Raw genomic sequence first — 57,171 nt, 5'->3', positions numbered from 1 at the left:
GGATGCTATCGACGCGGTTGAGCAGCACGGTATCGTGTTTATCGACGAAATCGATAAGATCTGTAAGCGCGGTAACGCGTCTGGCCCGGATGTCTCCCGTGAAGGTGTGCAGCGCGACCTGCTGCCGCTGGTTGAAGGCTGCACCGTCTCCACCAAGCACGGGATGGTCAAAACCGACCACATCCTGTTTATCGCGTCCGGTGCGTTCCAGATTGCCAGCCCGTCTGACCTGATCCCGGAACTGCAGGGCCGTCTGCCTATCCGCGTTGAGCTGCAGGCGCTGACCACTGAAGATTTCGAACGTATCCTGACCGAGCCAAACGCGTCTGTGACCGTACAGTACAAAGCGCTGATGGCGACCGAAGGCGTGAACATTGAGTTCACCGAAGACGGTATCAAACGCATCGCCCAGGCGGCCTGGCAGGTCAACGAAACCACCGAGAACATCGGTGCGCGTCGTCTGCACACGGTGCTGGAACGCCTGATGGAAGATATCTCTTATGATGCGAGTGACCTTAACGGTCAAAGCATTACCATTGACGCAGAATATGTGGGTAAACACCTGGATGCGTTAGTGGCAGATGAAGATCTGAGCCGTTTTATCCTATAATCGCGGTTATTGCATTCTCATCACGTTTAATGGGGGCTAATGCCCCCATTTTTATTGGCTAAATAACTATGACTGATATCAGCCGTACTCAGGCGTGGCTCGAAAGTCTGCGCCCTAAAACCCTTCCTCTGGCCTTTGCCGCGATTATCGTCGGTACCGCCCTTGCCTGGTGGCAGGGGTATTTCGATCCGCTGGTTGCCGTGCTGGCGCTGGTCACCGCCGGTTTGTTGCAGATCCTCTCTAATCTCGCCAACGACTACGGCGATGCGGTTAAGGGTAGCGATAAACCTGACCGTATCGGCCCTCTGCGCGGGATGCAGAAAGGGGTGATTACTCAGGCACAGATGAAGCGCGCGTTGATTATCACCGTGGTACTGATTTGTTTATCCGGCCTGGCGCTGGTGACGGTCGCCTCGAAAACCACCAGTGATTTCATTGGTTTTCTGGTGCTGGGCCTGCTCGCCATTATCGCCGCCATTACCTACACCGTCGGCACGCGCCCTTACGGTTATATCGGCCTGGGTGATATCTCCGTACTGGTGTTTTTCGGCTGGTTGAGCGTGATGGGCAGCTGGTACCTGCAGGCGCATACGCTCATCCCTGCTCTTTTCCTGCCCGCGACCGCCTGCGGCCTGCTGGCAACGGCGGTACTTAACATCAACAACCTGCGCGATATCGACAGCGACCGTGAGAACGGCAAAAACACGCTGGCCGTGCGTCTGGGGCCGGTTAACGCGCGTCGCTATCATGCCTGCCTGCTGATGGGCGCCCTGCTCTGCCTCGGGCTGTTCAACCTGATCTCGCTGCATAGTCTCTGGGGCTGGCTGTTTGTGCTCGCCGCGCCGCTACTGATTAAACAGGCCCGCTTTGTGATGCGTGAACTCAGCCCGGCAGCCATGCCACCGATGCTTGAGCGTACGGTAAAAGGCGCATTGCTCACTAACCTGTTGTTCGTGATAGGGATTGTCCTGAGCCAGACGCTGAGTTAACTGACAAATATCAATTAACAATTGATGATTTTGCCAACAACGCATTTCGCACGATATACTGAACACATTCGCAGCAACAGAGCGTTAAACCTATGAAATACGATACCTCCGAGCTTTGTGACATCTACCAGGAAGATGTCAACGTCGTTGAACCGCTGTTCTCCAACTTTGGTGGGCGGTCGTCGTTTGGCGGACAAATCATCACGGTGAAATGTTTCGAGGATAACGGGTTGCTGTACGATCTGCTCGAACAGAACGGTCGTGGTCGCGTGCTGTTGGTCGATGGTGGCGGTTCAGTACGTCGTGCGCTGATAGATGCTGAACTGGCCCGTCTTGCCGTGCAAAACGAATGGGAAGGCATCGTGGTCTACGGTTCAGTCCGCCAGGTGGACGATCTCGAAGACCTCGATATCGGCATTCAGGCGATTGCCGCCATTCCGGTAGGCGCCGCGGGTGAAGGCATTGGCGAAAGCGATATCCGCGTCAATTTCGGCGGCGTGACCTTCTTCTCTGGTGACCATCTCTATGCCGATAACACCGGCATTATCCTCTCCGAAGATCCGCTGGATATTGAGTAGTAAACAGTAAGCGCGTTCTATAAAAAAACCGCCAACAGCAATGTGGCGGTTTTTTTGTCCCTCGGGATTCGCGGTCCGTTGGGAAGGTTTGTAGACTAACACCAGGGATCTTCATCATACTCTCGTCCAAACCCTGGGCAATCCCTCAGAACCTTAATAAAATCCTAATTGTGTATGAATACCTTAACGCCACGGTTGATGTTTATTATGATGCAGCGTCCCTTTCCGCCATCTCGCAAGTGGGCATCGGTCCAGGGAAAGGTGTATTCACTACCGTAAAGCAGGCTAACACCAGGGCTTGTGTCCACCGACTTATCACCGGTGGTGAACGGTGGAGCGGTTAGCAGCAGGGACCGCATAATGAAACGCTATTTATGTATTGCGTTCATTGTCGCCAGCGTACTCGTTGTGAAGAGTGATGAACCGAAAGTGTTTGTTGCTTTTACTACGACAGCGCAGGACAAGTAGCGTTAAGGCCGCCTCGGGCGGCCTTTTTTATGGTTATTGTCAAATCGCGATAACCATAAAAAAGCCGGGTGGCGGCTTCGCCTTACCCGGCCTGCTCAGGTCAATCCCAGGGGAATTAAACCTCTTCCATACGTCCCAGCAGCGCCTGCAGACGTTCCTGCCAGCCGTTCTGCTGTTCACGCAGCTGGTTGTTTTCGCGCTCCAGTTCTTCACGGCCGTGCTGAGCTGTCTGCACTTCTTGCGCCAGGCTGTTGTTCTTTTCTTTCAGCTCTTCAATTTCCATCTGCAGCAGCGTGATGGTGTCAATCGCCTGCTGTACTTTCGATTCCAGTTTCTCAAACACTTCTAAAGACATGATCCTACCTCTTCTGAATTGCAAGGCGACGCTTTAACGTAAACGCGCACAACATCTATGCCGATTGTATGAAGCCCCGTCGCCCCTGTCCAGCGACACACCGCGCAGATCGCGGTTTGCAACACTTTTCGGCCTCGTCCTGGTGCGTTCGCGGCAATTACCCCTAAGTTGTTAACTCATTAGTTAATGAAATGATTCAGCTCACACTCCCGCGCTGATGCAAAAATGCGCTTTATGGCGCGCAAACGCTCATTTTATTGACACAGACCACACATTTTGATTTCGATATTTCTCGTTTTTGCTCGTTAACGATAAATTAACACTATGTCTACAGGACATCATGGCTGTCACGGGCGGTCATGCTAACAATAAACATCAATCTCTTCAGGATTCCGATTATGAGTCAGACATCAACCTTAAAAGGCCAGTGCATTGCCGAGTTCCTTGGTACCGGGTTGTTGATATTCTTCGGAGTGGGCTGTGTTGCTGCACTGAAAGTGGCGGGTGCCAGTTTTGGTCAGTGGGAAATCAGTATCATCTGGGGTCTGGGTGTGGCAATGGCCATCTACCTGACTGCAGGGGTTTCTGGCGCACATCTTAACCCGGCGGTGACCATCGCATTGTGGCTGTTCGCGTGCTTCGACGGACGCAAAGTTGTTCCTTTCATTATTTCTCAATTTGCCGGCGCGTTTTGCGCAGCGGCGTTAGTTTACGGGCTTTATTACAATCTTTTCATCGACTTCGAACAGACGCATCATATGGTGCGCGGCAGTGTCGAAAGTCTGGATCTGGCAGGTATCTTCTCAACGTATCCAAACCCGCATATCAATTTTGTGCAGGCGTTCGCAGTTGAAATGGTGATTACCGCTATTCTGATGGGCGTTATCCTGGCGCTGACCGACGACGGAAACGGCATTCCGCGCGGCCCGCTGGCACCACTGCTGATTGGCCTGCTGATTGCGGTGATCGGCGCATCCATGGGCCCGCTGACTGGATTCGCGATGAACCCGGCGCGTGATATCGGACCGAAAGCGTTCGCCTTTATCGCTGGCTGGGGCAACGTGGCCTTCACCGGCGGCAAAGATATCCCTTACTTCCTGGTACCGCTGTTTGCACCGGTTGTCGGGGCTGCGCTGGGTGCGTTTAGCTATCGCAAATTAATTGGTCGCCACTTACCGTGCGACACCTGTGTGGACGAGGAGAAAGAATCGACTTCTGCCGCACAACAAAAAGCTTCGCTGTAATCTGACTACGGGACTTACACCATGACCGAAAAAAAATATATTGTTGCGCTCGACCAGGGCACCACCAGCTCCCGCGCTGTCGTAATGGATCATGACGCGAACATTGTCAGCGTATCACAGCGCGAATTTGAGCAAATCTATCCTCGTCCAGGCTGGGTAGAACACGACCCTATGGAGATCTGGGCATCGCAAAGCTCCACGCTGGTCGAAGTGCTGGCGAAAGCCGATATCAGTTCCGACGAGATTGCCGCGATTGGTATTACCAACCAGCGTGAAACGACCATCGTCTGGGAACGTGAAACCGGCAAGCCTATCTATAACGCCATCGTCTGGCAGTGCCGTCGTACGTCAGAGATCTGTGAACAGCTTAAGCGCGACGGTATGGAAGAGTACGTCCGCAGCGCCACGGGCCTCGTCGTTGACCCGTATTTCTCCGGCACCAAAGTGAAGTGGATCCTTGACCACGTGGAAGGTTCACGTGAGCGTGCAAAACGCGGCGAGCTGCTGTTCGGTACCGTCGACACCTGGCTTATCTGGAAGATGACCCAGGGGCGCGTTCACGTCACTGACTATACCAATGCCTCACGTACCATGCTGTTCAACATCAACACCCTGGAGTGGGATGACAAGATGCTGGACGCGCTGGATATCCCACGCGCCATGCTGCCAGAAGTGCGTAAATCTTCTGAAGTGTACGGTCAGACCAACATCGGTGGTAAAGGCGGCACGCGTATTCCTATCGCCGGTATCGCTGGTGACCAGCAGGCGGCCCTGTTTGGCCAGCTGTGCGTGAAAGAAGGGATGGCGAAAAACACCTACGGTACCGGCTGCTTTATGCTGATGAACACTGGCGAGAAAGCGGTGAAATCAGAAAACGGTCTGCTGACCACCATCGCCTGTGGCCCACGCGGTGAAGTGAACTATGCGCTGGAAGGTGCGGTATTCATGGCGGGTGCATCCATCCAGTGGCTGCGTGACGAGATGAAGCTTATCAGCGATGCGTTCGACTCCGAGTACTTCGCCACCAAAGTGAAGGATACCAACGGCGTGTACGTGGTACCTGCGTTTACCGGTCTGGGCGCACCGTACTGGGATCCGTATGCACGCGGCGCGATTTTCGGTCTGACGCGTGGTGTGAATTCCAACCACATTATTCGCGCCACCCTGGAATCTATCGCCTACCAGACGCGTGATGTGCTGGAAGCGATGCAGGCTGACTCCGGTATTCGTTTGCACGCTCTGCGCGTGGATGGCGGTGCGGTCGCGAACAACTTCCTGATGCAGTTCCAGTCTGACATTCTGGGCACCCGCGTGGAACGCCCGGAAGTGCGCGAAGTGACCGCGCTGGGTGCAGCGTATCTCGCCGGTCTGGCCGTCGGCTTCTGGCAGAACCTGGACGAGCTGCAGGAAAAAGCGGTTATCGAACGCGAATTCCGCCCGGGCATCGAAACCACCGAGCGTAACTACCGCTACAGCGGCTGGAAGAAAGCGGTTAAACGTGCCCTGGCGTGGGAAGAGCACGAAGAGTAATCATACATTCCCTCTCCCCCGGGGAGAGGGTCAGGGTGAGGGGCTCCGGCTGCACCGGTCCCCTCGCCTCGCCCCACTCTGTGATAAACTTCGTGCAATTCCTTTTGATTGCACGAGTACCTCATGAAACGTGAACTTGCTATCGAGTTTTCCCGCGTTACCGAAGCTGCTGCCCTGGCAGGCTATAAATGGCTTGGCCGTGGCGACAAAAATACCGCCGACGGTGCGGCTGTCCATGCCATGCGCATTGTCCTCAATCAGGTCAATATTGACGGCACCATTGTGATCGGTGAAGGCGAGATTGACGAAGCGCCTATGCTCTACATCGGTGAAAAAGTCGGGACTGGCAAAGGTGATGCTGTGGATATCGCCGTCGACCCGATCGAAGGTACGCGCATGACGGCAATGGGACAGGCCAACGCGCTGGCCGTGCTGGCCGTGGGTGACAAAGGCTGCTTCCTCAACGCACCGGATATGTACATGGAAAAGCTGATTGTCGGTCCAGGCGCGAAGGGTGCCATCGACCTCAGCCTGCCGCTGGAAGAGAACCTGCGTAATATCGCCAGCGCGTTAAAAAAACCGCTGAGCGAACTCACCGTCACCATTCTGGCAAAACCTCGCCACGACGCCACCATCACACAGATGCAAAAGCTGGGCGTGCGTGTGTTTGCCATCCCGGATGGCGACGTGGCGGCCTCCATTCTGACCTGCATGCCAGACAGTGAAGTGGATGTCCTGTACGGTATTGGCGGCGCGCCGGAAGGCGTGGTCTCTGCTGCGGTGATCCGGGCGCTGGATGGTGACATGCAGGCCCGCCTGCTACCCCGCCATGACGTCAAAGGCGACAACGAAGAGAATCGTCGCATGGGCGAAGAAGAGCTGGCGCGCTGTGAGGCAATGGGTATTGAAGCCAATAAAGTCCTCGCACTTCACGAAATGGCCCGCAGCGACAACGTTGTTTTCTCCGCGACCGGCATCACCAAAGGCGATCTGCTGGATGGCATCACCCGCAAAGGCAACATGGCGACCACGGAAACGCTGCTGATCCGCGGCAAATCGCGCACCATTCGTCGCATTCAGTCAATTCACTATCTCGACCGTAAAGACCCGGACGTACAGACGCACATTCTGTAAAACCGTTTGATCGATAGAGCTTTCCGGCCCGAATGGGCTGGATATCTTCACCACAAATACGGAAGATAGACATAAGAAACAGCACAGGAGAAGATCATGGCGGACTGGGTAACAGGTAAAGTCACTAAGATACAATTCTGGACCGATGCGCTATTTAGTCTCACCGTGCATGCTCCCATCCATCCGTTTACGGCCGGTCAGTTTGCCAAGCTGGGGCTGGATATCGACGGCGAGCGCGTGCAGCGCGCCTACTCTTACGTCAACGCGCCCGACAACCCGGATCTCGAGTTCTATCTGGTCACCGTCCCGGACGGCAAACTCAGCCCACGCCTGGCGGCGCTTAAACCGGGTGATGATATACAGATTGTGAGTGACGCGGCAGGTTTCTTCGTCCTGGACGAAATCCCGGACTGCGAAACCCTGTGGATGCTGGCAACCGGCACGGCCATCGGCCCCTATCTCTCCATTTTGCAGTACGGCAAAGACCTGGAGCGGTTTAAAAACATCGTGCTGGTGCATGCGGCGCGTTACGCCGCAGACTTAAGCTATCTGCCGCAGATGCAGGAGCTGGAACAGCAGTACGCCGGAAAGCTGAAAATCCAGACCGTGGTGAGCCGCGAAACGGCGGCGGGTTCGCTTACTGGTCGGGTACCGGCGTTAATTGAGAGTGGTGCTCTGGAAGAGGCTGTTGGCTTACCGATGCGTGCCGAGACCAGCCACGTGATGCTGTGCGGTAACCCGCAGATGGTACGGGACACGCAGCAGCTTCTGAAAGATACCCGGCAGATGACGAAACACCTTCGCCGCCGGCCGGGTCATATGACCGCCGAGCACTACTGGTGATCAGCGGTATTTCACCTCAAGGGTGTCTTTTCCGTATTTGTTTTCGCTCTGGGTGCCAATAAACGCGCCCAGATCGATAACCATCATTACAAAGATAATCGTCGGTAGCAGTTTGCCCACTACCCAGGGGAGGATGGACGGAAGCATCGACCAGTTCCCTGCCACCAGCATCCACGCCAGAATAATCAGAAAAGCCCATGCCCCCGAACGACCGCGATCGTGCAGGCGTTTCACCACCACAGCCGCCGTTGGCCACAGTAAACAAACCAGCGCAAACGCCGCGGTTTGCGTGCTCAGCCATGCGTTATAGGCCACAAAAAACAGAAGCAGCATGGCGACAATCCACGCGGCCATCCAGATCCAGAAGTCACGGCGTCCAATACGCCCTTTGAATGAAAACAACCACTGCTGTATGGTCATGTAAGGTTCCTTATTATCATATAGTGCGCATTTTACCCTGGAGTTGTGACCTTTTGACAAGCCGACCATATATCGATTTAATCATGAGCACTTACGGCCAGGGGCAATGTTGATGAAAAATTCGGCACACTCTCTTTTCCTGTGTTTAGCGATGTTAAGCACCGGTTTTCCCCTGCATGCCGCCGAAACCACTGCCCCGACTACTGCGCCCTATCTTCTGGCAGGTGCTCCGTCGTTCGATCAGTCCATCAGTCAGTTTCGCGAAACCTTTAACCAGACCAACCCAACGCTGCCACTGGATGAGTTTCGTGCCATTGATAGCGCCCGCGATACCCCAACCCTGACGCGTGCCGCCAGCAAGATTAACGAGAACTTGTACGCATCAACGGCGCTGGAGCGCGGCACGCTAAAAATCAAGAGCATGCAGATCACCTGGCTACCTGTTCAGGGGCCGGAGCAGAAAGCCGCTAAAGCGAAGGCACTGGAGTACATGAGTGCGGTTTTGCAGGCATTCACCCCTGCACTGACAAAAAAACAGAGCCAGCAAAAGCTCCAAAAACTGCTGGCCGCGGGTAAAAACAAGCGCTACTACGCCGATACCGAAGGGGCAGTGCGCTATGTGGTGGCAGATAACGGCGAAAAAGGCCTGACCTTCGCTGTTGAACCGATTAAGCTGGCACTATCAGACACACTCGGAGGGGCGAATTAATGACAAAAAGCAAAGCCTTTCGAGGGAAAATCTCTATACTGATTCACAGACCATGCTGCCCGTCAGGGTGGCCATATTCCTTAATTCGCTTATTGAGCGTGGAGAATTGAAATGCGACATCCTTTAGTGATGGGTAACTGGAAACTGAACGGCAGCCGCCACATGGTAAACGAACTGGTTGCTAACCTGCGTACAGAGCTGGCTGGCGTGACAGGCTGCGCGGTTGCTATCGCTCCGCCGGATATGTACCTGGATCTGGCTAAACGTGCCGCTGATGGCAGCCACATCATTCTGGGCGCACAGAACGTTGACGTTAACCTGTCTGGCGCATTCACCGGTGAAACCTCTGCTGAAATGCTGAAAGACATCGGCGCGAAATACATCATCATCGGCCACTCTGAGCGTCGTACCTACCACAAAGAATCCGACGAATTCATCGCGAAGAAATTTGCGGTGCTGAAAGAGCAGGGTCTGATCCCGGTTCTGTGCATCGGTGAAACCGAAGCAGAAAACGAAGCGGGCAAAACTGAAGAAGTGTGCGCACGTCAGATTGACGCGGTGCTGAAAACGCAGGGCGCGGCAGCATTCGAAGGCGCGGTTATCGCTTACGAGCCAGTATGGGCGATCGGTACCGGCAAATCTGCCACCCCAGCGCAGGCTCAGGCGGTTCACAAATTCATCCGTGATCACATTGCGAAAGCCGACGCGAAAGTGGCAGAGCAGGTTATCATCCAGTACGGCGGTTCCGTAAACGCCTCCAACGCAGCTGAACTGTTCACCCAGCCAGACATCGATGGCGCGCTGGTTGGCGGTGCATCCCTGAAAGCTGACGCTTTCGCGGTGATCGTTAAAGCGGCAGAAGCGGCTAAACAGGCGTAATGCTGTTGTGGCGGGTAGCGTTTGCGCTTACCCGCCCTGCAATATCGCTACAACCGGCCCAGCACACTAAACCATAAATAATCCAGCGGCAGCAGCACCAGATACGTGGCAATCGCCAGCGCCAGACAAAGCACCATCCCCGCCTTTGCAGGCACCTTTCCTAATCCCATCGCCACCACAATCGGCGACGCCTGATACGGCAGCAGCGGCGTGGAATAGCCCAGCACCTGAATCATGATGACAGACAATAGCGGGAAGCCCGTCGCCTCCGAGAAACTCTGCGCCAGTGTGGTGTACAGCGCCGGGACCCCGTTAGCCGTCATAATAAAGTTCAGTGCCGTGGTGATCCCGGTCAGCGCCAGGAAACTGGTGAACGGTTTGTCGGCATCCAGCGGCATAATCTGCAGCAACGTCTCCCCCACCGCCGTGCCGATGCCGGTTTGCGTCACCACAATCGCCAGTCCAAGGATGCCCGCCACGTAAATACAGGTGCGCATATTCACCCCCGTCGAGAACTCTTCTCCGGTGATAAAACCAACGCGTGGCAGCATCACAATGACCGATGCCGCCAGCCCCGTCCATGCAGGCCCCACACCGTGCCAGCTCTCCGTCACCCACATTCCCAGCACCAACGCCAGCAGCCAGGCGAGACGTTTTTCATCTCGCCCCATCGGTTCAGCGGGCGCCAGATCCCTGGGCGGCTGCGGGCTGCCGGGGAATAACCAGCAGATTAAGCCAATCAGAATCCCCCCTTTGAGAATACCGAGCACCGGCGTGTGCAGCAGCAGATAAGGAACGTAGTTCAGATGAATGCCGTATGATCCCTCTGCCGCGCCGCTCATCACCAGGTTAGGGACGTTGGCAGGCAGGATGGTGGCCGAAAGCTGGAACGTGCCGAACCCGACAGCCAGCGCCAGTCCAAACCAGGCACGTGACCCGTCGGCAATACTGGCGCGTTTTGCCATGGCAGCAACGATGGGCATCAGCAGCGCGATACGCCCCATGTTCGATGGCATCACAAATGCCAGGGCATAGCTCAGCAGAACCACGCTGGCTACCATCAGCACCCAGGAGTCGGTAAGCCTGGCGGAGAGCGCCCGCGCGGCCCTGTCAGCCAGACCGGTTTTGCGGATCGCCACGCCAAGTACAAAGCCGCTGAACACCAGCCAGAAAGCAGACGAGGCAAAACCGCCAAAAATAACCTCCGGCGGGGCTATTCTGGCGGTCATCGCTGCCGTGAAGAACAGCAGCGCGGTGATGAATTCCGGTAGTAGCGACGTCGCCCATAACACAATGGTGACGCCGACTATCGCTGAGGGCACAAACAGAGGGTGGGTTAACCAGAGCGACATGCCTGTCTCCTGTCGTTTTTTTCAGCAAGTCTACGGCGACAGGCAGGACGAGTAAACGCTATTTATGGTGGGGTTACTTGAGGATATCGCATTGATGATCCTGCAATTCCTCAGCCGACGCGCGGTTAAGCGTAAGCAGATTCCGTTCAGTCGCCAGCAACACAAACGAGCCATCCGACTGCTGAGCCATCGCCAGCGCGAAGCGCCCCATATGATCACGCGCTTCCGGTAACTCTTCTGCCAGCATCATAAACGGGCTCCGCTGTACCAGCTCGTTCTCCGTCACCCGGCGGGCGAGATATTCATGCCCTTCCAGTCCGCCAGGAAGTGGCAGCCATTGGGTGCTGATTTGCCCCTGCACGGCATTGAGCTTCTCGCGCACGTCCGGGCGCAGGCAGGAGATGTGAATATGGAAATGGTTCTGCGTGCGGCCCGTGGGTGAGTTGATGGTCAATGATATTGCGCTGTCCGGCACCTCGGAGCCATGCTTCATGCTCATAAAGCTCCGGGCCTGCCATGCCAGCCAGAAGAAATTGGGTGTTTGAGGCTGTGTCAGAAGCGGGCTTTCGGTGCCGTTGATGCGGTAGGTCGGCATCAGCAGGTACTGCAGTGGCCCGTTGCGATCCTTGAACACCACATAGCCCGCGTCAGGTTTCACCTGCGCACACGGCGCCGGATGACGATGTTGGATCTGATTGGGTACACACTGGTCGAGCACGATGTGACGCAACGCATTTGGATTACCTGCTTTCATCCAGTACACGCCACCCGCGGCAAGGGCGATAACGATCAGAATCAGTAAGATAATTTTTTTCACAACGCGTTCCCTGTTTTCAATAGAGGCCAAAGAGTAACGCAAAATGATGACCAAATAAAAAACCCGGTGGATTTCTCACACCGGGTCACCGTGTCGTTCGTTACAAAACGTTAGCGTTTGCTGATCTGATCAAAGGTTCCGCCGTTAGAGAAGTGCTCTTTCTGCGCTTTCGTCCAGCCACCGAACACGTCATCAATAGTGAAGAGTTTCAGTTTAGGGAATACGCTTTCGTATTTCTTCGCCACTGCCGGATCGCGTGGACGATAGAAGTTCTTCGCCGCAATTTCCTGGCCTTCTGGCGAGTAGAGATACTTCAGGTAAGCTTCCGCCACCGCTTTGGTCTCTTTTTTCTCAACCACTTTATCCACCACAGAAACGGTCGGCTCCGCGAGGATAGATTCGCTCGGGGTCACGATCTCGAATTTGTCTTTACCCAGTTCGTTGGTCGCCAGCAGGGCTTCGTTTTCCCAGGCAATCAGCACATCGCCAATGCCGCGTTCTACGAAGGTATTGGTTGCGCCACGCGCGCCGGAGTCCAGCACCTCAACGTTTTTATACAGCGCTTTGACGAACTCCTGAGCTTTGGCCTGATCGCCATTGTTGTGATGCAGGGCGTAGCCCCAGGCTGCCAGGTAGTTCCAGCGTGCGCCGCCTGAGCTTTTCGGGTTCGGCGTGATGACCGACACGCCGGGTTTCACCAGATCGTTCCAGTCATGAATCTGTTTCGGGTTGCCTTTACGCACCAGGAAAACGATGGTCGAAGTGTATGGCGCGGAGTTATCCGGCAGGCGTTTAATCCAGTTTTTATCAATACGGCCACGTTCGGCAATCGCGTCCACATCGTAGGCCAGCGCCAGCGTCACCACATCCGCTTCAATGCCGTTGATGACGGACGTCGCCTGCTTACCAGAGCCGCCGTGAGACTGGCGAATCACCACATTGTCGCCTGTTTCCTGCTTCCAGTGTGCCGCAAAGGCTTTGTTGTACTGCTCGTACAGCTCACGTGTCGGGTCGTAAGACACGTTCAGTAACTGGATATCCTTAGCCAGAACGCTGGTCGATGCCAGCAATAATGTTAAACCCACGCCCCATTTATTCATCGCCCAGCTCTCATGTGTAGTGTTTTGATAAATGCAGCGTGCCAGAAACGGAATTGATGATTAAAGAATAAAAAAAGATTGGCTATAACTTTGAGGAATAAATAGTGGATGAGTGGCCTGATGCCCTCACCCCAGCCCTCTCCCACGGGAGAGGGAGCAAACATAAAAAAACGGTAACCCAGGGGTTACCGTTTTGCATTTACCCTGGATGCCGATCAGTACAGTTTTTTCGCGCAGTCCAGCCAGTCACCTTTGAACGGACGCTTCATGTTTTCGATGGCGTCGATGATGTCATGGTGAACCAGTTTTTCGTTCTGAATACCAACACAACGACCGCCGTGGCCCTGCAGCAGCAGTTCAATCGCGTACGCGCCCATACGGGAGGCCAGGATACGGTCGTATGGCCCCGGGGAACCACCACGCTGGATGTGACCCAGAACGGTCGCGCGGGTTTCACGTTTCGTTTCTGCTTCAATGTACTTCGCCAGCTCATCAACATCACAGATATGCTCGGTGATCGCGACGATGGCGTGTTTCTTACCTTTGGCGATACCGGCTTTGATTTCAGCGACCAGATCTTCACGGCTGAATTCCACTTCCGGTACCACAACAAACTCACAGCCACCCGCAATAGCCGCAGCCAGGGTCAGATCACCACAGTAACGGCCCATCACTTCAACGATGGAGATACGCTGGTGAGAAGAAGAGGTGTCACGCAGGCGGTCAATCGCTTCCACAACGGTTCCCAGGGCGGTGAAGTAACCGATGGTGTAGTCAGTGCCTTTGATGTCGTTGTCGATGGTGCCAGGCAGACCGATGCACGGGAAGCCCATTTCAGTCAGACGTTTTGCACCCATGTACGAACCATCACCACCGATAACAACCAGTGCGTCGAGGCCGCGTTTTTTCATGTTCTCGATAGCCACTTCACGTACGTGTTCGTCGCGGAATTCCGGGAAGCGCGCAGAACCGAGGAAGGTACCACCACGGTTGATCATGTCGGACACGCTGTAACGGTCGAGCTGAACCATACGGTCTTCATACAGACCCAGATAACCATCATAGATACCAAAAACTTCCAGACCTTCCGTCAGCGCTGCACGAACAACCCCACGAATTGCCGCGTTCATGCCCGGCGCATCACCGCCGCTTGTCAACACACCGATTTTCTTAATCATGACTACCTCTGAACTTAGGAATGCAAAATTGAAATCTGTTGCCGGAAGAAACTTGTCGACCAACGAATACTGCAAATAGTATATCAACCACTTCCAGCTGAATTGATTCAGGTCAGACCAAATGGCGGTAATTTATACACAAAATGCTGGCCTGGCTCACTTTTTTACAACGAATTACGAAAGCCCAACATAACCGGGTACAACCGAGCAGGGATCCTGGTGAATAATGACGTCCGATCCAGGAAAACGCTGCAAAATCGCCTGCTCCACCTGCTCAGCAATAACGTGAGCCTGAACCAATGGCAGGTTGTCTTCCATTTCTATGTGAATCTGAATAAAGCGGGTCGGCCCTGACTGCCGCGTACGAAGATCGTGAGCACCACTGACGCCCGGCCAGGAGGTCACGATAGTATAAATTTCATCGCGTTCTGCGTCGGGAAGCGCACGGTCGAGAAGCGATTGCACCGCGTCATACCCCATCCGCAAGGCGCTATATAAAATATAGATGCCAATCCCTAACGCAAACAACGCATCGGCCCGATGCCAGCCATACCAGGCCAGACCGAGCGCAATAAGAATAGCGCCATTCATCATAACATCAGACTGATAATGAAGCATATCTGCCCGTACGGCCTGGCTTTGGGTTTTGCGAACCACCCAGCGCTGAAATGTTACAAGAACGAGGGTGCATATAAGTGCAACCACTGTCACAATCACGCCCACACCGGGATCGTTCATCGGCGATGGCGAAACAAGATGCTGAATGCCGGTTAAAAACAGGAACAGCGCAGAGCCGGAAATAAACATGCTTTGCGCCAGCGCCGCCAGCGACTCGGCTTTGCCGTGTCCGAAGGTGTGCTCTTCATCCGCCGGTTGCAGTGAGTAACGCACCACCAGCAGGTTGGTCAGCGAGGCGGCAATATCCATCAGCGAGTCCACCAGCGCCGCCAGAATACTGACCGAGCCCGTGTACCACCACGCGAATATTTTGATGACCAGCAAGCTCGATGCCACGACCGTTGCGGCAATGGCGGCCCGGCTGACCAGTCGTCCATAGGATTGATTCATAAATACTCCTGTCATGCCATGCCGCTAGTATAACGGAAGGTTACGGAGTCAAAGGATGAATAAACGGTTAACACATCAGAATGAAGGGCAAAAAAAACCCCCACATCATGTGGGGGAAGACAGGGATGGTGTCTATGGCAAGGAAAACAGGGTTTACTGGTTACTACGGGTACTGCTATTGCTACTGAAAAACGTCGCTTCTGAGCTTCGCTGCATCCGTGCAACCTCACGCAACTGGTCCATTCGTTGCTGATGTTTCTGGTTCAAAACCGCTTGCTGCTCGGGCGATAACAGGTGGAACATCTGGTTGCGGACCTTCGCCATTTCTACCTGGCGGGCAACCTGCTCCTGTGCCATTTTTTCGGCCTGAGCGCGTACAGCGCTTTCGTCAAAATTTTCTGCGGTGACAAGGCGATGCATTGTCTCCATTTCGCTAACATTAACAGGGGGCTGATCGTGTCGTGCCCTCTGCATCAGATCTCGCATCTGTTGACGCTGATGTTCGGTTAAACTTATGCCGTCAAACATATGGCTTTGGCTGCTGTGCTGCGTTATGCCCTCTTGTGAGGACTCGTTATCGCCGATGATAGCTACAGCGGCCTGGCTAAAAGCACTGAACGCCAGCGTTGAGGCCATGACGGCAGCGGTAACTTTGCGCATCACTTGCTCCCAAAATCTTTCGTGTCGCGATTCAACGAGAGACAGTCTACGATTCAGGCTGCAAACATGCGTCAGGGGGTGTAAAACAACGTAAAGTCATGGATTAGATAGCCTTGATGTCGTAATTTCTGCCTCGGAGGTATTTAAACAATGAATAAAATCCTGTTAGTTGATGATGACCGAGAGCTCACATCTCTTTTAAAGGAGTTGCTCGACATGGAAGGTTTCAACGTTCTGGTCGCCCATGATGGCGAGCAGGCGCTGAGTCTCCTTGACGACAGCATCGATCTACTTTTGCTCGACGTCATGATGCCGAAGAAAAACGGCATTGATACGCTGAAAGAGCTTCGCCAGACACACCAGACCCCCGTTATCATGCTGACCGCGCGCGGCAGCGAACTAGACCGTGTACTTGGCCTTGAGCTGGGTGCGGATGACTATCTACCGAAGCCGTTTAACGACCGTGAACTGGTCGCCCGTATTCGCGCTATCCTGCGTCGTTCCCACTGGAGCGAACAGCAGCAGAATACTGACAACAGTTCACCAACGCTGGAAGTGGACTCCCTGAGCCTGAATCCGGGCCGTCAGGAAGCGAGCTTTGACGGTGAAACGCTGGAGCTGACCGGCACCGAGTTCACGCTGCTGTATCTGCTGGCGCAACATCTCGGCCAGGTGGTATCGCGTGAACACCTAAGCCAGGAAGTGCTGGGTAAACGCCTCACACCGTTTGACCGCGCTATCGATATGCATATCTCGAACCTGCGTCGCAAGCTGCCGGAGCGTAAAGACGGTCACCCGTGGTTTAAAACCCTGCGTGGTCGCGGCTATCTGATGGTCTCCGCTTCATGATAGGAAGCTTAACCGCCCGCATCTTCGCCATCTTCTGGCTGACGCTGGCCCTGGTTTTAATGCTCGTTTTGATGTTGCCAAAACTCGACTCACGCCAGATGACGGAGCTTCTCGACAGCGAGCAACGTCAGGGCGTGATGATCGAGCAACACGTAGAAGCCGAGCTGGCAAACGATCCGCCAAACGATTTGATGTGGTGGCGCAGGCTGTTTCGCGCTATCGACAAATGGGCACCTCCCGGACAACGCCTGCTGCTGGTGACCAGCGAAGGCCGCGTGATTGGCGCAGATCGCCACGAAATGCAGATTATCCGCAACTTCATTGGCCAGGCGGATAACGCCGATCATCCGCAGAAGAAAAAATATGGTCGGGTTGAGATGGTGGGTCCTTTCTCCGTCAGAGACGGGGAAGATAATTACCAGCTCTACCTGATTCGCCCTGCGAGCAACTCCCAGTCCGATTTTATTAACCTGCTGTTTGACCGTCCGCTTCTGCTGCTGATTGTGACGATGCTGGTCAGTTCACCGCTGCTGTTATGGCTGGCGTGGAGTCTGGCAAAACCGGCGCGTAAGCTGAAAAATGCCGCGGACGAAGTGGCACAGGGCAACCTGCGACAGCACCCTGAGCTGGAAGCCGGACCGCAGGAATTTCTTGCCGCCGGGGCCAGTTTCAACCAGATGGTCACCGCACTTGAGCGCATGATGACCACGCAGCAACGTCTGCTGTCGGATATCTCGCACGAACTGCGTACGCCGCTCACGCGACTCCAGCTGGGCACCGCGCTGCTGCGCCGCCGCAGCGGTGAAAGCAAAGAGCTGGAACGTATCGAAACCGAAGCCCAGCGTCTGGACAGCATGATCAACGATCTGCTGGTGATGTCGCGCAATCAGCAGAAAAACGCGCTGGTGAGTGAAACGGTGAAAGCCAATCATCTGTGGCATGAAGTGTTAGACAACGCGGCGTTTGAAGCGGAGCAGATGGGTAAATCGTTCACCGTCAACTTCCCGCCGGGGCCATGGCCGCTGTACGGTAACCCCAACACGCTGGAGAGCGCGCTGGAGAATATCGTGCGTAACGCCCTGCGCTACTCGCATACAAAGATTGAGGTGGCCTTCTCGGTGGATAAAGACGGCATCACGATCATTGTCGATGATGATGGTCCTGGCGTGAGTCCGGAAGACCGCGAGCAAATTTTCCGTCCGTTCTACCGCACCGACGAGGCGCGGGATCGTGAATCTGGCGGCACCGGGCTGGGTCTGGCGATTGTTGAAACCGCCATGCAGCAGCATCGCGGCTGGGTGAAAGCCGACGACAGTCCGTTGGGCGGGCTGCGGTTAACGCTGTGGTTACCGTTGTATAAGCGCGCGTAATCCCCTCACCCTATCCCTCTCCCTTGTACGGTCCGGGGACATGGTAGACAGGTGTTCGGGGACATGGTGAACACTTTTTAACATCCTTTACCCATGGTGATCGACTTTTTCTTCAGGTCGATCACCCCCACTTTTGTGCTGTACCACCACACCTCGTAGCGGCCGTCTTCCTGCATCTCCTTCAGCCCGACCCGTTCTCCCCTGAACGCCTTGCCTGCGCTCAGACTTACCCCTTTCACGCTCAGCTTTCCGCTGATATCCACTTTCCTGACCATCACGCCCTCGTCGTATTCCGGGGGCGTTGTGTTGCCGCTGTACCGTCGCGATGACGGCTGATACCGCGAGCCCGGTACCGCCATATCCAGCGCCTCATGCGGGCGTTCAAGGTTATAGACCGTCCGCCAGTGGTCGAAGGCGCGCTGCAGTTCGCCCTCACTCGCGAACCATTTACCCTGCAGCACCTCCGTCTTCAGGCTGCGGTGAAAACGCTCCAGCTTGCCCTGCGTCTGCGGATGATACGGCCGGGAGTGTCCCACCCGGATACCATGGCGCATCAGCCACAGCTCGAGCGCCGTCCAGGTGCCGGTGGTGTCTCCCCACGGGGCGCCGTTGTCCATCGTCATCCTGTCCGGCAGGCCGTAGCGTTCAAACACGCTGACCAGTTGTTGCTGCACGGTCTCACGCCGTTCATCGCTACAGTGCGCCAGGCACAGGGAAAAACGGGAGTGGTCATCCAGCAGGGTGAGCGGATGGCAGCGGCCACCGCCAAAGGGAAAGTGGCCCTTAAAATCCATCTGCCAGAGCCGGTTCGGCGCGTCATGTTCGAACCGTCCCGTGGCGGGAATGCCCGGTGAAGTGCCCGGCAGCAGGCCGTGACGGGCCATCAGGTTATGAACGGTGCTGAAGGCGGGCATACGGTGCCCCTGGTCTTCCAGCCAGCGCTTTATCTTGCGTGCGCCCCAGCGTTCATGGCGGTCATGGGCCATACGCAGCAGGGCAGTGATGTCGTCAGATGAGCGGTTCGGGGAATGGTGCGGTATGCGCGGGCGGTCCTGAAGGCCGGAGGAACCTTCCTCCATCCAGCGACGAAGCCACTTGTAGCCGGTGGCAGGTGAAATGCCGAAGCGACGGCAGAGGGAACGGATGTTCGCCCCGTCCTGCGAGGCGAACAAAACAAACTCGGTACGTAATGACATGGTATCTCTCGCATCCCAGGGCATAAGCGACTCCATAAACGGGTTCTTATGCCTTAGTTGTAAGTGTCTACCATGTCCCCGAACAAGTGTTCACTATGTCCCCGGACCGTACACCCTAAAGGGGAGAGGGCCGGGGTGAGGGGCACTATTTCCCCCACAATCTCCGCGAATTATCCTCGATCTGCCGACTAGTGCGGCGTTTCTGCATTGTTCTGGTCCAGCTGGTGGATAACCCTGCCGCCGACAACAGGCGATGATACTGCTCGTCATCAAACGGCATATGCCAGGCAATGGCGCAGGCGTCATACACCGACACATCGCTGAGGCGCGACACCAGCTCCAGCGGCGCATCCACGGATACCTGACCCGCCAGCACCACCCGGTACAACCAGCCCGTTTTGCCGGCGCTCTGCAACCGTGCGGACATGTCGTTGATGCCGAAATGGAAGTTAAGTTTGAAGCACGGCGAGCGTGGCTGCGTCACCTGAATAAGCGCCTCGCCCCAGCGGAAGATATCGCCGATGAAGACATTCTTCTCGGTCAGCCCTTCGGTGGAGAGATTTTCCCCAAACGCGGGGGCAACGAAAAGGTCCGCCTGCTCGGGGAATTCGGTAATCCAGTATTGATAGTGCTCGCGCGGATAGTGGCACAACGCGCGCTCGGGCCCGCCGTGGATTTTCTTCTCGGCCTGCTCGTCCCCCGCAAGCCCAAGATCGGTTAACGTCAGCTCACCGTCAACCTGCACTTTGGCGATGGCGCTCGGGCGGCTGCCGTCGTATTCCCTTACCTTGCCTGTAAACACATTCACCGGGTAATGCATCTCTACTCCTTCAGATACAAAAAAAGCGAGTCATCAGACTCGCTTCTCACAGGCGTCAATGCAACCTTATTTTTTCGCAGCGAAACGTGCTGCTGCTTCGTCCCAGTTCACCACGTCCCAGAAGGCTTTGATGTAGTCCGGGCGACGGTTCTGGAACTTCAGGTAGTAAGCGTGTTCCCACACGTCCAGGCCCAGGATTGGGAAACCGGATGCGCCAGAGATCGCTTCACCCATCAGCGGGGAATCCTGGTTAGCGGTAGAAACCACCGCCAGTTTGTCACCTTTCAGTACCAGCCACGCCCAGCCGGAGCCGAAACGGGTTGCAGCGGCTTTCTCAAATTCCGCTTTGAAGTTGTCAACGGAACCGAAGTCACGTTCGATAGCCGCTTTCAGGTCGCCCTGCAGGGTAGTACCGGTTTTCAGGCCTTTCCAGAACAGGCTGTGGTTCGCGTGACCACCTGCGTTGTTACGCAGTACGGTTTTCTTGTCCGCTGGCAGTTGGTCCAGTTTGGTGATCAGCTCTTCAACAGGCAGGTTAGCGAACTCTGGCAGGCTTTCCAGCGCAGCATTCGCGTTGTTCACATAGGTCTGGTGGTGTTTAGTGTGATGGATTTCCATCGTCTGCTTGTCGAAATGCGGTTCCAGTGCGTCATAGGCATACGGCAGGGATGGCAGTGTATAACTCATAATCCTCTCCATTAGTGTCGGGCGGCACAGCTGTTAATGCCGCGTAAGCAGTTGGTTCATTATAGTTAATTAAATGATATTGAAAATGATTATCAATGCCGTAGTTTTTATAAGGTTATTCAGGTTTTGCATGATGACAAAATTGTGAGACTGCTCACCCGGTTAACGTGCTGATTGCCATCCAAAACAGAAGTGCGGCAACCTTCTGAAGGTTCATGAACCGCCTAATTTTTACACTCATCAAGTCGGCGGGAAGCCACCGACTATAAAAACGATGAGGACGTAAAAATGAATCATGCGATTACGATGGGTATCTTCTGGCATTTGATAGGCGCAGCCAGTGCAGCCTGTTTCTATGCCCCGTTTAAAAAGGTGAAAGGGTGGTCGTGGGAAACCATGTGGTCAGTTGGCGGTACCGTGTCCTGGCTGATTTTGCCATGGACCATTAGCGCCATGCTGCTCCCGGATTTCTGGGGCTACTTCACCTCCTTCAGTGCCTCCACCCTGCTGCCGGTGTTTCTCTTCGGTGCGATGTGGGGCATCGGCAACATCAACTACGGCCTGACCATGCGCTACCTCGGGATGTCGATGGGTATCGGCATCGCGATTGGCATTACCCTGATCGTCGGCACGCTGATGACGCCCATTCTTAACGGCAATGTCGACGTGTTGATCAACACCAAAGGCGGGCAGATGACGCTGCTGGGCGTGCTTGTCGCGGTGATCGGCGTGGGTATCGTCACCCGTGCGGGTCAACTGAAAGAGCGCAAGATGGGCATCAAAGCCGAAGACTTTAACCTGAAGAAAGGGCTATTGCTGGCAGTGATGTGCGGCATCTTCTCGGCGGGCATGTCGTTCGCCATGAACGCCGCGAAACCTATGCACGAAGCGGCCGCCGCGCTGGGCGTCGACCCGCTGTACGTGGCGCTGCCAAGCTACGTGGTCATCATGGGCGGCGGTGCGCTGGTCAACCTCGGCTTCTGCTTCATTCGTCTGGCAAAGGTGAAGGATCTGTCGGTAAAGGCCGATTTCTCACTGGCAAAATCCTTAATCCTCACCAATGTACTGCTGTCGATGCTGGGCGGCCTCATGTGGTACCTGCAGTTCTTTTTCTACGCCTGGGGTCACGCCAGCATTCCACCGCAATACGACTACATAAGCTGGATGCTGCACATGAGCTTTTACGTGCTGTGCGGCGGGCTGGTTGGGCTGGTACTGAAGGAGTGGAATAACGCCGGGCGTCGTCCGGTGGGCGTACTGAGCCTGGGCTGCGTGGTGATCATCATTGCCGCTAACATTGTCGGCCTCGGCATGGCGAACTGATTACGCTGCCTTTCGACTACGATGACGCCACTGAACCGGCGTCATCCCCACCTCGCGGTTAAACACCACCGAAAAGTAGTTACTGTCCTCAAATCCACAGCGCATCGCCACTTCACTGACCATCAGCTCCGTATGCTGGAGCAGATACTGGGCGTGGCAGATGCGCAGCTGGCGCAGGTAGTGGTTCACCGTCATCCCCGTCTGGGTGCGGAACTGCTGGCGCAGCGCGCGCTCGCTACACTGCTCCTGCTCGCAGAACTTTTCCAGCACGAAACTTTTGTTAAGGCTGCCCGCAAGTCGGGTGATCAGCTTATCCAGCAGCGCTTCCTGCGCGGTCGCGGAGGGGTTATCGGTGGCATAACGATGGCGTTTGAGGGTCATGACCAGCTGGGCGAAAAGCAGTTCTGACATCGCATTTGCCTCCGGATCGCTCTTCTGACTCTCCTGCTCCAGCTGGGAGATCGTCTGGCGCACCTGAGCCATGCCGTTGCTGCTTAAGCGCCAGTGCGGTTCACCTCTGGCATTAAGAAAACCGGGGATATGGGCCGCCCAGTCGACATTCAGTTTGAGTCGGTCCGGGCAGTAGATGACGTTCTGCAACACCAGATCGTTAACCGAGGCGTAGGCGTGTTTATCTTCGGCGCGAATGTAAAACAGATCGCCACGCGTGATGCGGTAGGGTCTGTCGTTGAGGATATGTAAACCATTGCCGCGCCACACCAGCACCAGCTCGCAAAACTCGTGGGTATGCACGGCAAAGACATTTTGCGGGTAGCGGTCGGCCACCGCGACGGCCTGACTCGCGGAGGCAAAAAAATCATCTTTGCGAAGGATTAACTGAGCGGCCACACCCTAACCTCTACGGCGAATAACCGGACATTATTAGCCTTTTTGCGGCAATAAAACGGTGATTGCCTTCGCGTTACTGGAGTGAAGTATCCTTCCCCTGACGGATATCGCGTGGGGACCAGTTAAATTCGCGGCGAAAAAGGGTCGAAAAGTGATTACTGTCGCCAAAACCGCAGCGATAGGCGATATCCGTGACGCTTTCATCAGTGTGACGCAAAAGGTGACGCGCTTTAATCAGGCGCAGACGGTTGAGGTAGCGCTGCGGCGTCAGCCCGGTGTGCTGCTTGAGCTGACGATGGAGCGTACGCAACGACAGCGAAAAATCATCCGCCAGCGTTTCCCAGCAAATGTCCTCGGCGAAATGGTCCTCCAGCCAGGCCATCAGCTGGTTCAGCCGTGCGTCGTTATTTTCCAGCCCTTCCACCAGGCTACTGCGACGCAGCAGTACCAGCAGTTGCATAAACAGCAGCTCGCGGGTGGCAATGGCATGCATCGCCTGCCCGTCCTCGCTCTGCTCCAGTTGATTCACCAGCTGGCGCACCTGCTGCAACGTGGACTGATTGACCCGCCAGTGCGACGGGTAGTGTCCATCCTGCTCCTGGGGCAGGAGCTTGTTTAAACCCGACAGAAACTGGAATGCGTCCGGCGAACGATAGAGCACGTTGGTCAGGCACAGGTTGTCGGTATGTTCATACAAATGCCTGTCGTGATCGCGCACAAAGCACACCGTACCGCCGCTGATGGTGTACGGCTGGCCGTTAAAGACGTGAATGCCTGTCCCATGCTCGACAATCACAATTTCATGAAAATCATGATGATGTTCAGGAAACGCAGCCTGCGGGAGCCGTGGCTCAATCGCGACCGGAGACGTTCCCGACGGGAAAAAATCGACACTGTGCAGTACGGTCATAACGGCCCCCACCAATGAGAAAAGTTCTCAAAATAGTAATTAAGGCCTTCCACACTCACCTTAAATTTTTGACAGCAAACGTCGCAAAAGCTGTCCATTTTTCAAGAAACAGACGGAAAAATCGGGAAATGCGGTCAGCGTCACATTGCCCGAAAACCCCGCCCTGACTGGAAATTGTGAACTCCCTCACGTTCATCTTTGCTTTCTTGCCAGCGCGAGATTCGGGCTGTCAGTGACGAGAAGGTGGTCTTTTCTTCCCTTTTTTACACTCAACACCAATGACTTAAGAAGGGACCTGACCATGACTTTTCGCCATTGTGTGGCTGTCGATTTAGGCGCATCCAGCGGCCGCGTAATGCTCGCCACCTGGGACTGCGGCCAGCACACACTTACGCTTCGCGAAATGCACCGTTTCGCCAACTGCCTGCAAAAACAGGACGGTTTTGATACCTGGGATATTGATGCCCTGGAAGCGGAGATCCGCACCGGGCTGAACAACGTCTGCAATGACGGCATACGCATCGACAGCATCGGCATTGATACCTGGGGCGTGGACTACGTTTTGCTCGACAGCCACGGCGACCGCGTCGGCCTGCCCGTCTCGTATCGCGACAGCCGCACCGACGGGCTGATGGCACAGGCCATCGCGCAGCTTGGCAAGGACACCATCTATGGCCGCAGCGGCATTCAGTTTCTGCCCTTTAACACCCTGTATCAGCTGCGTGCGCTGGTTGAGCAGCAGCCGGAGCTGGTCAAAAAGGTGGCGCACGCGCTGCTGATCCCGGACTACTTAAGCTACCGGCTGACCGGCAACATGAACTGGGAATACACCAACGCCACCACCACGCAACTAGTCAACATCAACACCGACAGCTGGGATGAAACCCTGCTGGCCTGGACAGGCGCCTCACCGTCCTGGTTCGGCACGCCGACCCATCCGGGTAACGTGATCGGTTACTGGATTTGCCCACAGGGGAATGAAATCCCGGTGGTCGCCGTCGCCAGTCACGACACCGCCAGCGCGGTGATTGCCTCCCCGCTGGTCAGTAAAGATGCTGCTTACCTCTCTTCCGGAACCTGGTCGCTGATGGGCTTTGAGAGCAAAACGCCCTACACCAGCGACGCGGCAATGGCGGCGAACATCACTAACGAAGGCGGTGCCGAAGGACGCTACCGCGTGCTGAAGAACATCATGGGCCTGTGGCTGCTCCAGCGAATGCTGAAAGAGCAGCACATTTCCGACCTGCCGGCGCTTATCGCAGAAACCGAAAAGCTGAAGGCCTGTACGTTCCTGATCAACCCGAACGACGACCGCTTTATTAATCCGGTGCATATGAGCGCTGAAATCCAGGCCGCCTGTTTTGAAGCCGGGCAGCCGGTGCCGTCCAGTCCTGCCGAGCTGGCGCGCTGCATTTTTGACAGCCTCGCCCTGCTCTACGCGGATGTTCTGAGCGAGCTGGCGAACCTTCGCGGTAAACCGTTCAGCCAACTGCATATCGTGGGCGGCGGCTGCCAGAACCAGCTGCTGAACCAGCTCTGCGCCGATGCCTGCGGCATCACCGTGGTGGCGGGTCCGGTGGAGGCGTCCACGCTCGGTAACATCGGCATTCAGCTGATGGCCCTGGACGAACTTTCAGACGTCGACGAATTCCGCTCGGTGGTCACCGCGAATACCCGCCTGACCACCTTCATTCCTAATCCCTGCCATGAAATTGCCCGCTACCGGGCGCAGTTTCAGCAAAAACGACTGACTAAGGAGCTTTGCGCATGACCACTCAACTTGAACAAGCCTGGGACCTGGCTAAACAGCGTTTCGCCGCCGTCGGCGTGGATGTCGACGCGGCGCTGCGCCAGCTCGACCGTCTGCCGGTCTCCATGCACTGCTGGCAGGGCGATGACGTCGCCGGCTTCGAGAACCCGGGCGGTTCCCTGACGGGTGGCATTCAGGCGACGGGTAACTACCCAGGCAAAGCGCGCAACGCCACCGAACTGCGTGCGGATCTGGAGCTGGCGCTGAGCCTGATCCCGGGACCAAAACGCCTGAACCTGCACGCGATCTATCTGGAGTCTGACGAGCCGGTGGCGCGTAACGCAATCAAACCGGAGCATTTCAGGAATTGGGTGGAGTGGGCGAAAGCCAACAAGCTGGGTCTGGACTTTAACCCGTCCTGCTTCTCGCATCCGCTGAGCGCGGACGGGTTTACCCTCGCGCACGCCAACGACGACATTCGTCAGTTCTGGATCGATCACGTCAAAGCCTGCCGCCGCGTCTCGGCCTGGTTTGGCGAGCAGCTTGGCACGCCGTCAGTGATGAACATCTGGATCCCGGACGGCATGAAAGACATCACCGTCGACCGTCTCGCCCCGCGTCAGCGCCTGCTGGCCGCGCTGGATGAGGCCATCAGCGAAAAGCTCAATCCGGCGCACCACATCGACGCGGTGGAGAGCAAGCTGTTCGGCATTGGCGCGGAGAGCTACACCGTCGGCTCGAACGAGTTCTACATGGGTTACGCCACCAGCCGTCAGACCGCGTTGTGCCTGGACGCCGGTCACTTCCACCCCACAGAAGTGATCTCCGACAAAATCTCCGCCGCCATGCTCTTCGTGCCGCGCCTGCTGCTGCACGTCAGCCGTCCGGTGCGCTGGGACAGCGACCACGTGGTGCTGCTGGATGACGAAACCCAGGCGATTGCCAGCGAAATCATCCGTCATGACCTCTTCGACCGCGTGCACATTGGCCTCGACTTCTTTGACGCCTCCATCAACCGCATCGCAGCGTGGGTGATCGGCACCCGCAATATGAAAAAAGCCTTGCTGCGCGCACTGCTGGAGCCAACCGCAGCGCTGAAACAGCTGGAAGCAAACGGTGACTACACCGCGCGCCTGGCGCTGCTGGAAGAGCAGAAATCCCTGCCGTGGCAGGCCGTGTGGGAGATGTACTGCCAGCGCAACGACGCGCCTGCAGGCAGCCAGTGGCTGGAAAACGTGCGTGCGTATGAGAAAGACGTATTGAGTCAGCGCGGGTAATTTTGCCCTCACCCTACCCCTCTCCCACAGGGAGAGGGAACTTTTACCCCCTCTCCCTGTGGGAGAGGGCTGGGGTGAGGGATTCAACCTCACCGCGATAACTGGAAAAGAAAACTATGCAGACCATCACCACCTCCTGGTTCGTCCAAGGCATGATCAAAGCCACCTCTGACGCCTGGCTGAAGGGCTGGGACGAGCGTAACGGCGGTAACCTCACGCTGCGCCTGGACGACGCGGATATCGAACCCTACACCGCCGATTTCCACCAGACGCCACGCTATATTGCCCTGAGCCAGCCCATGCCGCTGCTCGCCAATACGCCGTTTATCGTCACCGGCTCCGGCAAGTTCTTCCGCAACGTTCAGCTCGATCCGCAGGCCAACCTTGGCGTGGTGAAAGTGGACAGCGACGGCGCGGGCTACCACATCCTGTGGGGCCTGACCGATGAGGCGGTACCCACGTCTGAACTGCCGGCGCACTTCCTCTCGCATTGCGAGCGCATCAGGGCGACCGACGGCAAAGACCGCGTGATTATGCACTGCCACGCCACCAACCTGATCGCCCTGACCTACGTGCTGGAAAACAGCTCTGACTTCATCACCCGCAAGCTGTGGGAAGGCAGCACCGAGTGTCTGGTGGTCTTCCCGGACGGGGTCGGCATTCTGCCGTGGATGGTGCCGGGTACCGACGAAATCGGCCAGGCAACCGCCAAAGATATGCAAAAACATTCGCTGGTGCTGTGGCCATTCCACGGCGTCTTCGGCAGCGGTCCGACGCTGGATGAAACCTTCGGCCTGATCGACACCGCCGAGAAATCCGCGGAAGTGCTGGTAAAGGTTTATTCCATGGGCGGTATGAAGCAGACCATTACCCGCGAAGAGCTTATTGCGCTCAGCAAGCGCTTCGGCGTGAACCCGCTGCGGTCAGCGCTGGAAATATACGCATAAACCCTCGCTGACCGGACGGTACGGGCGATAGTTAAGGAGAATTATCATGAGCTTTATGTTGGCACTTCCAAAAATCAGTCTGCACGGCGCGGGCGCTATAGGCGACATGGTCAAGCGGGTGGCAGACAAACGGTGGGGCAAAGCGCTGATTGTCACCGACGGTCAGCTGGTGAAGCTGGGCCTGCTGGACAGCCTGTTTACCGCACTGGATGCCCATCAGATGTCGTATCACCTGTTCGACGACGTGTTCCCGAACCCGACGGAAGCGCTGGTGCAAAAAGGCTATGCAGCCTATCGGGACGCGGAATGTGATTACCTCATCGCCTTCGGCGGCGGTAGCCCTATTGATACCGCCAAAGCCATTAAGATCCTCACCGCCAACCCCGGCCCATCCACCGATTATTCCGGCGTCGGCAAGGTGACAAACCCGGGCGTACCGCTGGTGGCGATAAACACCACCGCAGGCACGGCGGCGGAGATGACCAGTAACGCGGTGATTATCGATTCTGCGCGTCAGGTGAAAGAGGTGATCATCGACCCGAACATCATTCCGGATATCGCCGTGGATGATGCCAGCGTGATGCTCAATATTCCTGCCTCCGTGACCGCCGCAACGGGGATGGATGCGTTAACCCATGCCATTGAAGCCTATGTCTCCGTTGGCGCGCACCCGCTGACCGATGCCAACGCGCTGGAAGCAATTCGCCTGATTAACCTCTGGCTGCCCAAAGCGGTCGACGACGGCCATAACCTGGAAGCACGCGAGCAGATGGCGTTTGGTCAGTATCTGGCGGGCATGGCGTTTAACAGTGCTGGCCTCGGGCTCGTGCATGCCCTGGCGCACCAGCCGGGCGCGACGCACAACCTGCCGCACGGCGTGTGCAACGCCATCCTGCTGCCGATCATTGAAAACTTTAACCGCCCGAACGCCGTAGCACGGTTTGCTCGCGTGGCGCAGGCGATGGGCGTCGACACGCGCGGCATGAGCGACGAAGCAGCCAGCCTGTCAGCAATTCAGGCAATTCGCGACCTGAGCGCCCGCGTCGGCATTCCGTCCGGCTTCAGCCAGCTCGGCGTAACGAAGGCGGACATTGAAGGCTGGCTGGATAAAGCCCTCGCCGACCCGTGCGCGCCATGCAACCCGCGCACCGCCAGCCGCGACGAGGTACGCGAGTTATATCTGGAGGCATTATGATCCGCAAAGCTTTTGTTATGCAGGTTAACCCGGATGCGCACGAGGAGTACGCGCGTCGCCACAACCCCATCTGGCCCGAGCTGGAAGCGGTGCTGAAGGACCACGGCGCGCATCACTACGCCATTTATCTCGACCGGGAACGTAACCTGCTGTTTGCCACCGTAGAGATTGAATCGGAGGAGCGCTGGAATGCGGTCGCGAATACCGATGTCTGCCAGCGCTGGTGGAAACACATGCGTGATGTAATGCCGTCGAACCCGGACAACAGCCCGGTGAGTACCGGGCTGGAAGCGGTGTTTTATCTGGACTGACTGGTTAACGCTGCCGCGCCCGCGGCAGCGGCTATCTCCTGCCTGCTGCTCAGCGTAAACGCCGACACCACCGTAATTGCCAGCACGAAGCAGCCCAGCATCAGATACGTCTCCTGGAAGCCGATCCGGTCATACATATTTCCGGCAAAGGCGGAGAGGAAAATGGCCGCTGACTGTTTGGCAAACTGAAAGCCAATCAGATAGATAGTGGCCGAGAGTCGCGTATCAAACACACCGGTGATGTACTTGAATGCCCCCACCAGCAGGAACGGGACTTCCAGCGCGTGCAGCATTTTCAGGGCGATGACCTCCACGGCGGTAGTGGCAAACGACGAGCCGATGATGCGCGTCGCCATAATCAACCCGGCGATCAGCAACGTATTTTTCGCGCCAATGCGGTTAATGATCCACGGCGAGCAGAACATGATAATGGCGTTACAGATCTCCCCCGCCGTCGTCGCGAAACCAAAGGCGCGAGTGCCCTCCTGCGGCGTGGCGAAGAAGGTTTTGAAGAAGGTGGCGAACTGCTGATCAAAAACGTCATAGACGCAGGCCACGCCAATCACGTACAGAATAAACATCCACATTCTGCGCTGACGGAACAGGTTAAAGACCGTTTTCGCGGTGATCTGCGGCTGGTTGGCACCCAGGGCATTCATCACCTGTGCCGTCTGATTGGGCTTCGGCTTCGCGACCACCAGCAGCAGCATCAGCAACAGCGCCGCCGCCGATCCCATCCAGAAAACGTATGACGGATCGATGCCAAACAGGATGCCCCCCGTTGAGGCGCACAATCCCCAGCCGAGGCAGCCGAACATGCGCGCCTTGCCGTATTCAAAGGCGCTGTTGCGGCTCACGCGTTCAATATAGGCCTCAATCGCTCCGGACCCCGCCGAAAAAACAAAGCCGATATACAGCCCGCCGCTCAGCGCACCCAGCCAGATGTTGGTTTTCAGCAGCGGCGCGAATACGTACAGGAAGAAAGGAGCAAACAAAAACAGCAGCGCAGAGATAATCCACAGCAGATGTTTTTTCAGCCCCAGCTTGTCGGAAATCACCCCCAGTACCGGCTGGAAGGCAATGGCGGAAAGTGAGATACAGGAGAAAACAATACCGGTATGGGTTTTGTTCAGGCCAATGATATCCGACAGCCAGATCGGCAGGAACGGAAAGCAGGTGGCCATGATGAAGAAGTAGAGAAAGAAGAACAGCCCGAAGATCCAGAAGTTAGGGTTGTCTTTGTGGGTACAGGTTGTTGTGTTCATTATTTTTATCCTCAACGGAGGGCCAGTTTCCCGGCCCGTCACCCTTACACGCGTTCCACACCAATCAGAATGGCGGTTTCCGGGTCGAGAATCGGCAGCGCAATACCCGCCTGCGTCAGCCACTCACCGCTCACCGTTTGCGGTGTCTCCATCCATGCCGGCAGCTTGCGCATGGTGTGCCCGCCTTTGCCCGTAATCTGAATATTAGGGTGATCGAGCAGCGAGATACGGTACTGCGCGCTGGCCTCCAGCCCCGGCATGCGCAGCGGCATCATCAGGGTATAATCCGGCATCGCGAGTTGGCTGACGATAAACAGCCCCTGCGATTTGTCTTCGCTCACGATACCCTGCGCCAGCGTGGTGGCGTCCGGCATATCCACGCGCCACTGGGTGCCGTGGTGGATCACCTCGCGCCACTGCTTGTGCAGCGCAGCGTAACGGCGATAACCTTCGCGCTCTTTCTCATCCACAGTGAGCGGATCCAGCTCCAGCCCCATATGGCCAAACAGCGCCGTCAAACCGCGGAAGGCAATGCTGTGCTGGCGGAACGTCGCGTGGCATTTATGATGACCGATATGCGCGCCCATCACCTCCGGCGGGAAGAAGTAGCTCATGCCGCGCTGAATGGTGCAGCGCTCCAGCGCGTCGTTGTTGTCGGACGCCCAGAAGCGGTGGCTGCGGGCCAGTACTTCGTAATCGATTCGTCCGCCACCGGAGGAGCAGGATTCAAATTCAATATGCGGGAAACGCTCGCCCAGCACATCTAAAAGTCGATAAAACTGGCGGGTCTGCGCGTCGGCGGCGGCTCTGCCGTTATGGCCAGGCTGCACCAGCTCGCGGTTCATATCCCACTTCACATAGTCGACTGCGTGCTCGCCCAGCAGCCAGCTCATGCGCTCCACCAGGTAATCAAACGCTTGCGGAATGTTGAGGTTGAGCACCAGCTGATGGCGCCCTGTGGCCTGCGTGTAACCGGGCAACGCCAGCACCCAGTCGGGGTGCGCGCGGTAGAGATCGGAATCCGGGTTGATCATCTCCGGTTCAATCCAGATACCAAACTCCATACCAAGATGTTTGACGTGGTCGATCACGGGTCGCAGGCCGTTCGGGTATTTTTTCTCGTCCAGATACCAGTCGCCCAGCGCGGCATGGTCGTCGTTACGCCCTTTGAACCAGCCGTCATCAATGATAAAGCGCTCTACGCCCAGCGCGGCCGCCTCGTCAGCCATTCGCATGATGTATTCCGGGTCGTGGCTGAAGTAGATCCCCTCCCAGGTGTTGAGATGGATCGGGCGTGGTTTGTTTTCAGGGAAACGGATGATGTTGTCGCGCAGATAGCGGTGAAACTGCTGGCTCATCCCGTTCAGCCCGTGCGCGGAGTAGCTCGCATAAAGGCGTGGCGTCCAGAGCGTTTGTCCCTCTTCCAGCGCCATCTCCCCTGGCAGGTAAAGCGCTTCCGCTTGCAGATAGCGACGGCCATCGGTTTTGGCTTCCGCGCGAAGGCGATGGTTGCCGCTCCAGCCCAGATGCACACCCCAGACGTCGCCGTGCATTTCACTGAACGACGGCGTGCCTGAAATCAGCGCCGGGAAGTGTTCGTGAGACGTTCTACCCCGGCGGTTCTCAATCACGAAGCTGTCATGCTCCAGCCTGACGCGGTGCGGCTGGAACTCACGGATCCAGCGGCCATGAAACGCCATCACCTCCTGGGCGCGTTCCGCCACGGGCAGCGTGACGGCAAAACGGTCAACCTGCCACGCCTGTTCACGCAGGTTGGTCAGGCCATGACGCACCACCAGTACACCGCTCTTATCAAGCGACAGTTCGCTGGTCAGGCGCAGTCCAGCCAGTTCATCTTCCGCCATTATCGTCAGGGTGTGTCCCTGCTTCTGAACGCGTGTGGTTTTAAATACCGGCGAACCATCCAGCCCATGGCGGTGGCCCTCGATGCCCGGCGATCCAAACAAACCATGGCCCAGTTCTGCCATCAGCGTCACCGGCGAATCGACGTCGAGCCTGCCATTTGCCACAGGACGCGCAAGACTTATGACTTCTTGCGCCGAAAAGTGCTGAAGATGAGGTCCCCAGTAGAGAATTTCGGCAAATGGGTGGGTTTTTATCACCACGTCTGTCGTGTTGCTTTCAAGTCGTAAAATCGTTTCTTGCATCAGACATCTCCTGTCATCGGGATGATCTGAGTGTTGATCCGAAACGTTTCGGATACAAACCAAAACGTTTCGGATCTGTGATCGGCTTTAGAAATTTAGTGACTTCAGGCCGTCTGGCCTGGGGAGAATTCCGGCTGCCAGAGCACCTGCAGTTGCGCAAGATCGTCGCCGTTTATGAGCTGGCGTACCATATCGGCAATCTGTTTTCCGACACCCTGACGGGTGGACTGGATCACCGCCGCCACGTCGATATCCACGATGCTGTCCTGAGGCAAGCCATCGTAAACCACCAGCGATACCGCATTTTCGCCGGTTAAACGACCAAGCTGTGCCAGCGCCATTGCCGCGCCGTCGCCGTGGGTGTTGCAGTCGGTAATGATGGCCGTGGGGGGATGCGGCAGAGAGAGTAGCTCTTTCGTCGTGGCATAACCGACCCGGCGAGAAGGCGGCATGGCGCGCAGCCACTCGCTGGAGAGCCCGGCTTCACGCAGCGCATCGAGATAGCCCTGACGGCGCTGAGTAATGAATGCCTGATTATTGCTCTCGCCGAGTAACGCAATGCGCTGATGGCCTTTTTCGATTAACCAGCGGGTGGCATGGTAGGTGCCCGCGTAGTTATCAAAATCAAACCAGGCGTACGGCTGCGGCAGCTGACTGCGTCCGAGAGCCAGGAAAGGGAAACCGGCAGCCTGCAACTGCTCCAGGCGCGGATCGTGATCCAGCGTGTGTGCCACAATCAGCGCATCCACGCGACGGCTTTGCACCATGCGCATATAGCTGTGTTTATCGGCCAGATCGTCATCGGCAATCAGCAGCAGATCGATTTCATGTCGCGCCAGTTCGTGGCTAATTTCGCCGACCATGTCCATAAATACGCTGTTATTGAGCGGAACAGGATGCACAGGGAAAACCAGCCCAACCGCGTCGATCTTGCCCATCTTCAGACGACGGGCAAAGGTATTGGGCCGATAGCCACGGCGTTGGGCTTCTGCTTCCACCCGGGCGCGCGTCTCGCAGGAGACGTCGTCATATCCGTTAAGCGCGCGGCTGACGGTGGTAACAGAGAGTCCGAGTTCTTTGGCGATGGCTTTCAGCGACATGCGTTTGCGTCTCTTCGTTAATTTTGTTCCGCGACCAGTAGCGCGTAGGTGTCTGGCTCCAGGGCCTTGAAAATATGCGGCTGATCGGCGGGATAGCAGATGTAATCCCCTGCCCCCAGCTCTTCTGCATCGTCGAGCAGGCCGACCAGTGCCCGGCCCTGAGTCACGATAATATGCTCAATCGAACCCGGGGAATGGGGCTGGGAAATACGATCTGCACCTGGCTGGGTGATGAGAAGGTAGACGTCGCGTCGTGCGCCCGGGGGGCATGCCGCCAGTAAAATGGCTTCATAATTGGCCTGTCCGGCGACCACTTTTGTACCTTCACCGCGGCGGATCACCTGCGTGGTCGGCTGTTGCGGCTCCAGCAACCGTGCAAAGGGAATATCCAGCGCCACACATAGCGACCATAGCGTCTCAAGGCTGGGATTGCCATTGCCGGACTCCAGCTGAGAAAGTGTGGATTTGGCGATGCCGGCACGGCGGGCAATTTCCGCCAGTGAAAGCCCGGTTCGCAGGCGTTCTCGCACCAGGCTTTTGGCGATCACGCTGATTGGCTGCGTCATAAACGGCCTCTTGTTCTATAAATCGAACGATTCGTTCATCTTGTAATACGAATCTGATCCGTTCATTATAATGGATACACGTTCGATATGGCTAAAATTGTATGAAACGTTCTCTCTCTTGCCTGAAAGGCGACACCATCAAAGCAATTATCCTTGTATGCCTCGCCGTTGGCGTGGTGGGGATGTCTTACGGCTCGCTGGCGATGGCCTACGGTTTTCCGCTGTGGGTACCGTTTGTGCTCTCTGTTACCGTGCTGGCGGGCGCCTCGGAGTTCATGTTTATCGGCATCGTGGCAAGTGGCGGTAACCCACTGGCCGCGGCCGCGGCCGGGCTGCTGGTGAACGCCCGCCATGTTCCGTTTGGTGTTACGGTGCGTGAGCTGGTGGGGAAACGCGGTCTGAGCTTCCTCGGCTGCCACATCATGAATGACGAAAGCGTGGTGTTTGGGCTGTCGCAAAAAACCCCCGAGCAGCGAAAAACAGCCTACTGGCTGTGCGGGTTAGGGGTGGCCATCATCTGGCCGCTGGGTACCCTGCTGGGCGCCATGGTCGGTAAATTGTTGCCGGATCCGGAAACCATCGGGCTGGACGCGGTGTTCCCGGCCATTTTGCTGGCCTTAGTGGTTCCGGCGTTTAAAAACCGCACCACGCTTATCCGCGCCTGTAGCGGTGCAGCCTTGTCGCTGGCCGCCGTGCCGTTCGCCCCGGTGGGCTTACCGGTGCTGTTGTCATTACTTGGGCTGGGTGCGAGGAAAAAATAATGGAAAACATGACGCTCTTTATTCTCGGCATCGCCATTCTGTCGGCAGGAACTTATCTGATGCGTCTCGGCGGCGCCAAACTCGGAAACCGGCTGGCGCTGTCAGAGCGCTCACAGGCGCTGCTCTCGGATGCGGCAACGGTGTTACTGTTTTCCGTGGCGCTGGCGACAACCTTCTATGAAGGGGAACACTTCGCCGGGATGGCGCGTGTGCTGGGCGTGGCGTTTGCCGTATTTCTGGCCTGGCGGAAAATGCCATTAATTGTGGTGATCGTGGCGGCGGCGGTCGTCACCGCGCTGCTACGTCTGGCGGGAATGGCGTAAAAAAGCCCGACAGCACGCGTCCGTCGGGCAAGGCGGCGTTTACTGCGCCGCGAGGGTAACGTAATTCACCGTCAGCATCTCTTCGAGCTCCGCCGTGTTGCCCGTCTTAAACGCGTTATCGTTAAGATAGGTGACCACAGAGAGGGTAACGGCCAGCTGTTTGCCCGCCATCTCGCTGCCGTTCACCGCGACAAGTGACATATCCGGCGGTAGCGCGACCTCCGCCGCGCCAGCGGTCACCTGCGCCGATCCGCGCGGCACGGCCGCCAGTTGCACGACACCATTATCCATGCGCGCCTCTTTCGCCGTAATTTTCAGCGCACCGTTGTCGCTAAAGCGATACGCTCTATTTCCCCGGGACGGGCCATCCACCTGCAGACGGATCTTGCGCACAGCCGGGCAGATCACCGACACCTGGATCTCACGTTCTGACGAGGCGTAACCCCGGTACGTTTTTCCGGCAATATCGGTACTGACCGCGCGCATTGTCTCCCGACGCAACAGACCATTGTTGATATTTTTTACTGACGAAACCACCTGACACTCTTCTTCTGCCAGGACGGAGGGAGCATGGCTGAGGGCGACGCAGGCCAGCAGCAGCAGACTCGTGCGATGAAAAATCAGAGACATTTTCCGTTTATCTCCTCGTAGAATTGAGTGGGATCCGCTTCCGGCAAGGTGAAACTCAGCGTGCAACGGCCAGTATCCTGCTTCGCATACAGCGTCTGGCTGGCGGAAATATCATTCAGGAAGATGATGCCGTCTTCCGGTGCAGATGTGATGTACTCCCCTTTGCCATTCACCACAGAAACCCCTTTCGGTAACGGCGTACCGTCCGCACGCGTAATGTTCAGCAGCACGCGCCGCTGGCTCAGCGTTGAGAACTTCCAGTGTGCAAATGCCCCATGAGCGGCCTTCAGCGACGCATGGCCATTGCTGATGTCCAGGTTGCCCGGCAGGCTTTGCGTATCTATTTCAACCGTGCTTTCACTGAACGGTGTCAGGGCGGGGACAACCGCTCTGCCCCATTTGTCCGTCCAGACGTTACCGCGCGGGGTACCTATCGCCACCCCGGCAACGGGCTTGTCCAGCGCCACTACCGCATAGGTATCTGTTACCGGATAAGGTGAGAAGGTGACGCCATCATCGTGCGCGACAATGCCTCCGCTCAGCGCTATCGAGGCGTTACTGTTGCTTTCATTGTCACCGCCAATCCCCACCGCCAGCGTGGTGTAGTGCAGGTTACTGTTCAGCGAACTGTCCCAGTTGGTTACGCTGTCATCGTGATCCTGAGAGACGCCCACCGTGTAGGTGTTGTCGTCGTTAAGTGAACCCATTGCACGGGTGCCGTAAGAAGCTTTGCCCTCGTTTTCGCGGTACCAGCTGTTGGTGGAAACGCCGGAGCGACCCAGAGGCACAGAGACGTTCACATAAAACATATCGCTGTCGCTGGTGCTCTTATCACCGTGGCTGATGTCTGATTCCCAGTTTACGCTGACGCTCAAATAGCGGAACGACCGGGACCATGACGAAATGATACGACGGCTATCGTATTCGCTGTTCCAGGTCTGGTTGTTGTAGTAGCTCAGAGAGAAACGGCCCAGCGTCGTGTTCGACCAGCTCATGCCAACGCTGGTGTCGTATTTGGTGGTCGAGTAATCATCGTCGTCGCTGTACAGCTCCTGCATTTCGCGGTACTTCGGCGTACCGTAGCTCCCACCCAGCGACAGGCCGAGCCCCCACGGTAATGAATAGCCGAGATCCAGCGTGGTTTTATTGCCATCGGTTTGTGAAAGGTTATCAATCGAGCCGAGAAAACCCAGCGAGGCATACATATGCTGCATCGGCACGGTGTCAATGTTGGCTGAAAAACCGTAGTAGTGGTTATCTGCCATCACCATGCCGGCGAGAAAGTTCATCCGGTTGTTGATGGACCAACCGTTTGACGCGGCGACAATCCAGGGCTGCGTAAAGTTTGTCTCCATATCCTCCGCACGCCCGACGGCCAGTGAAAATCCCGGCGCGCGGCCAACATGGTTGCTACGGAAGGTGCTGGCGGCAACCGTAAAATGGCTTTCGCTGCCGTCGGTTTCCGTCACCGTGACGTTTAAATCCGTGTTCAGATTTGCAACAGGTACATCGCTTAAGGTGAACGGCCCGGCGGGCACCAGCGTGGAGAAGATCAGCTGTCCGCCCTGGCGAATATCCACACGCGCCTGGGCGTTGCGGGCAATACCGCTAACCTCAATACCGCTGCTATAACCCGGCAGGAGAGCGTTATCCGGCATCATCTGTACGCCATAAATCCCGGGGATACTGAAGCGGCTGTTGGCGATGTTAATTTGCCCCCCCTGCACCATCACGCCGTAGTCGGTAAAGGTACGCTGTGCGTAGGTGTATAGCGATTCGCTCCCGAACGCCATGCCGCTGCCGTCGCTGATAAACTGCGAACTGCGCACAATCCAGTCGCCTGCGTTAAAACCAAACTCAAACGAAGACTGGAAGCGATCGGATTTATCATCATCAAAGTCGTAATGGGTGCCAAACATGGAGTAGTTCAGCATAGCCGCGCGTCCGCCACGGACATCAGCCACCTGGCGACCGCTTTCCGGGTTAATGGCCTCTGGCGGAACAACCAGTGAAATTTCCTCTACGTCCGGTGAAGTGACCACCGTCGCGTTTTTCCAGTACTGATGAATGAAGGGGCAGGTCCCACGCTTGAGCTTTTTATATAACCCGGCCGCGTCCAGGAATTCGCCATCAATACAAGGAAGACCTTCATCATTAAATTTCACGGGCATAATGCCGCGCTTTTTGCCGTTAATAAGCACGGTAACATTATGATAGCCAGGCATAAATCGCGGGGCGACGGCATAATAGTCAGCAATTGCCGGGTCAAGGCCATTCTCTTTTAACACATCGGTGTCGAATAACGCTCTTGCCAGCTCCATAGTGGGTGCTGCAGTGGGAAGAATTTCTGCGCGAATGCCGAACGCCACCGAGCTCAGGCAAAAGACCAGCACACCTGTTTTACAGGAGGACATTATCATGACCACTCCATCTGATATTATTATTGTAATTCGGCAACGTAAGAACTGGCTTTATAACCAAAGCGGGTAGCAGGGTATATCTCCACCTTGTTATTCAGTCCAGAGAGCTTATTTTCTGGCGTCGCTATCATCGTCTGGCCGGGAAGAATATAGCTTTTTTCAAATTTCACCTGAGTTTCGGAGGGTAATAATTTTGCTTTTTGTTCCATACGCACCACATAAGGCGTATCGTTTAACACCGTCAGGTTGCCATTTTTAATCTGCCAGCGTAGCCCTTTCCAGGGTTCCATATTCACGTCGAGCCCTGCCGGGCGAATAATGACGGGCAGATTCTGGCTGAAAACCATTTTAACTTTATTTTGCTCGCGTTGCGGAATAGTGGAAAAAATGACGCGTTTTAGGTGTTCTGTTTTTAATTTTTCCGCGCTGTCTTTTAAGACAAAGCGAACACGCTGCGTTTTACCGGCATTTACACGTACCACCGGTTGAGTGACAATAACACCGGGTGTAGGATCGTCCGGTAAATCGATAATGCGGGTATAGAGAAGCTGGGCGTTATCGTCGCTATTTTTCACATCCATGCTCGCGCCTCGTTCGTCTTCGTTAATTAACAGCAGGGAAGTATCGGGCACCATACCGGCGGCAAACGTCTGCAACGACGAGAAAAGGCAAACGCAGAGCAGCGTTTTTTTAGAAAAAATCATAATATTAGTCCGTTAATATTGATGGGCACTGCTCCCCTAATCTGAGGAGCAGTGAATTATCAGCTATGTGATAATTAAAGATAAACCAGCTCAATGTTGGTTAAACCGTCCAGTGTCAATTCATCCGTAACATTTAAATCATTGGTTGGGTTAATAGTGGCACTCACAGCAACTTTAAAGTTGATCTTGCTTTCTGGAGAAGGTATGCCATTCGCTGTATCTAAAGTAAAGGCATATATTTCAGAATTGTCGCTGTTAATTTGCATGTAGTCGGTGCCTTTAACAAGCCAGGTTTCCCCACCATCTATACTCAACAATGGATAAAGTGAGTCACCATTGCCGTTAGTGTTTGCACCCTGATTGCGGAATAACGCTAGTGTATAGGCACCAATTTTTTTATCGTTATACATTCCCAGACCAAACATATTAAATGGTGAACCCGAAAAACCATTACCCATTTTGACACTTTCTGTTGGGGATGAGTCGTCACGCGCATCGGTAAATTTCACCGCAACACGTGTGGCTTCTTCACAATTAATGGTAACGGGAATTTCTTTCAAATCCGCCAGCGGAGTCATGCTGGTCGAGTTGAGCGAGGCCACTTTCATGGTACCGAAGTCAGCAATACCGCCGCCGCTTGGAAAGGAAGGGGTACAGGAAGAGGGAAGGATCTTACCGGTTACTTTAATATCAATGCTTTGTGCAGCCATAGCTGTATTAACCGACATCGCTAACACTGTGGCCAGCATTCCTTTTTTGATAAGCGCGTTCATTCAATTTCCTTATTAAGGTGATAGACAAAACAAAGCCAAATATCGACATTTGACCGAAGAAAGAGAAACCAATATTTGTACGAAAAATACCAGCATTAATAATCCCTATCAATTGTCTAAATCATCTTTAGGATTTACACCTGAGGATTGCCTTAACAGTTCAGATGAATTATTTGAAATGTGAATATAAAAAGGCAGCAGTACGCTCAAGCGGCTTAAAAGTATTTAAAAAAATAATGTTATCGCAAGACTGACCAGACACGTTATTTCAGAGAGTTATTTTACGACGAATGCTAAAACAGGGGATGACAAAGAAAGGAGGCGCAGAGGTAAAGCCTTTACACGCGAGAAGAGGGATAGTTTTTTAATTACACCTGTCCCCGCTCCGAAGAGCAAGGGACAGTGGCAACACAGCTTATTTGGTCAGTTCTGCGGTCATGTGTACGCGGTTACCCGTGAACGCCTGGGTAATTTTGTAGGATGACGCGCCTGCTTCCTGAGCCTGAGCGGCAATTTTCGCTTCAGCACCATCCAGCGTAGAGGCAGAGGCGGTAACAGTTTGTGCAGCGAAAGAACCGAATGAAGCAGCCAGAGCGATTACAGCGACAAAAGTTTTGATGCTTTTCATGAGATAAACCCTTTCGTTAAGTTGTTTAGGTAAGGCACCGTGCCTTGATGAGATAGATACTAGACCTCATAACCCACAACTGAAAGCGGAAGGATTTGCTATTATCATTCAAAATTACTGATCAACCATTAATCGCTGCGGATGGGTATAAATTGTCGCCCTTCCCGGCTTGCAGAACCCCACCAGCGTCAGGTTGCAGCGCTCCGCCACCTCCACCGCCAGCGTGGTTGCAGCCGACACCGCAAACAGGATCTCCACTCCGCACATCGCAGACTTCTGTACCATTTCGTAGCTCGCGCGGCTGGAAACCAGCGCTGCGCCCTGCTGCCAGAGATCGCTTTCCCGCGCCCGACGGCCCATCAGTTTATCGAGTGCCACATGACGCCCCACGTCTTCATGTCCCCCGGCGATGTCGCCCGATGGCAGAACCCATGCCGCCGCATGCGTACAACCGCTCAACTGACCGATGGGCTGCACGTCGTTGAGATGGGCAAGCGCATGGTCGAGGTTGGCCAGATTGAAGGTCTGGGTAAAAGGTAGCGGCGCAACAGGTTTGCCGATATCGTTCAGTTGCTCAACGCCACAGACGCCGCACCCCGTTCGTCCGGCCAACGCGCGACGACGCTCCTTCAGCCCCATAAAACGACGACTGGAAAGTTCGATCTGCACTTCCAGACCATTGCAGGCCTGAACCACATCCATGCCATAAATGTCCTGCGGATGCGCAATGATGCCTTCCGAGAGCGAAAACCCGATGGCGAACAGTTCAAGGTCTTTAGGCGACGCCATCATTACAACGTGCGAGATGCCGTTGTACACCAGGGCGACAGGGACTTCTTCCGCCAGAAAATCAGGCGTGGCGTGGGTAATGTGAGGGGGTCGATGTACCGACAGCGCCACAATGCCTGTTGGCAGTGGTGACGAGTGGGTAGCACGGTTTTGTTTAGACACAACGGTTTTCCTGAACAACCACGAAGGTGAGCCTGCTATTGCAGCATAAACCACAGGCCTTACGCATAGTATGGATCAACTTTTCAGCACCCAACCGCATCAAGTTTACCTACTCATTCTGGAGAGGTGCAACCGGCACCATGCTACACCCCTGTAACATGCGGGGTTAATAATGTGATTGATATCACACTTTATAATCAACACGGTGATAATACGTTCACTTTGTTTTAACGCCATTGGAACAGGCGTACCGACATTGTGGTATTCTGGTGATATCCCCCGGAGAAATGAGGGATTAACGCAAATTTTTCTCCTTTGCGGTCATTATTCAACCGCGAAGTCAAAACTACATATGTAAGCAATGTCGAAACAAGGAGTGACCCATGCAGGTCAGCAGAAGGCAGTTCTTTAAGATCTGCGCTGGCGGTATGGCAGGCACCACGGCAGCGGCACTGGGCTTTGCGCCCGGCGTAGCGCTGGCGGAAACGCGGCAGTATAAACTGCTTCGCACCCGTGAAACCCGTAATACCTGTACGTACTGCTCTGTCGGTTGCGGGCTGTTAATGTATAGCCTCGGCGACGGTGCTAAAAACGCCAAAGCGTCTATCTTCCACATCGAAGGCGACCCGGACCACCCGGTCAACCGCGGCGCGCTGTGCCCGAAAGGGGCCGGTCTGGTGGACTTTATCCACTCCGAAAGCCGCCTGAAATTCCCGGAATATCGCGCGCCAGGCTCCGATAAATGGCAGCAAATTAGCTGGGAAGAGGCGTTTGACCGCATCGCTAAACTGATTAAAGAAGACCGCGATGCTAACTTTGTTGAGAAGAACGCCGACGGCGTCACGGTCAACCGCTGGCTCTCCACCGGGATGCTGTGTGCCTCTGCTTCCAGCAACGAAACCGGTTATTTAACCCAGAAATTCACGCGCGCACTCGGTATGCTCGCGGTCGACAACCAGGCGCGTGTCTGACACGGACCAACGGTAGCAAGTCTTGCTCCAACATTTGGTCGCGGTGCGATGACCAACCACTGGGTCGACATCAAGAACGCCAACCTCATTGTGGTGATGGGCGGTAACGCCGCTGAAGCGCACCCTGTCGGGTTCCGCTGGGCGATGGAAGCCAAAATCCACAACGGTGCGAAACTGATTGTGATCGATCCCCGCTTTACGCGTACGGCGTCAGTGGCGGATTTCTACACCCCTATTCGTTCAGGTACTGACATCACTTTCCTGTCAGGCGTATTGCTGTACCTGATGACCAACGAAAAATATAACCGCGAATACACCGAAGCCTATACCAACGCCAGCCTGATCGTGCGTGAGGATTACCACTTCGAAGATGGCCTGTTCAGCGGTTACGACGCCGAAAAACGCAAGTACGACAAAACCAGCTGGAACTACGAGCTGGACGAGAAAGGCTTTGCGAAGCGCGACACCACCCTGCAACACCCGCGCTGCGTATGGAACCTGCTGAAAGAGCACGTTTCCCGCTATACGCCGGACGTTGTTGAAAACATCTGTGGTACCCCAAAGGCTGACTTCCTGAAGGTCTGCGAGCTTATCGCCGAAACCAGCGCCAAAGACAAAACCGCGTCGTTCCTGTATGCCCTCGGCTGGACGCAACACTCCATTGGTGCGCAGAACATTCGTACCATGGCGATGGTGCAGCTGTTGCTCGGCAACATGGGGATGGCAGGCGGCGGCGTGAACGCCCTGCGCGGTCACTCCAACATTCAGGGTCTGACCGACCTTGGTCTGCTGTCTCAAAGCCTGCCGGGTTATATGAACCTGCCAAGCGAGAAACAACCGGACCTGCAAACCTACCTGACAGCCAGCACGCCTAAACCGCTACTCGAAGGCCAGGTGAACTACTGGGGCAACTATCCGAAGTTCTTCGTCTCGATGATGAAAGCCTTCTTCGGCGACAAAGCGACGGCAGAAAACAGCTGGGGCTTTGACTGGCTGCCGAAGTGGGACAAAGGTTACGACGTTCTGCAATATTTTGAGATGATGCATCAGGGCAAAGTGAACGGCTATCTGTGCCAGGGCTTCAACCCGGTGGCCTCGTTCCCGAACAAGAACAAGGTTGTTGAGTCGCTGTCGAAACTGAAGTTCCTGGTGACGATTGACCCGCTCAATACCGAGACCTCGACCTTCTGGCAGAACCATGGCGAATCGAACGACGTCGATCCGTCGAAGATTCAGACCGAAGTGTTCAGTCTGCCATCCACCTGCTTCGCGGAAGAGAACGGTTCTATCGTCAACTCCGGACGCTGGCTGCAGTGGCACTGGAAAGGTGCGGACGCCCCGGGCATCGCCATGAACGACGGCGAGATCCTGGCCGGTATCTTCTTACGCCTGCGTAAGATGTACGCGGCAGAAGGCGGTGCGAACCCGGAACCGGTTCTGAACATGACCTGGAACTACTCGACGCCAGAAAATCCAGCGCCTGAAGAAGTGGCGATGGAGAGCAACGGTAAGGCGCTGGCGGACGTTATCGACCCGGCCACCGGTACCGTGCTGGCGAAGAAAGGCGATCAGCTCAGCACCTTCGCGCACCTGCGTGATGACGGCACCACCTCAAGTGGCTGCTGGATCTTCGCCGGTAGCTGGACGCCGAAAGGCAACCAGATGGCCAACCGCGACAACGCTGACCCATCGGGCCTCGGCAATACGCTGGGCTGGGCATGGGCATGGCCGCTGAACCGTCGCATTCTCTATAACCGTGCGTCTGCAGACCCGCAGGGCAACCCGTGGGATCCGAAGCGTCAGCTGCTGAAATGGGACGGCGCAAAATGGGGCGGCGTGGATATTCCGGACTACAGTACTGCCGCACCAGGCAGCGACGTTGGGCCGTTTATCATGCAGCCTGAAGGGATGGGACGTCTGTTTGCTATCGACAAGATGGCGGAAGGGCCGTTCCCGGAACACTATGAGCCGTTTGAGACGCCGCTGGGCACTAACCCGCTGCACCCGAACGTGGTCTCTAACCCGGCAGCCCGTATCTTCAAGGGCGACTTTGAAGCGCTGGGTAAAAAGGACAAGTTCCCGTACGTGGGCACCACTTACCGTCTGACCGAACACTTCCACTACTGGACCAAGCACGCGCTGCTTAACGCCATCGCGCAGCCGGAACAGTTTGTGGAGATTGGCGAGAAGCTGGCGAACAAGCTCGGCATTGCCCATGGCGATACCGTGAAGGTCTCCTCTAACCGTGGCTATATCAAGGCCAAGGCGGTAGTGACCAAGCGTATTCGCACGCTGAACGTTCACGGTCAGCAGGTGGATACCATCGGTATTCCGATTCACTGGGGTTATGAGGGCGTGGCGAAGAAAGGGTTTATCGCGAACACCCTGACGCCATTCGTCGGTGATGCGAACACGCAGACGCCGGAGTTTAAGGCCTTCCTCGTGAATGTGGAAAAGGTGTAACGGAGACGACTTATGGCTTATCAATCTCAGGACATTATTCGTCGTTCCGCGACTAACGGTTTCACCCCCGCGCCTCAGGCGCGGGACCACCAGCAGGAAGTGGCGAAGCTTATCGACGTGACTACCTGTATCGGCTGTAAAGCCTGTCAGGTGGCCTGTTCCGAGTGGAACGACCTCCGTGACGAAGTGGGTCACAACGTCGGGGTGTACGACAACCCGGCGGACCTGACCGCGAAGTCCTGGACGGTGATGCGTTTCTCGGAAGTGGAACAGAACGACAAACTGGAATGGCTTATCCGCAAAGACGGCTGTATGCACTGTGCGGATCCGGGCTGCCTGAAGGCGTGTCCGTCAGAAGGGGCTATCATTCAGTATGCCAACGGTATCGTCGACTTCCAGTCTGAGCAGTGCATTGGCTGCGGCTACTGCATCGCGGGCTGCCCGTTCGACGTACCGCGTCTGAACCCGGAAGACAACCGCGTCTACAAATGTACGCTGTGCGTTGACCGCGTGAACGTCGGCCAGGAGCCTGCGTGCGTGAAGACCTGTCCAACCGGCGCTATCCACTTTGGCTCCAAAGAGGATATGAAAACGCTGGCGGCCGAACGCGTGGGCGAACTCAAAACCCGTGGTTACGATAACGCTGGCTTGTACGATCCGGCCGGTGTGGGTGGTACGCACGTCATGTACGTATTGCACCATGCCGACAAACCGAATCTGTATCACGGCCTGCCGGAGAACCCGGAAATCAGCGCGACAGTGAAATTCTGGAAAGGCATCTGGAAACCGCTGGCGGCGGTGGGCTTTGCTGCCACCTTCGCGGCGAGCATCTTCCATTACGTCGGTGTCGGTCCGAACCGCGCGGAAGAGGAAGACGATAACCTGCATGAAGAGAAAGACGAGGTGCGCAAATGAAAAAACGTGACACCATCGTGCGCTACACCGCGCCGGAACGCATCAACCACTGGGTCACCGCCTTCTGCTTCATGCTGGCGGCGATAAGCGGGCTGGGTTTCTTCTTCCCGTCCTTTAACTGGCTGATGCAAATCCTGGGGACACCGCAGCTGGCGCGTATCCTGCACCCGTTTGTTGGCGTCATCATGTTCGCGTCGTTCATCATCATGTTTTTCCGTTACTGGCACCATAACCTAATCAATCGGGATGATATCTTTTGGGCGAAGAATATTCGTAAGATCGTCGTCAACGAGGAAGTGGGTGATACCGGGCGTTATAACTTCGGCCAGAAGTGCGTATTCTGGGCGGCGATTATCTTCCTGGTCCTGTTGCTGGTCAGCGGCGTGATCATCTGGCGTCCGTATTTTGCGCCTGCTTTCTCAATCCCGGTGATCCGATTCGCGCTGATGCTGCATTCATTTGCCGCAGTGGCGTTAATTGTGGTTATCATGGTGCATATTTACGCCGCCCTCTGGGTGAAAGGCACCATTACCGCGATGGTGGAAGGCTGGGTCACCAGCACGTGGGCGAAGAAACATCACCCGCGCTGGTACCGTGAAGTCCGCCAGAAACAGGAAAAGTCATCTGAATGAGTATTCGCATAATCCCGCAAGATGAGCTGGGGTCGAGCGAGAAACGCACGGCGGAATATATTCCGCCGTTGTTATTCCCCAGACTCAAGAACCTCTACAACCGCCGCGCAGAGCGTCTGCGCGAGCTGGCAGAGAACAACCCGCTGGGCGATTTTCTGCGTTTTGCCGCGCTGGTTGCCCATGCGCAGGAAGTGGTGCTGTACGACCACCCGCTGCAAATGGACCTGACGGCGCGCATCAAAGAAGCCAGTGAGCAGGGCAAACCGCCGCTGGATATTCATGTGCTGCCACGTGATAAGCACTGGCACAAACTGCTGCATTCGCTGATTGCCGAACTGAAGCCCGAGATGAGCGGCACCGCGCTAGCGGTGATTGAAAATCTCGAAAAAGCCTCCGATCTGGAACTGGAAGAGATGGCAAGTGCGCTGTTTGCTTCTGATTTCTCGCAGGTCAGCAGTGATAAAGCGCCGTTTATCTGGGCGGCGCTGTCGCTCTACTGGGCACAAATGGCCAGCCTGATCCCCGGCAAAGCGCGCGCCGAATACGGTGAAGCACGTCAGTTCTGCCCGGTGTGTGGCTCAATGCCGGTCTCCAGCATGGTACAAATCGGCACCACTCAGGGCCTGCGCTACCTGCATTGCAACCTGTGTGAAACCGAGTGGCACGTGGTGCGTGTGAAGTGCAGCAACTGCGAGCAGACCCGCGATCTCAACTACTGGTCGCTGGAAAATGAAGACGCGGCGGTGAAAGCCGAAAGCTGCGGCGACTGCGGCACGTACCTGAAGATTCTGTATCAGGAAAAAGACCCGAAAGTTGAAGCGGTGGCCGACGATCTCGCCTCGCTGATTCTGGATGCCAAAATGGAGCAGGAGGGCTTTGCCCGTAGCTCGATTAACCCGTTCCTGTTCCCGGGTGAAGGGGAGTAATCTCCTGTATTAATGCCGGGCGGCGCAAGCTTGCCCGGCCTACAGTTGATAAGGCGTAACGACCTCATCAATACCCGCAAAATCTTTCGTATTTCGAGAAATCAACGGACATTTTCTGCTCTGGGCTGTGGCCAGAATGATAGCATCAGGCAGTTTCATTCCATGTTTTTCACGCAGTAAAACGCTTCTTTCCGCAATATCCCGAGACACATCGATAATTTCAAAAGCGCCCATCACGGCTGCCGTTTTCGCTTCATGTCCATGCCTGCGTGCGCCCACCATCACTTCCATCCAGGTAATTAAGCTGATGGCTCGATGTGCCGCGGCATGATCAATCGCATCCGCAGCTTCGACACGGTTGTTGAAGAGATCAATGAGGATATTGGTATCAAACACGGCCATATTAGTCATGATCACCATTCCTCACGCAGCTTACGTTCATACTCCAGACCGTCCTCTTTCTTGTCGCCCCACAGGCCAAGCGCATCGCGGATAACAGACGAACTCTGCTGGTCGAGATACAGTTCTATCGCTTCCCGTAGCAGCTCAGCGCGCGGTTGATTTCGCAGTTGCTTGAGGTTATCCAGCCGTTGAATCACATCATCAGATAAATCGATCAGTATTCTGCCCATATCCAGTTCCGCCAAAACACTCATATATCACCTTAGTATATCATCCGCGGTTAATTTTCAGGCAAAATACACCTTATCAATTTAGGGTTAAAGGGCATTTTTTCGGGATTAATCAATTTTGCGAGCCGCTTTCCATAACGTTCACATCCTCAGATTTCGCTGTTTTCATCTGCAGTAAATCAGGCTATAAAACTGTATATACATACAGATAAAAGGACATCATCATGGCACTGGAAAAGGGTATTGATAAGCTTGTACAGGATTTTATCGCTGCAGGCCGACCTTCCGCGCGAAAGCAGAGTATTGATGACCGAAGAGCCGGATATGTAACCAGCACCGTACTTTCCGGCGAGACCGAAACCCGCGTGCAGGTTGAAACACTTGTCATTGATGGCCTTACCTTTCGGGTATTTTCACCTCTCAATAGCCCTGAAACGTTACCCTGTGCCCTCTACTACCATGGCGGTTGTTTTGTCAGCGGTGGGTTTGAAACCCATGACAATCAGCTTCGCCAGCTGGCGTTCTACGGTCATTGTCGGGTGATTGCGGTTCAGTACAGGCTCGCACCGGAGCATACGTTCCCCGCCGCGCATGACGACGCAGAGAGAGCGGCGGATCTTGTCTGGCAAAATGCAGAAAAAGTCGGTGTGGATAAAAACCGGATGACGCTGTGTGGAGACAGTGCAGGAGGCCATCTGGCGCTGGTAACGGCGCTGCGGCTCAAGGCTAAAGGCTTCTGGAACCCGGCGCAGCTCATTCTTATCTACCCTATGCTTGATGCCACGGCGAGTTTCGAAAGCTATACCCTCAATGGCCTGGACTACGTTATCACGCGCGATACGCTGCTGAGTGGTTATGAGATGTACCTGGCAGAGACAGACCGCCTGCATCCTGAAGCCAGTCCACTCTGGCGGGATGATTTTAACGGCCTGCCGCCGGTACACATTATTACCGCCGAGTACGATCCGCTATGCGACGAGGGTCAGGCGCTTTATCAACATATGACAGAACAAGGCGTTATTTGCACGGCTCAGCATTGGCTGGGTGTCATCCACGGCTTCTTCCAGCTTGGCGGCGTTAGTCCATCGGCGCGAGACGTTCTTCGGGACATCGCCTGGCGGATCAACTCCGCCCGGCGATAACAAAGGGGAACCTTATTCCTCCTCGTTCCCGCCCTCTTCATACGCGCCAAAGGGCTTCGCAGGGAGAACGATATAGGTGCCTTCAAACACCGCGCCTGGGGTTTCATCGCCAAAGAGTTCAACCTGCATCTGTACACGGGCTTTGCGGCCGCGCGCCAGACGGTCAAGATCGCCGCCCAGGGAACCGAGATCGGCTACGGCACTGGGCTTGCCGCTTATCGGTGCGCTGTAGCGAATATGGGCATCTGCCAGGATGATCGTGCCGCCAAGGTGACGTTCACGCAGCATCAGCCAGATAAGCCCCCAGCCGGTGAGTGTGGCCAGCGAAAACAGGCTGCCAGCAAACAGCGTGTGGTGCGGGTTCTGGTTGCCGGTTTCCGGCATGGTGGTAATGAATTTTTGCCCGGTGTACTGCTGAATTCGCACCCCCATCTTTTCACTCAGAGGGATGTGCTGATACCAGGCTTGCTGTAGCTGCCCGCACCAGTCGGCGCGATGGAGAATGTCATCCAGCGTGGCGATGGGTTTGATCATCAAAAAGTGACGAATCGGCGTGGTTTGCGGGGTCGTAATTTCGCCCTGGTTAACAAAACCGAGTTTAGCGAAGAACTCAACGGCATCTTCGCGGGCGCTACAGGTCACGCGTTTGACGCCTTCCTGACGAGCCACAGACTCCAGGGTCATCGCCATCAGCGTGCCTAACCCTTTATCCTGCACGGAGGGATGAACCGCCATAAAACGAATAGAGGCTTCGTTATCGGCGTTAATATACAGACGCCCGACGGCAACGAGGTTACCCTCTTCGTCCATCACCATCTGGTGATGTGCCATGGCGTCCCAGGCGTCGCGCTCAGACCCTTTAGGCTGATGTAATGGCTTGCGCAGCATTTCCCAGCGGAACTGGTAATAGGCTTCTAACTCTTCTTCCGTTTGCGGTACTCGAAGGTGATACATAGCTGTACTCTCTCTTGTTACCCGCGGCCACGCCGCCAGTTGGCTCATACCTGGAGCCAGAATGTGACGGGGCCATCGTTCACCAGCGATACCTGCATATCTGCAGCAAATCGTCCGGTTTGCGTATTCATTTCCTGTTGGTGACAACGCTCAACAAAGTAGTCGTAAAGCGCTTCTGCCCGATCCGGGGCCGCACCTTTTGAAAAACTCGGGCGCATGCCGCGTTCGGTATCGGCGGCCAGCGTGAACTGAGAAACCACCAGCACGCTTCCGCCCGATTGCTGGACGTTAAGGTTCATCTTGCCTTCCGCATCGCTAAAGATACGGTAGCCCAGCACGCGCTCACACAAGCGGTTGGCTTTTTGTTCGTCGTCATCCTTTTCGACACCTAACAACACCAAAAGTCCTGGGCCAATTTCACCCGTCACCTCTCCCTCCACGGTGACGCTGGCACGGGTTACGCGCTGTATCAATGCAATCATGGTTGGTCTGCTTCTTGTTGTTTTTCAGCTTCTGCTGCTTTTTTAAGTTCGCGGTATACGCCGAGAGTGACAGTTATTTCCGCACCAAGCAAGACGATACACCAGGTCCAGTAAACCCAGACAAACAAAATGGGGATCACCGCCAGCACGCCATAAATCAGCTGATAGGAGGGGAACATGGTGATGTAAAGGGCAAACCCCTTCTTACCCAGTTCGAAGAGCACTGCAGCCACCAGCGCCCCGACAACCGCATCACGGTTCGGCACGCGCGTGGTCGGCACCACACTGTAGAGCAGCCAGAAAGAGAGCCACGATAAAATCAGCGGGAAAATACGCAACACGTTATCAATGGCACCATTGAGATCGCTGGCCCAACGCAGCGAAAGCAGATAGGAGCTGATCGCGAGGCTCGCCCCCGCCAGCAACGGGCCGAGGGTTAAAATCATCCAGTAAACAGCAAAGGAGTAGACCTTCGGGCGGATTTTTTTGCTCCGCCAGATAGTATTAAGCGCACTGTCGATGGAGTACATCAGCAGCAGCGCGGTGACGATAAGGCCGCACGCCCCCACAGCCGTCATCTTGCTGGAGTTGGCAACGAACTGCTCAATGTAGTTCTGGATAACATCCCCGGTTGCAGGGATAAAATTCGCAAAGACAAAATGACGCAGTTGCAGGCTGACGTCCGCAAACATCGGAAAGGCGGAAAAAAGCGCAAAAATAACCGCCACCAGCGGTACCAGGGAGAGCAACGACACGTAGGCGAGGTTACCCGCCAGCGTGGTCATGTTGTCCTCATCAATACGGTGCCAGAGGAGTTTTAGCCATGCCCTGAGCGGGCGAGTATGGTGCGTGGCTTTTTGATGAACGGTTTTTAGCATAACTGCTTCGCAAAGTAGTTCGGTATCGTCTCTTTTCCGGTCACCAGAATTGACGTAATACCCAACTGGTTAGCTCCCTCTATATTATCGGCATTGTCATCGAAAAAGACCGCATCGGACGCGGAGAATCCTTCTGCTTGCAGAACAGCCTGATAAATTCGCGCTTCGGGTTTACGCATCCCCATCTCCTGAGAGAGATAGATTTTGTCTGCCGCAGCCTTAACTTCAGGGTATTCTTCAGGCCAGAACGTGGTGTGCAGGCGGTTGGTATTCGACAGCACGACGACCCGGTGACCCTGCTCGCGAAGTTTATGCATGATGTCGATAACCTCAGGGCGGATAGCGACAAATACAGCCTGCCAGCCGTGGGAGAACTGTTCGTAGCTTAACGGCAGATCCATTTCCTGGCACAGACGTTCAGCAAACACTTCATCGCTGATCTCACCCCGTTCATGCTGATGGAATGTCTCGCCCATGGCGAAACTCTGTTTTAACGTCGCCAGCGGGACACGGCTAAAATCGCTCCATGCGCCCAGCACCCGATTGAAATCGATATCGACGATTACATTTCCTAAGTCAAAGATATAAAGCATGTTTATCTCCTGCTCGCCGTGGAAAAGTAACTGTAGCGGGAAAGATAAGCTTTGGCTATGAAGTACGCACAGGGTAGAAAAAGAAAAACCCCGCCACAAGGACGGGGTTTTGTTGACCAGAGAGGAGTGTATTACTCTTCTTTCGCACCGCGCATTGCACGTTTACGATCGTTCTCGGTCAGGTGACGTTTACGGATACGGATAGACAGTGGAGTCACTTCTACCAGTTCGTCGTCATCGATGAATTCCAGAGCCTGCTCCAGCGTCATCTTGATCGGTGGAACCAGAACCGTTGCTTCGTCAGTACCGGACGCACGCATGTTGGTCAGTTTCTTACCGGTCAGGCAGTTTACAGTCAGGTCGTTAGAACGACTGTGAATACCGATGATCTGGCCTTCATACACTTCAGCACCGTGACCCAGGAACAGCTTACCGCGATCCTGCAGACCGAACAGCGCAAACGCAACCGCTTTACCCTGACCGTTGGAGATCAGCACGCCGTTGTTACGCTGGCCCACTTCGCCCGGACGTACGTCGTCGTAGTGGCTGAAGGTGGAGTACAGCAGACCGGTACCGGAAGTCATGGTCATGAACTCAGAACGGAAGCCGATCAGGCCACGGCTTGGGATCACGTAGTCGAGACGTACGCGGCCTTTGCCATCTGGATTCATGTTTTTCAGGTCGCCTTTACGCTCACCCAGAGCCTGCATCACAGAACCCTGGTGCTGCTCTTCAACGTCCAGCGTTACGTTTTCGAACGGCTCTTGTTTACGGCCGTCGATTTCGCGGAAGATAACTTTCGGACGGGAAACCGCCATTTCGAAACCTTCACGACGCATGTTTTCGATCAGGACAGACAGGTGCAGCTCACCACGACCGGAAACGCGGAATGCATCAGCGTCTTCGGTTTCTTCAACGCGCAGCGCAACGTTATGCACCAGCTCTTTGTTCAGGCGGTCAAGGATCTGACGAGAGGTAACGAATTTACCTTCTTTACCACAGAACGGAGAGGTGTTGACGTTGAAGAACATGGTTACCGTCGGTTCATCAACAGACAGGGCTGGCAGCGCTTCCACGTTCTGCGGGTCGCAGATGGTGTCAGAGATGTTCAGCTCGCCAAGACCGGTGATCGCGATGATATCGCCCGCTTCAGCCAGATCGCTGTCGATACGCTCCAGACCCAGGTGAGTCAGCACTTTGCCCACTTTACCGTTACGGGTTTTGCCTTCGCTATCGATGATAGTAACCTGCTGGTTCGGCTTCACTTTACCGCGTTTGATGCGGCCGATACCGATAACGCCAACGTAGTTGTTGTAGTCCAGCTGGGAGATCTGCATCTGCAGTGGACCATCGAGATCAACATCCGGAGCCGGTACGTGATCGACAATGGCCTGATACAGCGGGGTCATGTCTTCCGCCATATTTTCGTGATCCAGACCCGCAATACCATTCAGCGCCGAAGCGTAGATGATAGGGAAGTCCAGCTGCTCGTCGGTCGCATCAAGGTTAACGAACAGGTCGAATACCTGATCAACAACCCAGTCAGGGCGTGCGCCAGGACGGTCAACCTTGTTGATAACAACAATAGGCTTCAGGCCATGGGCAAATGCTTTTTTGGTCACGAAACGCGTTTGCGGCATTGGGCCGTCAAAGGCGTCAACCACCAGCAGCACGGAATCCACCATGGACATCACGCGCTCAACTTCACCACCGAAGTCGGCGTGCCCTGGGGTATCAACGATGTTGATACGGTAGTCATTCCATTTGATAGCGGTGTTTTTCGCGAGGATGGTAATCCCACGCTCTTTCTCCAAATCGTTGGAGTCCATCACACGCTCTTGAGTTTCGGCACGAGCATCAAACGTACCGGATTGCTGCAGCAGCTTATCAACCAGGGTAGTTTTACCATGGTCAACGTGCGCGATGATGGCGATGTTACGCAAATTTTCGATCACAACTTTGCCTCAGGCATTAGAAATAGCGCGTTATTGTACACGGATTAATCGCACTACAAAACAGGATCACAAACATCCCCCGCAAACAAGTATTGCAGAGATGCTTTGTGATCGCTTTCACGGAGCGTAAAAAGGGCACTTTAACGAAAATTGCACCAATATGGTGCTCAGTGTTCACACTGAAGCACTATACTGGTGCAACATAACCATTGTGGTGCAGCACTTTTGCACTATGGTGCGCATGATAACGCCTTTTTGGGGTGTTTTAAAAGTTGGCACAGATTTCGCTTTATAAAAATACGGCAAAAAGATGGCCTCATAGCCACCTTGATAGAAGTTGAAGACCTCGTTACCACGACGACAATGACCAATCTGGAGAGTTAAGTATGTCCGCTGAACACGTTTTGACGATGCTGAACGAACATGAAGTGAAGTTTGTTGATCTGCGCTTCACTGATACCAAAGGTAAAGAACAGCACGTCACAATTCCTGCTCATCAGGTAAACGCCGAATTCTTTGAAGAAGGCAAAATGTTTGACGGCTCCTCCATTGGTGGCTGGAAAGGCATTAACGAATCTGACATGGTTCTGATGCCAGACGCGACCACGGCGGTCATTGATCCATTCTTCGAAGAGCCAACCCTGATCATCCGTTGCGATATCCTCGAGCCAGGCACGCTGCAGGGCTACGACCGCGACCCACGCTCCATCGCTAAACGCGCTGAAGAGTACCTGCGTTCTACTGGCATCGCAGACACCGTTCTGTTCGGGCCAGAACCAGAATTCTTCCTGTTCGATGACATTCGTTTCGGTGCCTCTATCTCTGGCTCCCACGTGGCTATCGACGACATCGAAGGTGCATGGAACTCCTCCACCAAATACGAAGGTGGTAACAAAGGTCACCGTCCTGGCGTGAAAGGCGGCTACTTCCCGGTTCCTCCGGTCGATTCCGCACAGGACATTCGTTCCACCATGTGTCTGGTGATGGAAGAGATGGGCCTGGTGGTAGAAGCTCACCACCACGAAGTGGCGACTGCGGGTCAGAACGAAGTGGCAACCCGCTTCAACACCATGACCAAAAAAGCGGACGAAATTCAGATCTACAAATACGTTGTGCACAACGTTGCGCACCGTTTCGGTAAAACCGCGACCTTCATGCCAAAACCAATGTTTGGCGACAACGGTTCCGGTATGCACTGCCACATGTCCCTGTCCAAGAACGGTACCAACCTGTTCTCTGGTGACAAATATGCAGGTCTGTCTGAGCAGGCGCTGTACTACATTGGCGGCGTAATCAAACACGCTAAAGCGATCAACGCCCTGGCGAACCCAACCACCAACTCTTACAAGCGTCTGGTCCCAGGCTACGAAGCACCTGTTATGCTGGCTTACTCTGCACGTAACCGTTCTGCTTCTATCCGTATCCCGGTGGTGGCTTCTCCTAAAGCGCGTCGTATCGAAGTGCGCTTCCCGGATCCAGCGGCTAACCCATACCTGTGCTTCGCAGCACTGCTGATGGCCGGTCTGGACGGTATCAAGAACAAGATCCACCCAGGCGAAGCGATGGACAAAAACCTGTACGACCTGCCACCAGAAGAAGCGAAAGAGATCCCACAGGTTGCTGGCTCTCTGGAAGAAGCCCTGCAGGCGCTGGACGCAGACCGCGAGTTCTTGACTGCGGGTGGCGTATTCACTGATGACGCTATCGATGCCTACATCGCCCTGCGTACTGAAGAGAACGACCGCGTGCGCATGACTCCGCATCCGGTTGAATTCGAACTGTACTACAGCGTTTAAGTTACAACGGGTTTCGCGCCACTCTTCAGGCGCGGCCCCGAAAGCTTTTTTTTGTTGCCGTGGAAACTTTCAGCCCATCTCCGGATGGGCTTTTTTCTCCACCAACAACCTGATCTCACGCGCTTTTTACGACGAAAAAGCTATACTGCACTAAATTAGTGCAACCAACTCCAGGAGACTGCTGAATGGCAACTGGCACGCTGCCCGATGCTGGGCAGATCCTCAATTCGTTAATTAACAGCATTTTGCTGGTCGATGACGAGCTGGCTGTTCATTACGCCAACCCGGCGGCGCAGCAACTGCTCGCCCAAAGCGCACGCAAACTGTTTGGCACTCCGCTGCCAGAATTATTGAGCTATTTTTCGCTGAACATTGGCCTGATGCAGGAAAGTCTGCAGGCCGGTCAGGGGTTCACCGATAACGAAGTGACGCTGGTCATCGACGGGCGCTCGCATATTTTGTCGCTCACCGCGCAACGTCTTCCTGAAGGGTTGATCCTGCTCGAAATGGCGCCGATGGACAATCAGCGCCGACTGAGCCAGGAGCAACTTCAACATGCGCAGCAAATTGCCGCCCGCGATCTGGTGCGGGGCCTGGCGCATGAAATCAAAAACCCACTGGGCGGATTACGCGGGGCGGCGCAGCTGTTAACCAAAGCGCTGCCGGACCCTGCGCTGGCGGAGTATACCAACGTCATCATTGAGCAGGCCGACCGTCTGCGCAACCTGGTTGACCGCCTCCTCGGGCCGCAACAGCCAGGCATGCACGTTTCAGAAAGCATTCATAAAGTCGCTGAGCGGGTGGTGAAACTCGTTTCGATGGAGCTGCCGGAGAACGTCACCCTGGTGCGGGATTATGACCCCAGCCTGCCGGAACTGGCGCACGATCCGGACCAGATTGAGCAGGTCCTGTTGAATATTGTGCGTAATGCGCTGCAGGCTCTGGGACCGGAAGGCGGCGAAATCATTTTGCGTACCCGTACCGCTTTCCAGCTCACCTTGCATGGCGTGCGCTATCGGCTGGCGGCACGCATCGACGTTGAGGATAACGGGCCGGGGATCCCGTCTCATCTGCAGGACACCCTGTTCTACCCGATGGTCAGCGGTCGCGAAGGCGGTACCGGGC

56 protein-coding genes (2 of these 56 cut by a window edge) are annotated in these 57,171 nt (G+C 55.4%); 26 read left to right on the top strand and 30 right to left on the bottom strand.

Going from position 1 to position 57,171, the window contains the following annotated elements:
• From hslU to rraA, 3 genes are all read left to right on the top strand, one after another.
• Positions 1-610 carry the final stretch of an HslU--HslV peptidase ATPase subunit gene (gene hslU, locus NQ842_RS01390; RefSeq protein ID WP_014833755.1) on the top strand. The gene continues 722 nt to the left of window position 1, outside the view, so only the last 610 of its 1,332 coding nucleotides appear in the window; its start codon lies off the left edge, out of view; it ends in the stop codon at positions 608-610.
• A 68-nt stretch (positions 611-678) separates the two neighbouring features.
• On the top strand, positions 679-1,599 hold the full coding sequence (menA, locus tag NQ842_RS01385; protein WP_194516892.1) for a 1,4-dihydroxy-2-naphthoate polyprenyltransferase: 921 nt from the start codon (positions 679-681) through the stop codon (positions 1,597-1,599).
• 92 nt (positions 1,600-1,691) lie between these two features.
• Positions 1,692-2,177 carry a ribonuclease E activity regulator RraA gene (gene rraA, locus NQ842_RS01380; RefSeq protein ID WP_014833757.1) on the top strand — a complete coding sequence of 162 codons (486 nt, stop codon included), beginning with the start codon at positions 1,692-1,694 and terminating at the stop codon, positions 2,175-2,177.
• A gap of 583 nt (positions 2,178-2,760) precedes the next feature.
• Here the strand turns inward: rraA and zapB are convergent.
• Complete coding sequence (gene zapB / locus NQ842_RS01375; RefSeq protein ID WP_013099316.1) at positions 2,761-3,000, bottom strand: septal ring assembly protein ZapB; 240 nt, start codon at positions 2,998-3,000, stop codon at positions 2,761-2,763.
• A gap of 398 nt (positions 3,001-3,398) precedes the next feature.
• On the opposite strand from zapB, the gene NQ842_RS01370 reads away from it, so the two are divergent.
• From NQ842_RS01370 to fpr, 4 genes are all read left to right on the top strand, one after another.
• Complete coding sequence (locus NQ842_RS01370) at positions 3,399-4,244, top strand: MIP/aquaporin family protein (protein WP_014833759.1); 846 nt, start codon at positions 3,399-3,401, stop codon at positions 4,242-4,244.
• 21 nt (positions 4,245-4,265) lie between these two features.
• On the top strand, positions 4,266-5,774 hold the full coding sequence (glpK, locus tag NQ842_RS01365) for a glycerol kinase GlpK (RefSeq protein WP_013099318.1): 1,509 nt from the start codon (positions 4,266-4,268) through the stop codon (positions 5,772-5,774).
• Positions 5,775-5,897: 123 nt separating this feature from the next.
• Positions 5,898-6,908: a class II fructose-bisphosphatase gene (gene glpX / locus NQ842_RS01360; protein WP_096928694.1), complete on the top strand. Its 1,011-nt coding sequence runs from the start codon at positions 5,898-5,900 to the stop codon at positions 6,906-6,908.
• A gap of 96 nt (positions 6,909-7,004) precedes the next feature.
• Positions 7,005-7,751, top strand: a complete 747-nt coding sequence (gene fpr, locus NQ842_RS01355; RefSeq protein ID WP_014833761.1) for a ferredoxin--NADP(+) reductase — start codon at positions 7,005-7,007, stop codon at positions 7,749-7,751.
• Here the strand turns inward: fpr and NQ842_RS01350 are convergent, their stop codons facing one another.
• On the bottom strand, positions 7,752-8,171 hold the full coding sequence (locus NQ842_RS01350; protein WP_014833762.1) for a DUF805 domain-containing protein: 420 nt from the start codon (positions 8,169-8,171) through the stop codon (positions 7,752-7,754).
• Positions 8,172-8,283: 112 nt separating this feature from the next.
• Here NQ842_RS01350 and NQ842_RS01345 point away from each other — a divergent pair, with 112 nt between their 5' ends.
• Positions 8,284-8,880: a DUF1454 family protein gene (locus tag NQ842_RS01345; RefSeq protein WP_046889522.1), complete on the top strand. Its 597-nt coding sequence runs from the start codon at positions 8,284-8,286 to the stop codon at positions 8,878-8,880.
• 111 nt (positions 8,881-8,991) lie between these two features.
• Positions 8,992-9,759, top strand: a complete 768-nt coding sequence (tpiA, locus tag NQ842_RS01340; RefSeq protein WP_014833764.1) for a triose-phosphate isomerase — start codon at positions 8,992-8,994, stop codon at positions 9,757-9,759.
• 47 nt (positions 9,760-9,806) lie between these two features.
• Here the strand turns inward: tpiA and NQ842_RS01335 are convergent, their stop codons facing one another.
• The 6 genes from NQ842_RS01335 to cpxP all read right to left on the bottom strand — a co-directional run bounded on the left by NQ842_RS01335 (position 9,807) and on the right by cpxP (position 15,934).
• Positions 9,807-11,111 (bottom strand): SLC13 family permease, encoded by a 1,305-nt coding sequence (locus NQ842_RS01335; protein WP_257256433.1) that lies wholly within the window; start codon positions 11,109-11,111, stop codon positions 9,807-9,809.
• Between the two features lie 73 nt (positions 11,112-11,184).
• Positions 11,185-11,928: a CDP-diacylglycerol diphosphatase gene (locus NQ842_RS01330; protein ID WP_014833766.1), complete on the bottom strand. Its 744-nt coding sequence runs from the start codon at positions 11,926-11,928 to the stop codon at positions 11,185-11,187.
• Positions 11,929-12,038: 110 nt separating this feature from the next.
• A complete protein-coding gene (locus NQ842_RS01325) occupies positions 12,039-13,028 on the bottom strand; it encodes a sulfate ABC transporter substrate-binding protein (protein WP_014833767.1) in 990 nt (329 codons plus the stop codon).
• A gap of 215 nt (positions 13,029-13,243) precedes the next feature.
• Positions 13,244-14,206: a 6-phosphofructokinase gene (gene pfkA, locus NQ842_RS01320; protein ID WP_013099327.1), complete on the bottom strand. Its 963-nt coding sequence runs from the start codon at positions 14,204-14,206 to the stop codon at positions 13,244-13,246.
• 174 nt (positions 14,207-14,380) lie between these two features.
• Positions 14,381-15,274: a CDF family cation-efflux transporter FieF gene (gene fieF, locus NQ842_RS01315; RefSeq protein WP_014833768.1), complete on the bottom strand. Its 894-nt coding sequence runs from the start codon at positions 15,272-15,274 to the stop codon at positions 14,381-14,383.
• A gap of 153 nt (positions 15,275-15,427) precedes the next feature.
• Entirely contained in the window at positions 15,428-15,934 is a 507-nt protein-coding gene (cpxP, locus tag NQ842_RS01310; protein WP_046889525.1) for a cell-envelope stress modulator CpxP, read from the bottom strand.
• 150 nt (positions 15,935-16,084) lie between these two features.
• Between cpxP and cpxR the strand changes: the two genes are divergently transcribed.
• Positions 16,085-16,783 (top strand): envelope stress response regulator transcription factor CpxR, encoded by a 699-nt coding sequence (gene cpxR, locus NQ842_RS01305; protein ID WP_003862004.1) that lies wholly within the window; start codon positions 16,085-16,087, stop codon positions 16,781-16,783.
• Positions 16,780-18,153 (top strand): envelope stress sensor histidine kinase CpxA, encoded by a 1,374-nt coding sequence (gene cpxA / locus NQ842_RS01300; protein WP_014833770.1) that lies wholly within the window; start codon positions 16,780-16,782, stop codon positions 18,151-18,153. The genes cpxR and cpxA overlap by 4 nt, the downstream gene beginning before the upstream one ends.
• Before the next feature lie 77 nt (positions 18,154-18,230).
• Here the strand turns inward: cpxA and NQ842_RS01295 are convergent, their stop codons facing one another.
• From NQ842_RS01295 to sodA, 3 genes are all read right to left on the bottom strand, one after another.
• Complete coding sequence (locus NQ842_RS01295; RefSeq protein ID WP_373371034.1) at positions 18,231-19,385, bottom strand: IS481 family transposase; 1,155 nt, start codon at positions 19,383-19,385, stop codon at positions 18,231-18,233.
• Between the two features lie 109 nt (positions 19,386-19,494).
• Positions 19,495-20,169, bottom strand: a complete 675-nt coding sequence (gene yiiM / locus NQ842_RS01290) for a 6-hydroxyaminopurine reductase (protein WP_096928698.1) — start codon at positions 20,167-20,169, stop codon at positions 19,495-19,497.
• Positions 20,170-20,235: 66 nt separating this feature from the next.
• Complete coding sequence (gene sodA, locus NQ842_RS01285) at positions 20,236-20,856, bottom strand: superoxide dismutase [Mn] (RefSeq protein ID WP_003861999.1); 621 nt, start codon at positions 20,854-20,856, stop codon at positions 20,236-20,238.
• Between the two features lie 288 nt (positions 20,857-21,144).
• On the opposite strand from sodA, the gene rhaT reads away from it, so the two are divergent.
• Positions 21,145-22,179, top strand: a complete 1,035-nt coding sequence (gene rhaT / locus NQ842_RS01280; protein ID WP_014833773.1) for an L-rhamnose/proton symporter RhaT — start codon at positions 21,145-21,147, stop codon at positions 22,177-22,179.
• Here rhaT and rhaR read toward each other — a convergent pair whose 3' ends face one another.
• On the bottom strand, positions 22,180-23,028 hold the full coding sequence (gene rhaR / locus NQ842_RS01275) for an HTH-type transcriptional activator RhaR (RefSeq protein WP_014833774.1): 849 nt from the start codon (positions 23,026-23,028) through the stop codon (positions 22,180-22,182).
• Between the two features lie 73 nt (positions 23,029-23,101).
• On the bottom strand, positions 23,102-23,938 hold the full coding sequence (gene rhaS, locus NQ842_RS01270) for an HTH-type transcriptional activator RhaS (RefSeq protein WP_047360308.1): 837 nt from the start codon (positions 23,936-23,938) through the stop codon (positions 23,102-23,104).
• Positions 23,939-24,239: 301 nt separating this feature from the next.
• Between rhaS and rhaB the strand changes: the two genes are divergently transcribed.
• The 5 genes from rhaB to rhaM all read left to right on the top strand — a co-directional run bounded on the left by rhaB (position 24,240) and on the right by rhaM (position 29,418).
• Entirely contained in the window at positions 24,240-25,709 is a 1,470-nt protein-coding gene (gene rhaB, locus NQ842_RS01265) for a rhamnulokinase (RefSeq protein WP_248060753.1), read from the top strand.
• Positions 25,706-26,965: an L-rhamnose isomerase gene (gene rhaA / locus NQ842_RS01260; RefSeq protein ID WP_014833777.1), complete on the top strand. Its 1,260-nt coding sequence runs from the start codon at positions 25,706-25,708 to the stop codon at positions 26,963-26,965. Before rhaB ends, rhaA begins: the two co-directional genes overlap by 4 nt.
• Before the next feature lie 116 nt (positions 26,966-27,081).
• Positions 27,082-27,912, top strand: a complete 831-nt coding sequence (gene rhaD / locus NQ842_RS01255; protein WP_257256432.1) for a rhamnulose-1-phosphate aldolase — start codon at positions 27,082-27,084, stop codon at positions 27,910-27,912.
• Between the two features lie 46 nt (positions 27,913-27,958).
• Positions 27,959-29,107 carry a lactaldehyde reductase gene (gene fucO / locus NQ842_RS01250; protein WP_046889528.1) on the top strand — a complete coding sequence of 383 codons (1,149 nt, stop codon included), beginning with the start codon at positions 27,959-27,961 and terminating at the stop codon, positions 29,105-29,107.
• Positions 29,104-29,418: an L-rhamnose mutarotase gene (rhaM, locus tag NQ842_RS01245; protein WP_047360312.1), complete on the top strand. Its 315-nt coding sequence runs from the start codon at positions 29,104-29,106 to the stop codon at positions 29,416-29,418. Before fucO ends, rhaM begins: the two co-directional genes overlap by 4 nt.
• Here the strand turns inward: rhaM and NQ842_RS01240 are convergent.
• The 4 genes from NQ842_RS01240 to NQ842_RS01225 all read right to left on the bottom strand — a co-directional run bounded on the left by NQ842_RS01240 (position 29,406) and on the right by NQ842_RS01225 (position 34,517).
• A complete protein-coding gene (locus NQ842_RS01240) occupies positions 29,406-30,683 on the bottom strand; it encodes an MFS transporter (RefSeq protein ID WP_014833781.1) in 1,278 nt (425 codons plus the stop codon). The two genes, rhaM and NQ842_RS01240, sit on opposite strands and share 13 nt — an antisense overlap.
• Before the next feature lie 44 nt (positions 30,684-30,727).
• Positions 30,728-32,851, bottom strand: coding sequence for an alpha-galactosidase (locus NQ842_RS01235; protein ID WP_257256431.1), 2,124 nt, complete (start codon positions 32,849-32,851; stop codon positions 30,728-30,730).
• Positions 32,852-32,955: 104 nt separating this feature from the next.
• Positions 32,956-33,951, bottom strand: a complete 996-nt coding sequence (locus NQ842_RS01230) for a LacI family DNA-binding transcriptional regulator (protein WP_257256430.1) — start codon at positions 33,949-33,951, stop codon at positions 32,956-32,958.
• Positions 33,952-33,968: 17 nt separating this feature from the next.
• Positions 33,969-34,517 (bottom strand): helix-turn-helix domain-containing protein, encoded by a 549-nt coding sequence (locus NQ842_RS01225; protein ID WP_014833784.1) that lies wholly within the window; start codon positions 34,515-34,517, stop codon positions 33,969-33,971.
• Positions 34,518-34,618: 101 nt separating this feature from the next.
• Between NQ842_RS01225 and NQ842_RS01220 the strand changes: the two genes are divergently transcribed.
• Positions 34,619-35,278 (top strand): AzlC family ABC transporter permease, encoded by a 660-nt coding sequence (locus NQ842_RS01220; RefSeq protein ID WP_014833785.1) that lies wholly within the window; start codon positions 34,619-34,621, stop codon positions 35,276-35,278.
• Positions 35,278-35,601: an AzlD domain-containing protein gene (locus NQ842_RS01215; RefSeq protein ID WP_014833786.1), complete on the top strand. Its 324-nt coding sequence runs from the start codon at positions 35,278-35,280 to the stop codon at positions 35,599-35,601. Before NQ842_RS01220 ends, NQ842_RS01215 begins: the two co-directional genes overlap by 1 nt.
• Before the next feature lie 39 nt (positions 35,602-35,640).
• On the opposite strand, the gene NQ842_RS01210 is transcribed toward NQ842_RS01215, so the two are convergent.
• From NQ842_RS01210 to fdhD, 6 genes are all read right to left on the bottom strand, one after another.
• Complete coding sequence (locus NQ842_RS01210) at positions 35,641-36,231, bottom strand: hypothetical protein (protein WP_153908314.1); 591 nt, start codon at positions 36,229-36,231, stop codon at positions 35,641-35,643.
• Positions 36,222-38,651: a fimbrial biogenesis outer membrane usher protein gene (locus NQ842_RS01205; protein ID WP_043951721.1), complete on the bottom strand. Its 2,430-nt coding sequence runs from the start codon at positions 38,649-38,651 to the stop codon at positions 36,222-36,224. Before NQ842_RS01205 ends, NQ842_RS01210 begins: the two co-directional genes overlap by 10 nt.
• A gap of 20 nt (positions 38,652-38,671) precedes the next feature.
• Positions 38,672-39,355 carry a fimbria/pilus chaperone family protein gene (locus NQ842_RS01200; RefSeq protein ID WP_257256429.1) on the bottom strand — a complete coding sequence of 228 codons (684 nt, stop codon included), beginning with the start codon at positions 39,353-39,355 and terminating at the stop codon, positions 38,672-38,674.
• A gap of 74 nt (positions 39,356-39,429) precedes the next feature.
• Positions 39,430-40,128: a DUF1120 domain-containing protein gene (locus NQ842_RS01195; RefSeq protein WP_014833790.1), complete on the bottom strand. Its 699-nt coding sequence runs from the start codon at positions 40,126-40,128 to the stop codon at positions 39,430-39,432.
• A gap of 415 nt (positions 40,129-40,543) precedes the next feature.
• On the bottom strand, positions 40,544-40,756 hold the full coding sequence (locus NQ842_RS01190; protein WP_047360318.1) for a DUF1471 domain-containing protein: 213 nt from the start codon (positions 40,754-40,756) through the stop codon (positions 40,544-40,546).
• A gap of 114 nt (positions 40,757-40,870) precedes the next feature.
• Complete coding sequence (fdhD, locus tag NQ842_RS01185; RefSeq protein ID WP_047360319.1) at positions 40,871-41,707, bottom strand: formate dehydrogenase accessory sulfurtransferase FdhD; 837 nt, start codon at positions 41,705-41,707, stop codon at positions 40,871-40,873.
• Positions 41,708-42,090: 383 nt separating this feature from the next.
• Here fdhD and fdnG point away from each other — a divergent pair, with 383 nt between their 5' ends.
• The 4 genes from fdnG to fdhE are packed head-to-tail and all read left to right on the top strand — an operon-like array spanning position 42,091 to position 47,614.
• The gene (gene fdnG, locus NQ842_RS01180) at positions 42,091-45,141 is read left to right on the top strand and encodes a formate dehydrogenase-N subunit alpha (RefSeq protein WP_257256428.1); all 3,051 of its coding nucleotides are present in this window, start codon (positions 42,091-42,093) and stop codon (positions 45,139-45,141) included.
• Between the two features lie 12 nt (positions 45,142-45,153).
• Complete coding sequence (gene fdxH, locus NQ842_RS01175) at positions 45,154-46,056, top strand: formate dehydrogenase subunit beta (protein ID WP_014833793.1); 903 nt, start codon at positions 45,154-45,156, stop codon at positions 46,054-46,056.
• The gene (fdoI, locus tag NQ842_RS01170; protein ID WP_014833794.1) at positions 46,053-46,688 is read left to right on the top strand and encodes a formate dehydrogenase cytochrome b556 subunit; all 636 of its coding nucleotides are present in this window, start codon (positions 46,053-46,055) and stop codon (positions 46,686-46,688) included. Before fdxH ends, fdoI begins: the two co-directional genes overlap by 4 nt.
• Positions 46,685-47,614, top strand: a complete 930-nt coding sequence (gene fdhE / locus NQ842_RS01165; RefSeq protein ID WP_046889538.1) for a formate dehydrogenase accessory protein FdhE — start codon at positions 46,685-46,687, stop codon at positions 47,612-47,614. The genes fdoI and fdhE overlap by 4 nt, the downstream gene beginning before the upstream one ends.
• Positions 47,615-47,653: 39 nt before the next feature.
• On the opposite strand, the gene NQ842_RS01160 is transcribed toward fdhE, so the two are convergent.
• Positions 47,654-48,025, bottom strand: a complete 372-nt coding sequence (locus NQ842_RS01160) for a PIN domain-containing protein (RefSeq protein ID WP_080346008.1) — start codon at positions 48,023-48,025, stop codon at positions 47,654-47,656.
• A gap of 2 nt (positions 48,026-48,027) precedes the next feature.
• Positions 48,028-48,270, bottom strand: coding sequence for a ribbon-helix-helix domain-containing protein (locus NQ842_RS01155; protein ID WP_046889539.1), 243 nt, complete (start codon positions 48,268-48,270; stop codon positions 48,028-48,030).
• A 200-nt stretch (positions 48,271-48,470) separates the two neighbouring features.
• Here NQ842_RS01155 and NQ842_RS01150 point away from each other — a divergent pair, with 200 nt between their 5' ends.
• Positions 48,471-49,388 (top strand): alpha/beta hydrolase, encoded by a 918-nt coding sequence (locus NQ842_RS01150; RefSeq protein ID WP_257256427.1) that lies wholly within the window; start codon positions 48,471-48,473, stop codon positions 49,386-49,388.
• A 12-nt stretch (positions 49,389-49,400) separates the two neighbouring features.
• On the opposite strand, the gene fabY is transcribed toward NQ842_RS01150, so the two are convergent.
• The 5 genes from fabY to typA form a co-directional block, all read right to left on the bottom strand.
• The gene (fabY, locus tag NQ842_RS01145) at positions 49,401-50,342 is read right to left on the bottom strand and encodes a fatty acid biosynthesis protein FabY (RefSeq protein ID WP_013099362.1); all 942 of its coding nucleotides are present in this window, start codon (positions 50,340-50,342) and stop codon (positions 49,401-49,403) included.
• A gap of 44 nt (positions 50,343-50,386) precedes the next feature.
• Positions 50,387-50,824, bottom strand: coding sequence for a D-aminoacyl-tRNA deacylase (gene dtd, locus NQ842_RS01140; protein WP_118284019.1), 438 nt, complete (start codon positions 50,822-50,824; stop codon positions 50,387-50,389).
• Positions 50,821-51,702, bottom strand: coding sequence for a virulence factor BrkB family protein (locus NQ842_RS01135; RefSeq protein ID WP_014833799.1), 882 nt, complete (start codon positions 51,700-51,702; stop codon positions 50,821-50,823). Before NQ842_RS01135 ends, dtd begins: the two co-directional genes overlap by 4 nt.
• Positions 51,696-52,295, bottom strand: coding sequence for a glucose-1-phosphatase (yihX, locus tag NQ842_RS01130; RefSeq protein ID WP_014833800.1), 600 nt, complete (start codon positions 52,293-52,295; stop codon positions 51,696-51,698). Before yihX ends, NQ842_RS01135 begins: the two co-directional genes overlap by 7 nt.
• Positions 52,296-52,426: 131 nt before the next feature.
• Positions 52,427-54,250 (bottom strand): ribosome-dependent GTPase TypA, encoded by a 1,824-nt coding sequence (gene typA / locus NQ842_RS01125; RefSeq protein ID WP_014833801.1) that lies wholly within the window; start codon positions 54,248-54,250, stop codon positions 52,427-52,429.
• A 386-nt stretch (positions 54,251-54,636) separates the two neighbouring features.
• Between typA and glnA the strand changes: the two genes are divergently transcribed.
• Together glnA and glnL are read left to right on the top strand one after the other, a co-directional pair.
• Complete coding sequence (gene glnA / locus NQ842_RS01120) at positions 54,637-56,046, top strand: glutamate--ammonia ligase (protein WP_008501856.1); 1,410 nt, start codon at positions 54,637-54,639, stop codon at positions 56,044-56,046.
• Between the two features lie 185 nt (positions 56,047-56,231).
• A protein-coding gene (glnL, locus tag NQ842_RS01115) for a nitrogen regulation protein NR(II) (RefSeq protein ID WP_014833802.1) crosses the window boundary here: on the top strand, positions 56,232-57,171 show its 5' portion. Its footprint extends 110 nt past the window's final position; only the first 940 of its 1,050 coding nucleotides appear in the window; it begins with the start codon at positions 56,232-56,234; the stop codon falls past the right edge of the window.

Origin of the sequence: Enterobacter cloacae complex sp. R_G8, assembly GCF_024599795.1 — a bacterium.
GTDB lineage: Bacteria > Pseudomonadota > Gammaproteobacteria > Enterobacterales > Enterobacteriaceae > Enterobacter > Enterobacter dissolvens.
This window is presented reverse-complemented; position numbering and strand designations above follow the sequence as displayed.

What these genes read in the sequence shown, in the direction of transcription:
- menA (WP_194516892.1), top strand. Translation starts at nt 679, where the DNA reads ATGACTGATATCAGCCGTACTCAGGCGTGGCTCGAAAGTCTGCGCCCT.
- rraA (WP_014833757.1), top strand. Translation starts at nt 1,692, where the DNA reads ATGAAATACGATACCTCCGAGCTTTGTGACATCTACCAGGAAGATGTC.
- zapB (WP_013099316.1), bottom strand. Translation starts at nt 3,000, where the DNA reads ATGTCTTTAGAAGTGTTTGAGAAACTGGAATCGAAAGTACAGCAGGCG.
- NQ842_RS01370 (WP_014833759.1), top strand. Translation starts at nt 3,399, where the DNA reads ATGAGTCAGACATCAACCTTAAAAGGCCAGTGCATTGCCGAGTTCCTT.
- glpK (WP_013099318.1), top strand. Translation starts at nt 4,266, where the DNA reads ATGACCGAAAAAAAATATATTGTTGCGCTCGACCAGGGCACCACCAGC.
- glpX (WP_096928694.1), top strand. Translation starts at nt 5,898, where the DNA reads ATGAAACGTGAACTTGCTATCGAGTTTTCCCGCGTTACCGAAGCTGCT.
- fpr (WP_014833761.1), top strand. Translation starts at nt 7,005, where the DNA reads ATGGCGGACTGGGTAACAGGTAAAGTCACTAAGATACAATTCTGGACC.
- NQ842_RS01350 (WP_014833762.1), bottom strand. Translation starts at nt 8,171, where the DNA reads ATGACCATACAGCAGTGGTTGTTTTCATTCAAAGGGCGTATTGGACGC.
- NQ842_RS01345 (WP_046889522.1), top strand. Translation starts at nt 8,284, where the DNA reads ATGAAAAATTCGGCACACTCTCTTTTCCTGTGTTTAGCGATGTTAAGC.
- tpiA (WP_014833764.1), top strand. Translation starts at nt 8,992, where the DNA reads ATGCGACATCCTTTAGTGATGGGTAACTGGAAACTGAACGGCAGCCGC.
- NQ842_RS01335 (WP_257256433.1), bottom strand. Translation starts at nt 11,111, where the DNA reads ATGTCGCTCTGGTTAACCCACCCTCTGTTTGTGCCCTCAGCGATAGTC.
- NQ842_RS01325 (WP_014833767.1), bottom strand. Translation starts at nt 13,028, where the DNA reads ATGAATAAATGGGGCGTGGGTTTAACATTATTGCTGGCATCGACCAGC.
- pfkA (WP_013099327.1), bottom strand. Translation starts at nt 14,206, where the DNA reads ATGATTAAGAAAATCGGTGTGTTGACAAGCGGCGGTGATGCGCCGGGC.
- fieF (WP_014833768.1), bottom strand. Translation starts at nt 15,274, where the DNA reads ATGAATCAATCCTATGGACGACTGGTCAGCCGGGCCGCCATTGCCGCA.
- cpxP (WP_046889525.1), bottom strand. Translation starts at nt 15,934, where the DNA reads ATGCGCAAAGTTACCGCTGCCGTCATGGCCTCAACGCTGGCGTTCAGT.
- cpxR (WP_003862004.1), top strand. Translation starts at nt 16,085, where the DNA reads ATGAATAAAATCCTGTTAGTTGATGATGACCGAGAGCTCACATCTCTT.
- cpxA (WP_014833770.1), top strand. Translation starts at nt 16,780, where the DNA reads ATGATAGGAAGCTTAACCGCCCGCATCTTCGCCATCTTCTGGCTGACG.
- NQ842_RS01295 (WP_373371034.1), bottom strand. Translation starts at nt 19,385, where the DNA reads ATGGAGTCGCTTATGCCCTGGGATGCGAGAGATACCATGTCATTACGT.
- yiiM (WP_096928698.1), bottom strand. Translation starts at nt 20,169, where the DNA reads ATGCATTACCCGGTGAATGTGTTTACAGGCAAGGTAAGGGAATACGAC.
- sodA (WP_003861999.1), bottom strand. Translation starts at nt 20,856, where the DNA reads ATGAGTTATACACTGCCATCCCTGCCGTATGCCTATGACGCACTGGAA.
- rhaT (WP_014833773.1), top strand. Translation starts at nt 21,145, where the DNA reads ATGAATCATGCGATTACGATGGGTATCTTCTGGCATTTGATAGGCGCA.
- rhaS (WP_047360308.1), bottom strand. Translation starts at nt 23,938, where the DNA reads ATGACCGTACTGCACAGTGTCGATTTTTTCCCGTCGGGAACGTCTCCG.
- rhaB (WP_248060753.1), top strand. Translation starts at nt 24,240, where the DNA reads ATGACTTTTCGCCATTGTGTGGCTGTCGATTTAGGCGCATCCAGCGGC.
- rhaA (WP_014833777.1), top strand. Translation starts at nt 25,706, where the DNA reads ATGACCACTCAACTTGAACAAGCCTGGGACCTGGCTAAACAGCGTTTC.
- rhaD (WP_257256432.1), top strand. Translation starts at nt 27,082, where the DNA reads ATGCAGACCATCACCACCTCCTGGTTCGTCCAAGGCATGATCAAAGCC.
- fucO (WP_046889528.1), top strand. Translation starts at nt 27,959, where the DNA reads ATGAGCTTTATGTTGGCACTTCCAAAAATCAGTCTGCACGGCGCGGGC.
- rhaM (WP_047360312.1), top strand. Translation starts at nt 29,104, where the DNA reads ATGATCCGCAAAGCTTTTGTTATGCAGGTTAACCCGGATGCGCACGAG.
- NQ842_RS01240 (WP_014833781.1), bottom strand. Translation starts at nt 30,683, where the DNA reads ATGAACACAACAACCTGTACCCACAAAGACAACCCTAACTTCTGGATC.
- NQ842_RS01235 (WP_257256431.1), bottom strand. Translation starts at nt 32,851, where the DNA reads ATGCAAGAAACGATTTTACGACTTGAAAGCAACACGACAGACGTGGTG.
- NQ842_RS01230 (WP_257256430.1), bottom strand. Translation starts at nt 33,951, where the DNA reads ATGTCGCTGAAAGCCATCGCCAAAGAACTCGGACTCTCTGTTACCACC.
- NQ842_RS01225 (WP_014833784.1), bottom strand. Translation starts at nt 34,517, where the DNA reads ATGACGCAGCCAATCAGCGTGATCGCCAAAAGCCTGGTGCGAGAACGC.
- NQ842_RS01220 (WP_014833785.1), top strand. Translation starts at nt 34,619, where the DNA reads ATGAAACGTTCTCTCTCTTGCCTGAAAGGCGACACCATCAAAGCAATT.
- NQ842_RS01215 (WP_014833786.1), top strand. Translation starts at nt 35,278, where the DNA reads ATGGAAAACATGACGCTCTTTATTCTCGGCATCGCCATTCTGTCGGCA.
- NQ842_RS01210 (WP_153908314.1), bottom strand. Translation starts at nt 36,231, where the DNA reads ATGTCTCTGATTTTTCATCGCACGAGTCTGCTGCTGCTGGCCTGCGTC.
- NQ842_RS01205 (WP_043951721.1), bottom strand. Translation starts at nt 38,651, where the DNA reads ATGATAATGTCCTCCTGTAAAACAGGTGTGCTGGTCTTTTGCCTGAGC.
- NQ842_RS01200 (WP_257256429.1), bottom strand. Translation starts at nt 39,355, where the DNA reads ATGATTTTTTCTAAAAAAACGCTGCTCTGCGTTTGCCTTTTCTCGTCG.
- NQ842_RS01195 (WP_014833790.1), bottom strand. Translation starts at nt 40,128, where the DNA reads ATGAACGCGCTTATCAAAAAAGGAATGCTGGCCACAGTGTTAGCGATG.
- NQ842_RS01190 (WP_047360318.1), bottom strand. Translation starts at nt 40,756, where the DNA reads ATGAAAAGCATCAAAACTTTTGTCGCTGTAATCGCTCTGGCTGCTTCA.
- fdxH (WP_014833793.1), top strand. Translation starts at nt 45,154, where the DNA reads ATGGCTTATCAATCTCAGGACATTATTCGTCGTTCCGCGACTAACGGT.
- fdoI (WP_014833794.1), top strand. Translation starts at nt 46,053, where the DNA reads ATGAAAAAACGTGACACCATCGTGCGCTACACCGCGCCGGAACGCATC.
- fdhE (WP_046889538.1), top strand. Translation starts at nt 46,685, where the DNA reads ATGAGTATTCGCATAATCCCGCAAGATGAGCTGGGGTCGAGCGAGAAA.
- NQ842_RS01160 (WP_080346008.1), bottom strand. Translation starts at nt 48,025, where the DNA reads ATGACTAATATGGCCGTGTTTGATACCAATATCCTCATTGATCTCTTC.
- NQ842_RS01155 (WP_046889539.1), bottom strand. Translation starts at nt 48,270, where the DNA reads ATGAGTGTTTTGGCGGAACTGGATATGGGCAGAATACTGATCGATTTA.
- NQ842_RS01150 (WP_257256427.1), top strand. Translation starts at nt 48,471, where the DNA reads ATGGCACTGGAAAAGGGTATTGATAAGCTTGTACAGGATTTTATCGCT.
- fabY (WP_013099362.1), bottom strand. Translation starts at nt 50,342, where the DNA reads ATGTATCACCTTCGAGTACCGCAAACGGAAGAAGAGTTAGAAGCCTAT.
- dtd (WP_118284019.1), bottom strand. Translation starts at nt 50,824, where the DNA reads ATGATTGCATTGATACAGCGCGTAACCCGTGCCAGCGTCACCGTGGAG.
- NQ842_RS01135 (WP_014833799.1), bottom strand. Translation starts at nt 51,702, where the DNA reads ATGCTAAAAACCGTTCATCAAAAAGCCACGCACCATACTCGCCCGCTC.
- yihX (WP_014833800.1), bottom strand. Translation starts at nt 52,295, where the DNA reads ATGCTTTATATCTTTGACTTAGGAAATGTAATCGTCGATATCGATTTC.
- glnA (WP_008501856.1), top strand. Translation starts at nt 54,637, where the DNA reads ATGTCCGCTGAACACGTTTTGACGATGCTGAACGAACATGAAGTGAAG.